Here is a 57,671-nt window from a genome sequence, read left to right on the forward strand (position 1 = left end):
ATAGATATCAGTGGAATTTAAAGAAGATGACTCCTGTCGAATACAGAAATCATCTTCTTGATGCCGCCTAACTTTTTTTAAAATGTCCTTTACAAAGGGTACAGATTATTTCTCTACCTTCCTTTTCTTATATCTATTGGAGATTTAATTATATTTCAACACTTTCTTTCCCTTTTGCAACATAACTCATATCTCCAACAGACTCGACTGTGTATGTTCCATCTTGATATACAATTTTCGTCACACTAGCATTTTCCACTCCAAGTTTTGTTTTGCTACTGTCTAACATTTCTATTAAGGTAGTAATCAAAAGCCCATGAACGACAACTAAAACGTTACCGCCACCATTTCCAGCAGCTTCTTCACTAATTTTATCTATCTCTGTTTTTATACGAGTAGAAAATAAGTCCCAATCTTCCGCCTGTTTTGTAGGATCTGCTACTCTAATAAGATTAATCACTTCTTGAATAGAAAACTTCATAAGTTCTTCTGGTGATGCAACGCCTGCAGCTTTTCCAACCACATCCCACATATTCTCAAGTTTTTCACCTTCAAAAATACCGAAATTTAATTCTCGCAAATCTTTTCTTTGCTCAAGTTTTAATTTTGATTGCTCACTATATTTTAATACTAAATTAGCAGTTTCAATTGCGCGGCCGCTATCACTACTATATGCATTCATAAAATGAATATCTTTTAATCCTGTTCCTAAATTTGTGGCAACTTCAACACCTTTTTCTACTAAAGGAGAATCTGCCCAACCTTGCGCGCGATGATTCGTATTTAATATTGTTTTACCGTGTCTTGTAACATATAACGTCACTACATTCTCATTGCTATCTGTTTCTCGCTTATTCATTTCATTCTCTCCCTTTACGTTTCTATATCAATTTTACCACCTCAATTATTCATTGAGCAAAATATACGTCAGTAGATCCGCTTAATAAAAAAAGCTATCTTTCTGTATATCCATACAAAAAGATAGCACCTTTTATGATTACATTTCTTAACCGGTACTCCTACTCAGCAAAAGCACTCGAATATTGTACAATTCCTTCTACACCTCGAAGAGCATTTTCTGTTAATTCCATTATCATAAATACCTCTTCAGGCACTTCAAACGGTGCTTTTACATTCCACTCACTTGCTTTCTTAAAACCAAATTTCGGGTAGTACTCTGGATGTCCTAATACTACAACTGATCCGTATCCAAGTTCTTTCGCTTTTTCTAAAGCAGCCGTGATCAGTTTTCCGCCAATGCCTTTCTTCTGATGGCCCCTAGCAACTGAAACTGGTGCAAGCGCTAACGATTCTACAGAAGTTCCATCTTGTTCTATTGTAATTTTCGATAACATAATGTGACCAACTATATCTTCATCTACCGCAACAATTGATAACTCCGGAACAAACGCGTCACATTCTCTAATACGTTTTACAAGTTCATGTTCTGTTTTATCACTAAATTCTTCCTTTAAAAATGCTTCTTTTACGACTTCTTCTGTTTTTCTATAATCATTTTTTTGTTCTTGTCTAATCGTTACCATTTTAACTTATCCTCTATTCTTTCTTATTTCTTTTTGAATTTTACGCAGTGCTTTTTTCGATCCGCGCTCAATATCGTGTTGCATTTTTCTTTCTTTATAATCAACAAATAGTGTATTTAAATCGTATCCTTCTGGATATAACTCCTTCGCTGCTACTTCTAAAGTAATACGTTTTACATTTACTTCAACGAATTCACCGTTATAATATACAACAACGTTATAAAAATTATCTTTTTCCTTATAGATGATACCAAAATCATCATGATCCAATAAATTAACACGATCGCCGATTTTGTACTCATAATGAGATTCTCTTTTTTCTTGTACGAATTTCGGTTTTCTAATTTTACTTTCATTCACTTTTTCTAAAGCGTACTCTTTATTTCCCATGTACTCTTTCGCCCTTTTGAGTACATGTTCTTTTACGTTCATTTTATTCGCAATCCAAAGTGCATTACTTTCTCCTGATTTTCCGATAACTAATTTATAAAGCGGCTCTAACGTTTCACTATTAAACTGCATCGCTGCATTCATAAAGTCATCATGCATTTCTGAGAATCGTTTAATTTCTCCGTAATGCGTACTCGCAACGGTAATACATCCCGCAAAGTACAACTCTTCTAAAATAGAAATTGCAAGTGCTGCACCTTCATTTGGTTCTGTACCGCTCCCTATTTCATCAAATAAAAGTAACGTATTATTATTTGACATCCTCATAATCTCAGAAAGATTTTTCATATGAGATGAAAATGTACTTAGTGCGTTTTCGATACTTTGATTATCACCAATATCTACAAATACATTTTCAAAAATAGCGATTTCTGTCCCTTTATCTCCTGCAATATGAAGACCTGACATTGTAGCTAATGTTAACAATCCAATTGTTTTTAACACAATTGTCTTTCCGCCCGCATTCGGCCCTGTAATAATTAAACTACGATACTCTTGACCAATTTTAAAATTTAAGGGTACAACTTGCCCTGTTAAAAGCGGATGCTTACAATTCACTAAATGAATGTAGCCATGATCATTTAACTTCGGTTCTATTCCATCAATCGATTTACTAAACTTCGCTTTCGCAAATACCATATCATACTGACTAATTAGCTCCATGTTAATCTTTATACTATAAATATTTTCTAATACCATCCCTGATAAAGTCGCTAAAATTTGATATTCTTCAACCGCTTCTTCTGCTTTCAAACCTGCTAGTTCTGCATTCAATTTCGTAACCGTATGCGGTTCTATAAATACAGTAGAACCTTTTGCCGAGGCTTCAATAATACTTCCGGCAACTTGGTTTTTATAGGAAGATTTAATTGGAATCGTATAACGGTCATCCTTTTTACTAATAAAGAATTCCTGAATGAATTTCTTATTTGCACTACTATTTAAAAACTTCGTTAAACGTTCTTTTATTTTCCCATCTACAGAATCGATATTATTTCGAATTCGTTTTAACTCTTTACTTGCAGCTGCATCAATACTATTTCCTTTAATTGAAAAGTTAATTTCCTCTTCAATACTTTTATATTCAGTCATTGAATTTGCATAAGAAGCTAATACTGGTGCAAAAAATTCTTTATCTAACATAAACTTTTTAATCTTTCTACATCCACGTAAAAAGTCTGAAACACTCACTAATTCTTCTGGATCTAAAATCATACCTTTTTCTAATTTTTGAATTGTACTAGCAATATTAGAAATGCCGAAGAAAGGAACATGCCCTTCTGCATCTAATATAGCTCGTGCTTCTGTCGTTTCATTCAACCGATTTCTCACTACTTTTATACTCGTACTCGGCTCTAATTTGTTTAATAATTCCTTACCTAATCCACTTACACAATAAGATTTCACTATATCCTTTAATTCGTTATATTGTAACTTTTCAAAAGTCATCGTATTCATTTTGTTTCTCCTCACTATGATTGATTTTTATCATAAATGAAGATACCTACTCATTAGATTCCAATGAGTCATATATAAAATTCCATAATTATACAATAAAAACATATACAAAAAAGCTGCGGGGATACCGCAGCTTTTACATTTACAAGGCATGTGTAATAACGTATGAGGAAATAAGCCATAAAAAATAGATGGCAGTCCCTTATTACACGCTTTATAAAGTATTGTAGGTATCTTCATAGGTTTTGAAATAAATGCATGACAAAATTAGGGGTATGATGTACATAAAAATCCCCTGGTCTTATCCGATTTATTTCATTAAATTTTTCCTATTTAATACCTACCGCACTCACAAAAAGCACCTCTCATTAATTTATATTATAGTCATTGAAATCTAATTTATTGAAATCATCATACTATATGTTACGTGAGAAGTAAAGGTGTCATACTTTAGTAGTACGTAACTATAAATTTCAATATTGCTTAAATTAGGTCTATATTCGCTGAAGAGAAATTATAAGAAGCGCCTCCGCTATTGCGAATGTCATTTACTTCCCCAAATACATTTAATAATTATGACAAGCAATGATAGGAGGTTTACTATATGAATGAAGAGTATAGTATTTTACACGGACCTGCTCTGGAACCAAATTTAATCGGTCCCACACTACCATCAATTCCACCATTTACATTCCCCACCGGACCTACTGGAATCACAGGACCTACCGGCGCGACAGGTTTTACCGGAATCGGAATAACTGGTCCTACTGGGGTTACAGGTCCTACCGGAATCGGAATAACTGGTCCTACTGGGGTTACAGGTCCTACCGGAATCGGAATAACTGGTCCTACTGGGGTTACAGGTCCTACCGGAATCGGAATAACTGGTCCTACTGGCGCAACCGGTTTAGGGATTCTTCCCATATTTGGAACAATAACTTCTGAAGTAGGAATCGGTTTTTCAGCAGTAGTTAATACAAATATTAATTTTACCATTCCAGGACCTGCTAGTGGAACTACCCTAAATCCATTAAATAATTCTATTACAATTGATACCACTGGCGTGTACTCTGTATCCTTTTCAATTGTATTTGTAATACAAGCTATACCGTCTAGTATATTAAATCTTATAATAAACGATTCCATTCAATTCGCAATTGAAACGCGAGTTGGTGGTGCTTCTGGGGTGAGAGCTACATCCGCCAGAACTGATTTACTACCTTTAAATCAAGGGGATGTTCTTCGAGTACGAATAAGAGAAGCCACGGGTGACATTATATATTCCAATGCCTCTCTTGTTGTTATAAAGGTCGACTAGCTCTTTTATTACAATAAAGATTTATGAAAAATAAAGTGAAACTTTAATAAGCCCTCACCAATCGGGCTTCCCACAAATAGCGGGATAAATATGCACAATATAAAAAGAAGAGGAAAACTTATATTTCAGTCTACCTCTTCTTTTTCATCACCAAATTACTGCTGAACATATATGGAAACTGATCCTCCACTTACTTGGAATTGCCCCCACCCGTCCTTATTAATTGTTACAGTATTTGTTTGATTACCCGTAATATCGTACCATACTTCCCCTGCGTTATTCTTTCCAACATCCATCCACTTCGCCCCTCCTGGTCCATCAGAGATTAATGTTGCTAAACCAGAATTAGCATGTACACTATCACCTTCTCTTGTCCAGCCAATCACATCTGGATGATCAAAATAATCCCGCTGCGTACCATATGCAAAGTTTTTTCGTGCCGTCAAAATCGGATCAATTTTGTCCTTTAACGCTGGAATTTCATAGTTACTATTTCCTTTTGTACCATAGTAATCACCATAGAAAACAGAAGGATACCCCTCTGCACGCGTTAAAATAAATGCATATGCCAACGGTTTGAACCAAGGGCTCACTACAGATTCCAATGACTGACCAGGCTGTGAATCATGATTTTCAACTAGAGTAACCGCAAGTGTAGGATGATTCGCAACTACCGTTCCTTTTAAAATATTTCTCATATCATAATTTCCATTTCCTGTTGAAGCATAATGAAAATTATAATGAAGTGGTGCATCGAACACAGATTGATTATAATTAACCTTCGCTAAATAATTATTTAAAGTCTGGATATCATTTTGCCAATATTCAGCTACTGTAAACATTTCTTTCCCTGTTTGCTGTCTAACATGATTTACCCAATCGCGTAAATATTCATGATCAATATGTTTAACAGCATCTAAACGAAAACCATCTAAATTTAATTCATTCGCATACCACGTTCCCCATTTTTTCATTTCATTCGCAACATCTGGATGATCAAAATCAAGATCCGCATACATCAAATAATCATAATTCCCATTCTCGCTAGACACTTCCCAGTCCCATGCTTTACCTATGCCCCTAAATTTATAAATTCGGTTTAATTTCCTTCCTTCATCCCAATCCGTTCCGTCAAAATGATACCATTTCCATTTGAAATTAGAATAAGAATCTCCACGCCCTGGAAAGTTAAATCCCGTCCACGCACTAATTTCATAATCACCTGATACTTCATTATTTCGATTGCTCGGGTCTACCTCAACTGCTGTGACAGTTTCTGTATAATCAGCCCCACCTTTATGATTCATAACTACATCACCGTATACATCGATGTTTTTCTTATGTAAAGCGTCAATTGCAGATTTCAATTGTGCTTTCGTCCCATATTTCGTCCGCACTGTGCCCTTTTGATTGAATTCCCCCAGATCATATAAATCATATGCTCCATATCCTACGTCATTTTGCATAGTTCCTTTATATGCAGGTGGTATCCAAACAGATGTAATTCCTTTTTCCGCTAAATTTTCAGCATCAGTACGCAAACGATTCCAATGATTCCCATCATTCGGAGAATACCACTCAAAATACTGCATTAACGTTCCATTGTTAACTGTGTCTGCATATGCCTTACTCCCCTCATATATACTAGGTAAAAACATAACAACTGACAATCCGACTATTGTTATTCTTTTAAACATCTGTACACCATCCCCTTCCAAGAAAGCGTTTGCATAGTTTATCAGAATTATTATAATATTCGTCCCACCGTTAGTAAAGTAGCAATCTCTCACTCTCCCATATTATTTTTAATCTAATTTCAAATATTCAACGTAGTTTTCATTTCACATCCTATTCAAGATTGTTTACAATTTACCTATAAAAGCATAACGGAGGGATTTCGATGACAGACTTTCAAAAACAATTTTTCGCACGATTACATATAGAAGAAAAAGACACAGTTTCATTTGAAGATTTATCTAACATTATGTACGCAATGGCACAAACTGTTCCTTTTGAAAACTTAAATATTCTCGAAAAGAATTTTAAAGAAATATCAAAAGAAAATTTGAAAGAGAAAATTTTAGTAAATAACCGTGGCGGTCTTTGTTATGAACTCAATCCTACTATGTATTACTTCCTGAAAGATTCTGGATTCGATGTTCATCTCGTTTCAGGAACAGTTTATAACGCTGCAAACTCTATATGGGCTGTTGATTCTGGCCATATCGCAACCGTTTTAACACATCATAATGAACTTTATTTAATTGAAGTAGGATTCGGATCATACTTACCTCTTGCCCCTGTCCCTTTCTCAGGTGAAGTCATTCACTCTGCTACAGGAGATTATCGTATTCGTAAAGAAATGACCGAAAAGTGAAACTACATTTTAGAGATGCGGAAAAACAATGAGTTCTTGGATCAATCTTCTGCTGATGATTGGACGTTAGGCTATGCATTTTATATAGAAGAAGTGGATGAAGAAAAAGCAAATACAGCACAAAAAATTATCGTTGAACATGAAGGATCACCCTTTAATAAAGTACCTCTTATTGTAAAACTAACTGAAGATGGGCATGCCTCTTTAACGAAAGATAGCCTTACAGTAGCGAAAAATGGTAAAAAAACGAAAGAAACCGTTACAGACATGCAATATACAAACCTTTTACATTCAAAATTCGGAATTACACTATAAGTAAGCCTTGTTATTTTAGCAAGGCTTTTCAATTTTCAGCAGGGATTTTTTGCAATTTGTTGTATTTCATAGTTATATAGAAATATAACTACATGTTTAGAAAGGAAATGATTATGACAGAACTTAAAGATCGATTACAAGTAGCTGATATAGAAAAATGGGATTTAACAGACATTTACCATACAATTGAAGATTGGGAAAGTGATTTTCATAAAATTGAAGTATTAACGAAGGAATTACAAGAATTTAATGGCAATATTCACGATGGCAATAGTTTATTAGCTTATTTAACGAAGAGTGAAGAAATTTCTAGCATAATATCTTTAATGTTCGCTTATGCACGATTACAATCTGACCTTGATACACGCGATACTGACGCGCAATCTCTTGTCGATAAAGTATCACAATTACACGTGAAAGTAAGTGCAGCGAAATCTTTCTTTTCCCCCTTCTTACTTAGCATAGACGAAAACACATTACATTCTTACATAGAAGATACAGAAGGCTTACAATATTATAAAGAAGACTTATTTGAATTATATCGTTATAAAAAACACGTATTGAATAAGGACCAAGAAGCAATTTTATCACAAATGGGTGAAGCTCTTTCTTCTCCACAGCACACATTTGGTATGTTAAATAATGCAGATATATTATTTGGTGAAGTGACGACTGACGATGGAGAAAAAGTGAACTTAACACGCGGAATGTATGCAAAGTTAATAGAAGATACGAATCGTGAAAAGCGTAAAGAAGCTTATAAAGCATATTACAAACCATATGTTCAGTTAAAGAATTCCATCGCATCTACTTTATCCGCTGCTATTAAAAATAATGTTACTGTTTCGAAATTAAGAAACTATCCATCAGCGCTAGAGAAATCATTATTTGGCGATATGGTTCCGAAAGAAGTATACGAAAACCTAATTGATACAACGAAAAAAAACATTCAAACATTACATACATACAATGAAATTCGAAAAGAAAAATTAAACGTAGATGAACTAAGACAATACGACTTAGGCGTCGATTTAGTAGAAGGTGCAAAACAAGACATCCCATATAGTGAAGCATTTGACATTATGATTGCATCACTAGCTCCTTTAGGAGAAGAATATATTGAGACATTAAAAAGTTTTAAAGATAAAAGATATATAGACGTAAGAGAAACACCAGGAAAACGTTCTGGTGCTTATAACTTTGGTGTATACGGCGTTCATCCTTTCATTCTTTTAAATCATCACGATGATTTAAACAGCCTGTTCACTCTTACTCATGAATGCGGTCACGGTATGCATACGCACTATTCACATGGATACCAACCAAGAATTTCTGCACATTATTCTATCTTTGTCGCAGAAGTCGCTTCTACAGTAAATGAAGTGTTATTAATTCACTATTTATTAAAAGAAGCAAAAGAAACGAACGTGCGTAACCATTTAATTAACCATTTTATTGAGAAATTTAAAGGTACTTTCTTTACACAAATTATGTTTGCAGAATTTGAAAAAATCACACATGAAATGGCTGAACAAGGTAAACCATTAAATGCACAAGTCTTCAGTGAAATTTATGAAAAGCTATTTAAAGAATATAACGGTGATTCACTTGTATTTGATGAAGAAGTAAAATACGGATGGGCTAGAATCCCTCATTTCTATCGCCCGTTTTACGTATACAAATATGCAACTGGATTCGCATCTGCCATTCAAATCGCTGATAAACTATTAAGTGGTGATCCGAATGCTCAGAAAAATTATATTGAATTCCTGAAAGGTGGAAGTTCTGACTATCCACTAAACTTATTGAAAAAAGCTGGTGTTGATTTAACTACGCCAGAACCGATTGAAAGTGCATTGAAACAATTCACTCAACTTGTTGAGGAGTTTTCAACATTATAAAAAGCATGCAGAGTATATGCTCTGCATGCTTTTTATTTGAATTACTCTATTCTATATGCTGCTGCGTCACACAATGAATCATACCACCGTATGCATACAATTCGTTAACATATATACCGACAATTCTTCTCCCTGGAAATTGACCTTCAATGATTTGAAGCCCTAATTTATCATGTTCATCACCGTATATAGGTACCAATACAACTTCATTACCAATGTAAAAATTTAAGTACGATCCTTTACAATCTGCTTCTTTTACCAATTTTCTTGTTACTGGTACTGGAATGAGCTGAAATGGCTTGCCATCTATATTTCTTGCTTGTCGCAATTCTTGATAATGCTTTTCGTACGCCTCCAAAAGATATGACTCTCCTTCACCGAAAGGATCATATTCATACAATATCGTATTTTCATTTACAAACCGTGCTGCGCCATCAATATGATAATCCGTATCTTCATCATAATTATCTTCTCCACGTATACCAGTTATCCATATAAAATTTGTTACTCCTAAATATTTCGTTAACTCCATTTCAATTTCTTTCTGACTTAGTGTAGGATTTCGATTTTCATTTATAATAGACGTTTCCGCCGCCATTAAGGTCCCGTTTCCGTTTGTCTCAATTCCCCCGCCCTCTAGACAGACACTAGATTCAACTTTTGGAATGCGATACATTTCACTTATTTTATTCGGAATATTAGCGTCGTTTTCGTACGGATATTTATTTCCCCAACCATTAAATATCCAGTGCGTTAGATAGCGGTTCCCTTCTTTATCTTTTACAAAGATTGGTCCGTTATCTCTTATCCAAATATCATCAGTTTCTTGAATTAAGAAATCAATTTTATTCATATTCACGTTAGCTTCCATTAACTTCGATTGGACATGTATTTTTTCTTCTTCATCACATACAACAATATGGACATTTTCTCCATAGTGAAGCTCCTTTGCCATCGATATCCAAATATCATCTAACTTAGCTCTGTAACCTTCACCCCTATGTGTTTTATCATGTGGCCATTGGAGCCATGTACCTTCATGTTTCTCCCATTCCGCAGGCATATAATACAAACTATTTTCTATATTTCTCATACGTGTTCACCCCTTATATGAATGTACGTACAGTCTATACTTTGACATCGTGTTAAGGTCAACAGGAATATCTTCATTTACTTGTAGCAACTTTATAAGGTGACTCTTTATTTCGCCTTTTTATTATGATAAATTGCTTTCGTACGTAGAATAAGGATTGACATAATGTTAATGTCAATCCTTATTCTCATTCTATTTTCGTAACTAAAAAACAAATTTGTGTCACATACTCTTCTGCTAAACAATCACATTCAGGTCCCTTTATATAAACCTCATATGGCGAATTAACTATTACATACCCATTTTTTTCAACCCATTCTTCTAACGCTATATAAGCGTAACCTATATAGTCGTAACTTCCATAATGCATAGTAGTAACGATTTGATGTGGACTTAGTTTTTTCATTTCATATTCTTGTACTACATCTTCATCATTCCCCTGCATAACCGGGATTCTTAATTCAATATCACTGTTACTTGGAATATATTCTTCATCATAAAAGACTGCAGATGGCGAACCGACTATTTGAAAGTTATTTTTTTGTACCTCTTCATATAAGTCATAAAAATAATCATCTATATCATCTATATCTATTTTTACTCTTTGAGTAATTATCGTTACTTCGTTCCTCATTCCCATTAATATATCGTAACTTCTATGGCGAGCAATATTTAGACTACTATTCACCATTACCATTTCATTCATTTCTGAAATAACCTGTAAATTTTGCTTCACTTCATGAGACAACTCGATAATTTGTGATTGTATATGTTGAACAAACGAATCTTGATCCGATGACTGCAAAACAATTTTAATTTTTGGAAGAGGAAATTTATACTCCCTTAACTTTTTTATTTTCAATGCTACTTCCAGCTGCTCTTGTTCATAATACCTATACCCATTAACCGGATTCACATATGCCGGTTTTAATATCTCCTCTTTGTCATAATGTCTTAACATCCGCGTACTCATTTTACAAATCCGAGAAAACTCAGCGATGGTATACATATCAATACTCCTTGAATATATTTTCTTTTCATTACTTATTTATTAAAACCAATCAAAAATCTTCTTCATTGAAAAATCTTCATTCTGATTTTTCAATCTTCTCATTTTCGAAGGTAACAAATGGCTTGGACAATACCACGTTAAACAATTCATTGCACCTCCCATTGTTGATATTTCTCCTACATGAATTTGAATAACTTGCTTCTCCGTATACTGTTGAATATATCGTAAAACTTCCTCATCTTTGGCTAGTCCAAACTTAGGAACATAAAGAGCATCACATGATTCTAACATATTTATATACAACCCTTTTGCTGATGCTATCTCTTGATCATATTGTCCTTTCTCTGTATATGATGAAGGAACAACTATAAATTCAGCTTCTGGCATTTGTTCTTGAATAATCTCTTGAACACTATATCTAAATTCATGATCTCCTAAAAAATCACTAATAAACATTGTATGTTCATCAATAAATTTAACCATTCCGTCTGCGTGTGCTAGTACATCCCCTTCTTCAGCAGGAATAATAATAACTCGACTCACATCTAAATCCCATTCTAACTGCTCAATAATTTCCTCTTCTGTCCAATCATCGTTATCATCAAATATACGTTCTGTTAATATTACGGTATCTTTTTTATTCCAAATAAGATTACCACCATCTAATATTAATGGGGATTTCACATATTCAAAGTCATTCTTTTTCAACCATGTATTAAACTGTTGATCTAAATATCGCCCTTGATCATCTGGCAAATAATTTGGTCGATATTTAAATTTAACTAGATGATTTGTGACAACCGGTGCAACATCTCTTAGCCAAATATCATCATACTCAAAACAGCTCGTATGAAAGTCTTGTTCTTCAACAGATAAAGATATAAGTTGATCCGCAATTGATTTCTTTTCATTTAAACATTCATTAAAGTAAATCAAGTCTTCATAAAATGGTTGATAATATTCATTCGATTCGTCTGGTATTGCAGTAAAAATAATTCCATTATGTTTTTGTTCCATATTATTTACCTCGCTTTTTAATAGTAGTTACATAATTGATTTCACAAAGCCAACTAATCCTTAATTCATGTCTTTTTTATTCCAACTCATGCAACATGTACATTTCATGAATGGATTATAGCATGGAGAAATATTATATATTTATATAAAAAATATAAAGCTGACGTTAAGCCTTAAATTGACTCTTGACAAGTTTTTTAAATAACCTATTTTAAAACAACAATAAATGATTAAATGATTTTTGTATCAAGATTCAAACCCATTACTTCTAATAGATCGTTTTGATTATATAAATTCACTAAATGCGCTTCTACTCCTATACAAATTCCTTCTAGCGGAAGATCATTTGGATCCTGACCAAAGGGATCTTCAATTTCAACCCCTATTGCTTCAATACCTATGAATGCAAAACTTATAAACGTAGTCGCAAGTACTGTAAACCATCCAAGACTATCAACAAGACCAATCGGTAAAGTCGCACAAAATATAATCAATAAAATTTTTATATGAGCAAAATATGCAAAAGGAATAGGTGTTGTTTTGATACGATCACATCCACCCACAGATGTAAGTAACGTATTCAAATCCATTTCCATACTAATTATCGCATTTGGATGAATTTGCCCCGTTTTCAAACCTTTTGATAGTATAGTTTTCAACATAAAAACTATACTAATCGGTAAATGATTGGACTCAACCAAAAGTGCTTTTTCCTTCTCAGAACAGACAGCGAGCAATGATTTCACTTCAGATAAATCTTTTTCCTCTCTCAAGTGTCCTTTCGCTAACTTTGGAAATGCAATTAATAGATGTAAAAATTTTATTTTTTCCTGCTCCATACTCTTCCCTTTAGAATCCCAATGACACAAAAAACTAATTGCTAAATTTCTAGTACAAGCACCAATCGCGCCAAACAGCTTTCTACCTTCCCAGTACCGATCATAGGCAGTATTCGTACGAAACACTAATAGTAATCCTAAAGCTCCTCCGACGATTACCCAAGGAGTCTGATTTATATTTATTTCTGTATAGTAATAATTAATCACAGCTACTATCGTTGAAATACACGTATATAATACGATTTGTGGGAAAATATCTCTTATAATTGTCCCTTTTAATGTAAATATTTGATGTAAACTATTTTGATTATTGTAATGAACCATATTTACAAAAACCTCTTTCTCTATTAACCTTTTATTCTTTTAAATCATGAAAGTATACAATTAAATAATAGAATCATAAACCCTATCATTATGAGGCTGGTTAAGATTATTTCTTTCAATACCGTTACTCCTTTTTTGCAAAAAGATAAAATATCTTATTTAATTCAACAACAAATGCCACTATTCTAAATCCCGACGCATCATTTTAGAATTCGCAATGAACAATGCACTAATTAATACAAAGATTGCACAGGCATATAACAATAAATCTAACGGACTATCGTGATCTATAATGATGAGACGCACAATAGCTGTTATACCTATATATATAAAATATCGTAATGGAAAATGAAAATTCATTTGAAAATACTTTATAATCATTACGATGAATTCAAAGTACAAAAAGAATACAACGATACTATCAATTAAATGATAACTAGATTCATTACTATCCAATTTCATTTCTTGTATAAACTGAATGACTTCTTTCATAAGAAACACACTTAGAACAACCCCTAAGCAAATTAAAGCTACATTTAAAATGTACTGCAAAACGATAGGGAAATACGAAAACACTATTTTAAAATTCTTTAACACAAACATTTTTCTCCTTTACCATATAAAACGAAAAGCGAACATACACTACAATTCATTTATCATTATATTGAAATTTTATTATTACAAATAATAAGGAACGACAAAATAGGTAATAAGATTCCACCTATTTTGTCTATATAGCAGCACAACGAAATTAAAATTAATTACTTCAATGCAATTGGTTGTTGTTGTGTCACACAATGAATCATACCGCCGTTTTTATACAACTCTCTCACATCAATACCGACTACTTTACGATCTGGGTATAACTTCTGAATCGTATCGTTTGCAATTTTATCATTCGGATCATTATAATTAGGCACTAATACAACTGTATTTCCGATATAATAATTGATATACGATCCCTTATAATCGAGAGTTTTTCCATTTTCTAAAGCAACCTTTTCTTTACTAAGCGGCAAGTATTCATACTTATATTTCTGTCCTGAAGCATTTTTGGCATCTAACAATGTATCCATATCTTTATTAGATAAACCCCATTCAGCTAGGTCATCTTCTTTCATCGTTACAATGGTAGATTTATTATGGAATTTAGCAAATCCATCAATATGAAAGTCCGTAATATCTAAATTAGGTACTCCGTCTAACCAAATAAAGTTTGATACCCCAAGGTCACTTATATATTTTTCAATTTCCTTTTCTGATAAATCAGGATTTCTATTTTTATTCGTTACCGCACTTCGAGTTAATAAAGCAGTCCCATTGCTGTCTAATTCAATTGCGCCGCCTTCAAGGACAAATTTCCCCCAATCAATTCTTTCAATTCCTGATTGTTTACTAACATTCTTACGTATTTGAGCATCATTTTTATAAGGTGTCTTCTTCCCCCAACCATTAAATGCTGGATCTAATATTTTGAGATTTTTGTTGCTGTCATAAACAAAAATTGGTCCACTATCCCTTGCCCATACATCATCAGTAGGCGCGATAAAGAAATCAATCTTCTCCATATTTAACCCTTCATCTGTTAAAAGCTTATTGATTCTCTCCTTTTCTTCCTGGTCATATGCAACAATGTGAACTTTCTCACCCTCAGTTAAAGCACTTGCCATCTTAACCCAAATAGGTTCAACTTCCTGCTTATACTCTTCACCATATGTGTATTCATGTGGCCATTGCAGCCATGTACCTTCATGTTTATCTTTTTCATCTGGCATCGTATATTTCCCAGCATTTTTCTGTACCTCTACTTTTTCTCCTTCTTTCCCTTTAACATTTTCATTGTTACCCTCAAAAGAGCATCCACTAATAATCGTTGTAGATAATGTAGCTATTAAACAAAACTTTATTGCTTTTTTCATTTTTCCAACCTCCTGTTCTTGTCTCCAATACTGTAAAGCTTCACATAGTGTGAAGCTCAAGCTTTTTTATCAATGTAAAAATTACCAATTGTTCTTTGCATTACTTATCATTTAACTACCTATTTAGATTTATTCAAATGCCAATCACCTTTTTTACCTATTTATCCCGCCATTTGTGGGCAGTAAGACCCCCACCTCAAAATTCAGCGAAAGCAAAGAAGTTAGGTGGGGCCCTGCTGATTAAAGTTTCACTTTATTCAGTAAGTAAAACTTTACAAAATAAAAAAATCGGTATTGATAATTACATATCAATACCGATTTTTTTATAATTACTTTCCTTCTATTAAATCATTCGCCATTTTCCTAAATTCTTGATTAAATGCGTCATTCATACCATTTTGGACGTTAGAAAATAATATGACAAACGTTCGTTTATCCCAGTTAAAATTATTAAAAGTGTTCCAGCCAGCTAATACACCGTGGTTATGATAATAATCTGGGTAAATATAGAAACTAAATCCATATTTTCTTGCAGGTGATGCAGAAAACATATCTGATACACTTTGTTTAGAAAGTAGTTTACCATCCATAATAGCTTCATCTAATTTTTTCATATCTTCAACAGTCGTATACATTTCACCACAACCATACAGCCAGTTCATTTTTAAGCGCGGCGTGGCTATTAACTTATTATCTTTTTTCGTATACCCTTCTGCTAAGAAAATATCTTCTGGAAGTGTTGCGCCCATTCCAGATTCATTCATTTCAACGGGAGTCAAAATATTTTCTTTCACATATTCAGCAAGTGGTTTATTCGATATTTTTTCTACAATATATGCAAGCACCATATAATTATAATCTGTATATTTCCATCCTGTCCCTGCTGGAAATTGTAACGTTTGTGCCCCAATCCACGTTACTAATTTTAACCGTGATGCTGCGTCAACACTACCTTGTCCCTGTTCTGGTAATCCAGACGTATGTGTTAACAAGTTTCGTAACGTAATATTTTTATCTGCTGGAAACGATGGGATATATTTATTTACATTGTCTTCAATGTTCAACTTCCCTTTTTCTTTTAGTTGCATAATAGATATTGCAACAACTGTTTTCGTAATAGACCCAATGCGATATTTCGTTCTTGGCGTTGTTAATACTTGATCTTTCACATTCGCATAACCGTAGCCTTTTCGTAAAATCACATGACCTTTACTTGCTACAAGAACACTTCCATTAAATCCTTTATCTTTTAAGTACTGATCTAGTTTTCCAGCTGCAATTTCATAACGCTTTTTCTCATTCGCATCAATTTCCTGCTTAACATCTTTTTGCTTACTATTTACATTAGAAAATGCCTTTGCATCATATTTTTTTCCTTTATTTGCATGTATTAGTGTAACAATACTTCCACAAAAAACTGCAAAAATAAAGAAAACGATTAACCATTTCTTTAACATACTAGGAACCCTCTTTTATCTAGTTTCACTTAACGTACATCCATTCTATTTTATATCTTTTAATTATCAAGTATATTATAATATTATTTAATATTCACTCTGTTAAAACTAGATTCCTTTTTCTCATTTTCAATTTTGACTACTCTCTATTGTATTTCTTTCTTGCAAAATTTCCAACATACAATCGGATGCATTACACTATAATTTCAAATTCTTTTGTAACATTTGTTACATACTAAAAAGAATGGAGATGTAATATGAAAAACACCGATAAACGCAATCGTTTAGATGATAAGATGTTTCATTATCGGATAACAAAAAATAACATGGTATTAATTGAATATTACGGAAAACAGATTATGGTATTAAAAGGAAATGATGCTGAAAAATTTTTAAATAAAATAAATCATGCAAATAACGATAAAGAAAAACAGCTAATTATGGCTAAAATTACAGGTAATTTCAAAAGAGGTAATGAACGAAATTGAAAACGAATCTCATTTACATTTTGATTATACAACAAATAAAAAAAGAAATGTCGCTCATTCAACATTTCTTTAGACTTTCTTCATAAAAAATTTACATTGCTAACATTCCTTCATTTTCTATACTCCCTATATAAGCTAACCGCTGAAATAGTTAGTAATACAACTATGCATAACCACGCATACGTATATCCCTTCTTATCTACAATATAACCAAATAAAGCAGGCGCAGCAATAATGGCAATTTGATTTAATGTAAGTGCAAAACTCACTGTCATCCCTACCGATTCTTCACTTGCTGATTCCGCAACTTCAGTTATGAAAAGGCTAAACCATCCAATTGCAAAGAACCCTAACAATGCACTTACACCATACAATACATTCGTTATTGTATGTATGCTCATTACTAATATTAGAATGAAGAAAATAGAAATACAAACAGTTATAAATAAGAGGGTACGCCTATTCTCCTTATAAAATAAATCACTAGTAGCTGCTAATATAACCCTACCAACCATTCCAGAAAAGAACATAACGGAAAATACTTTTCCAGCTAAAATTGGCGTGATTGATTGTTCCAATACTAAAAATTTTATAAAGTGCGCAACTAACACCATTTGCAATGAAATCATACAAATGCCAGTTATATAAATTGCATATAACTCTTTTTTACACATCACTTCTTTTAACTGCATCCAAAAAGAAAGTTTACTACGTTCTTGTTTAACTTTCTCTTGAATATATGGTTCCTTATAAAATATAAAAAATAAAAACCCTCCAATTATACAAATACATGCAATACTATTTACCGCATAGGCCATATTATATTTTATTGTAAGAAACGGGATCAATACTCCCGCTAATGTACCACCAATCGGTATACCGGCTTGTCTAACCCCCATCGCTAACCCGCGATTTTCTTTTGAGAACCACTTCATTATCACCTTACTTCCTCCTGGCTGCGAAACACTATAAAACGTTCCTACTAATAAAAGTACAAAGAGTAACCCATTAAATCCATTGACCATATTAGTCAGTAAAAACGAACCTCCTAGTAAAAATGAACTTATCGAAATTAACAACTTTTCATTGTATTGATCAAGTAGCCGCCCGACAAAAAGCATACAAAATAGCGGTCCTATATTTACAACACTTACTAACAATCCAATCTCCGTATTCGTAAGTGCATATTCTTCTTTCCAAAATAAAGCAAACGCTCCAACACCATACGTTATAAGTGTCGCTGTTGTTTGAGCAACCGTCGCAAAAATTAACATAACCCACTTATAAGTACTATTTACCCTTTCTTCCATTAACACAATAATCCCTCCATCCCCTTCCATTGTATGAAAGTTCTGATATCATATAAAATAAAGATTTATCATGTAATTCATCAAAAAAAATGATACCTTTTCTGGAGGGATGATACTTGGATATAAAAGATTTAACTGTATTTTACGAAGTTGCGAAAGAAAAAAACATATCTCACGCAGCTAAAAATTTAAACTATGTACAGTCTGGCGTAACAATGCGTATGAAGCAACTAGAAAACGAATTAGGTGTGCCTTTATTTTACCGAAACGGAAAAGGTGTAACTTTAACTTCTAATGGTGAGATTTTATTAACATACGCCAAACAAATTATCTACTTAATGGATCAATCTGTTAAAGCAGTTCAAAGTAATGGGATCGAACCAAGAGGCACTTTAAAAATTGGATGTACAGAATCTACAACCGCTGTAAGACTTCCATCTATATTAACGGCCTATTATGAGAAATACTCAAAAGTCGAATTGATTTTAGAATCAAATACGACGGAACAATTGATTAGGCTTGTACTAGAACGAAAACTGGACGGAGCGTTTATAGCTGGCTCTACTCAGCATGCTGAACTTCATACAAATATATTTCGTGAAGAAGAATTAGTTCTCATTAGCAAAAAGCCTTTATCTTCCTTTAAAGACATAGGAGACATGAATTTACTTGCATTTAGTCATGGGTGCTATTATAGAAATTTATTAGAAGATTGGCTTCAAGAAGAAGGAATTTCACCTAAGCGAGTATTAGAGTTTGGAACAATTGAAGCGATTCTCGCATGTGTAAAATCAGGTATGGGCATAGCAATTATGATGAAGTCTATTTTAAATGGTCATCAACATGACGTATCATTCAACCCTTTACCAAATAGCTTCAAAAAAGTTCCTACTACTTTTATTACTAGAAAAGATATATATCACTCTGCTGCATTACAAAAATTTATGGAGATGACTCGCAATGCGTGAAAAGAAAATACGTGGTATGAAACGAAAAACAAACACTATGATAAAGCGAATTGAGGAACATACAAAAACATTCCCTTCTACTTTCTATAACGATGAATATTGGAATATGCTATTGCCAGTTTCGCAAGCTTTTATTGCCTCTCGTAAAACACCTAGAAAAGTAAAACGATTATGTATTCAAACCTTATTAAATCAAGCAAATCATTTAATAAATATGAAACCGAGCGATACACATACATATCGAGTTGTTGTTTTGATTCCTATAAATAATTTGTGGGATTCGCAAATCATTACATTTAAAAATGAGGACTACTTTCATAATTTCTTTAATAGAAATAGTGAATTTCAAAAATGGATTCTTCTTTCAAATGAAATTGATTTTTGGGAGACATGGGAAATTTCAGTTTGTCATACCTTCAAAACGCTTCACTTTCAAGAAATTATTTATGATGTAGATGAATGCTATGAAAAAGAGATTCTGTTTATCGGAGAGTTAAATTAAAAAGGGTATACCTAAAACACTGGTATACCCTTTTCCACTTATTTTTCCTTCAATACACTATGTAATCGATCCGGATAATTTGTAAACATTCCTGTAGCACCCCATTTGATTAACAGTCTCATATCTGGTTTCTCATTAATTGTATAAGGGTGAATTAACAGTCCATTTTTCCTAGCCATTTTCATATATGACTCATCAATAATTAGTTCCCCGTTATCATTACGTAAGTTTGGTCCAATACCAGCTGCATACTTTTTAATTTCTTGAAAATCATCATTTGTTACACTTTTCGGTTCATGTGTAATGCCAGACCATTCAACAATTTCATTGTTTTCATTTGGATAATACCAAAGCAATTGAACTAACGGAATATTTTCATTCATACTATGAATCTTTTTCAAACTATCTTTACTAAATGATTGAATCATAACACGGCTAGAAGACATGTTTTGGCCTACTAAATTATATTTTTGTAACAACGCCAACAATTTCTCTTCCATTCCTGGATACACATCTGGTGATTTTGTTTCAATATAATACTTCATACTTCTTCCATACTTTTGGAAGATTTCTTCAAGAGTTGGAACCTTTTGCCCAACATACTCTTGCTTAGCCTTTTCTGGATACGCTTTATTAAACCATGATCCAGCATCTAAACTCTTTATTTCACTTAACGTTTTATCGCGTACTTCGCCTGTTCCATTTGTAGTGCGATCAACTGCTGTATCATGCATTGCAATTAATTGGCCATCCTTTGTTAATTGAATGTCTAACTCTAAATAATCCGCTTTCATTTTTTTCACTAAATCATAAGAAGCAAAAGTATGCTCAGGTGCATGTCCACTTGCTCCGCGATGTGCAATATTTAAAAACTTATTCGTATTCCATTCATGCTTTCCTTCTGCTTTCGCATGAACAGCTCCCCCAGCAAAGATGCTCCCCGTCATAAAGAAAATAACTAAAACGCTAATAATCTTTCTCATCCTTCTAACCCTTCCTACGTTGCAAATTTCAACAAGCTAATGAGATTTACACGAAATAGAAGACACACTTTCAATATTTTTATAAACCTATATTAAAATTCCAATCTTACAAATATACTTTCTCTATATTATTAATATAGAAAACTAGTATTATCCTATTTAATTCCTATAGCCCTCCTTTTCACATGTAACTCCCTATTTTGTACGGTTCATTCAATAAAAAAAGCCATAAATTATTTAGGCTACACTCCTGTGTCCCTAAATAAATTTATGGCTTTTCTCAAATATCTCCGGCCTCTATTAACTTGTCGAATTTAATCATATCAAACCTATTGAAATTTGTGAATATTTTTTTCAGTAGAGTGAAGCACATAAAACAATATTTCTGTAGTTACTTAAAAATCACATAATAAATTTCTCATTACCTCTTCCAATACTATATCTGGATTTACTACCGTTTTTTCCGAACGCCATCCGATAAAGCCATCTGGTCTAATTAATACAGCACCTCCATTCTCTATACCATATAATTTGCTAAAAATATCTTCTGGAACAACAAAGTCTCCACTTAAGCCAACACGATACCCTTTTATATTTATTCCTAATTTAGCTGAAACAGCATGTGCTGCCTCAGCCCAAGAACTATTTTCTACTCCTGTAAGTAATACAAAACTGTTACCGAATAAGTCTAATGTAGAAACTTTCTTCCCTTCATACGTTCCCCATAAATGTGGCGCGCGCGTTCCAGGTCTTCCGTTCAACTCTATGCTATCCATTCTATGCGGAGTGACTGAATCATCTATAATTGCCTCTGAACAATACTGATATCCAACTGTAACAGCTAAACCATCCATATTATTCAAACTGCCTTCCTCTCTATTCGCAGCACGAAACAGTAAACTACTTGCATAAGCTGTCGTTAATTTTGCAACAGAGTGTCTCTCTTCATGATATGTTTCTAACAATTTTGGTTTTGCCTTCCCTTTTATAACAGCCGCTAATTTCCAAGCTAAGTTATGCGCATCTTGTATTCCTGTATTTGAACCAAATCCGCCTGTTGGCGGCATAATATGTGCTGAATCTCCAACTAGAAAGACTCGATTTCCTTGAAATTTCATTGCTGTACTTTCGGCCGCTTCCCACGGTAAAACACTTAATATTTCTGACTCAACATTTGTACTTCCAATTGCTATTTCAATAATTTGTTTACAACGTTCCATCGTGAAATCCTCTGGTCCCTCTCCTTTTAATGGATCGTAGGCTACATGGTAAATCCATTTTTTTACGTTATCTACTGGGATCAGTGCACCAAGAACCTCTGGATGAAGTACCATAGAAAAACCGAATGCGTCTCCTTGTATAAACTCACTTAAGTCTGCTTCAAAATAAATATTCATATAATAGCCACCAATGGTTCCACGCCCCTCAGTTTTAATCCCTAACTGCTCACGTATTTTACTTTTCGCTCCATCTGCTGCAATTACATAGTCACAATGTATGACACTTTCTTTTTCTGTTTCACGATTTCGAATCTTTGCTTTTACCCCGTTTTCATTTTGTTCAAATGAAACTAATTCATGATAAAAAGATAGTTGCCCGCCTAATGTTTTCGCTTCTTGTAACATCATCTCTTCTAAAATAATTTGATAACATGCAGTTTGTTTTGATGGACTAATCTTTTCTATTTTTTGAAGTAACTCTTCATCGTTTCTGTATTGCGTCGCTCTCATTTGTTCCAATTCTTCTTTATTCGCCTCAGCTATTGTATGAACCGCTATTCTTCCTCGGCAGTTCTCTAATGCTTTACCTGCCAATTTAATTCTTTTTTCCAAGCCTAATTCTCGAAATAACTCCATTGTACGTAAAGTAAGACCGCCTGCTTTCGGATGAATGGCAGTAGACGGATGCCTTTCAATAAGTAAGTACTCAATGTTATGTTTTGCAAGAAATAACGCAGACGCTAACCCAGATAATCCCCCTCCAACAATTAAAACTGGTACATAATTCGATTTCATATATTTCCCCTCCAAATCATTGTTCTGAGCTCAGTGACATAAATATAATCAAAAAAAACATTAAAATATAGACTTATATTTCATTTTGAATTATCATGTAGATAGATTACGCCCCAAAATTCCTTTTACCTTTTCATACATCTATAATCCACCTGAATTGTGTCTGTATGAAAGTGTAAAACAAAAGAACGTACTTTACGTTGAACCATGTTCTATCGTAAAATTCAAAAATAATACAAACATTATAAGCGGTCGTAACCTTATGGATTATACAAGGTTACGACCGCTTATTTTATTGTTACATCATTTTTTGTTTTTAAAACCTCATCTATTGTGTTATGTAGTCCTTCCAATCCCTTTTCTATCTCCCTATAATTTTCAACAATAAAAAATTCATTCGTCTCGATTTTCTTTCTCAATATTGCACCTCATACAACAATCATGTAGCATTACCGTATCGAAGTAATGGTTCATCATCTTAAACCTTTCGACTAATTACCTGGAGGCAAAGTGATTGAAATGAATAAACAAGAACAATTAAATATTATAAAGAAAGATTTTATTGATTCTCAAAAAGTATTATTGGCAATTGGTGATGAAACGCGTCAAGCTATTTTATTAGTGCTAATGGAAACGGAATGTCAAACAGGATTACGTGTAGGAGAAATCACGAAGCAAACACACCTTTCCCGTCCAGCAGTATCACATCACCTTAAGATTTTACGAGAAGCTGGCATTATTTTAATGAGAAAAGAAGGTACAAAGAATTTTTATTATATTGATATACGTACAAAATTAGGTTTATTAAAAAATCTTGTATTAGATATTGAGAAGCTATTGCAAAACTTTTATTAAAACTTGGAGGTATAAGAAATGAAAGCAATGATAATTGATAGATATGGAAAAGTCCCAATGCGTATGGCAGAGGTACCTACTCCTGAAATTAATGAGTATGAAGTGCTCGCAGAAATTCATGCAGCTAGTATTAACCCAATTGATTTTAAAATACGCGACGGAAAAGTAAAAATGTTACTGAAATATGAAATGCCTCTAATCCTTGGGAATGACTTTTCCGGTGTCATCACGAAGGTTGGATCAAAAGTGACTCGTTTTAAAGTCGGTGATGAAATATATGCTCGTCCAAGAAAAAATAAGATTGGTACTTTCGCGGAGTATATAGCCATTCATGAAGATGATATTGCTTTAAAACCAAAAAATCTAAGTTTTGAGGAAGCGGCTTCGATTCCACTCGTTGGCTTAACTTCCTATCAAGCTTTACATGACATCATGCAATTACAAAAAGGACAAAAGATTTTAATTCACGCTGGATCCGGTGGTGTTGGTACTTTCGCTATTCAGCTAGCAAAAATAATGGGTGCTACTGTTACAACGACTGCTAGTGAAGCTGGTGCAAATTTAGTAACGTCTCTTGGCGCAGATGAAATTATTAATTACAAAACAGAAAAATTTGAAGATATACTAAAAAATTATGATGCGGTATTTGATACAATCGGCGGTGCAACACTTGAAAAATCATTCAATATTATAAAAAGCGGAGGAAACATTGTTTCCGTTTCAGGTATGCCGAATGCTCGCTTCGGTAAAGAATTTGGTTCAGGATTCTTTAAAACTCTCTTATTTTCATTAGCCAGTAAAAAACTTACTGCACTTGAAAAAAAGCATAATGCTCAATATTCATTTTTATTTATGAAGCCAAGCGGGGATCAATTACGTACTATTGCAAACTATATTGAAGCCGGAAAAATTAAACCGGTAATCGATCGAGTTTTCCCTTTTGAAGATGCGCAAAAAGCAATGGAATATTCAGAGTCTGGAAGAGCAAAAGGAAAAATAATTGTAAAAATTAAATAATAATAAAACCTCCATTTTCTTAAAATGGAGGTTTTAAATTTGCTGTTAAATAGACATAGTGCAATGAAGTCCTTACAATAGATTGCAAGGGGAAATATTATATTATACTTTTAGTTAACTTTACAAAGAATACATACGTACAAATACATAACTTAAAATACAAAAAGGAGGAGATACAATGACTAAAAATAATGAAACAGGTTGGAATTTAGATAATAGTTATACGACTTTACCACAATCATTTTATACAGAAATCCCCCCTACTCCCGTAAGCTCACCGGAGTTAGTTAAACTAAACCATTCATTAGCGATATCTCTTGGCTTGACCCCTGAAGAACTGAAAAAGGAAGCTGAAATTGCTATTTTCGCTGGTAATGCACTCCCAGAAGGAGCTCATCCATTAGCTCAAGCATATGCTGGCCATCAATTCGGACATTTTAATATGTTAGGCGACGGTCGTGCTCTTTTAATTGGCGAACAAATTACTCCTTCAGGTGAGCGTTTCGATATTCAACTGAAAGGTTCTGGCCCTACTCCCTATTCACGCCGAGGAGATGGCCGTGCTGCACTCGGTCCGATGCTACGTGAATATATTATTAGCGAAGCAATGTATGCACTCGATATTCCAACTACCCGCAGTTTAGCAGTTGTCACAACCGGTGAACCAACCTATCGTGAAACAAAGTTACCTGGAGCAATTTTAACTAGAGTAGCTAGTAGCCATATTCGCGTCGGTACATTTCAATATGCTGCAGCTCGTGGTTCAATAGAGGACCTGAAATCACTAGCTGACTATACGATAAAAAGGCATTACCCAGAAATTGAATCTCATGAAAACCAATATACTGCATTACTACAAGAAGTCATTAAAAGACAAGCCAGTCTTATCGCAAAATGGCAACTTGTTGGATTTATTCACGGCGTAATGAACACTGACAATATAACGATCAGTGGCGAAACAATTGATTACGGTCCTTGTGCATTTATGGACAATTACGACCAAGGAACTGTATTTAGCTCTATTGACACACAAGGTCGTTATGCATATGGAAATCAACCATATATGGCCGCATGGGATCTCGCACGACTAGCTGAATCTTTAATACCAATTCTGCACGAAGATGAAGAAGAAGCATTAAAAATCGCTCAAGACGAAATTTCGAAATTTAGCGTACAGTATGAAAAACAGTGGTTCCTTGGAATGAAAAAGAAATTAGGACTATTTAGCAACGAAGAACAAGATCACTCACTTATTGAGCAACTTTTAAAAATGATGGAGAAATATAAAGCGGATTACACAAATACATTCCGTTCATTAACTCTTGATGCTATCGAAAATACAGCTCTATTTGAAAGTCCTGAATTTAAAGAATGGTACAAACTGTGGCAATCTCGATTAGACAGACAAGAACAATCGAAAGAAAACGCCTACGAGATGATGAAAAATAATAACCCATCAATCATCCCGAGGAACCACCGTGTAGAAGAAGCATTAGAAGCAGCTGTTACAAATGACGACTATAGCGTAATGGAGAAACTTCTTGAAGCTTTATCAAACCCTTATGCGTATTCTACAGATCAAGAAGAATACTGCATTCCACCTGCACCGACGAATCGCCCTTATCGTACTTTTTGTGGCACTTGATTGTTTAATATGTAAAAAGATGCGTTCATATAAATTGTGTGAACGCACCTTTTTTATATCCCCCCACTCAACTAAAACTTTAAAATGCACATCCCCCGATGCCATTTCTTTAGTTCAAAACAAATTCTACACTATTCCAATAGACTTACTCGTAAGCTTGTTAAACAAATATTGAGAAATATAAAACATCATTTCTAAATATTTTTATTTTTGATACTATATTTTATAAGAATATTCAAAAAGTGAGGGGATTTCATGAACGTTCAACTACAAGGTAATGAACAAATTACAAAATTATTTAATGACTGGTATTTAGCTATGTTAAAACAAGATGTGTCCCAAGCGGCAAACTTAAAGCATGAAATTGAGGAAAAGGAACTAAACTTTGAAGAAGATGAAAACTTAGCATTATACTATTCTCTACTAAATTTTCGTTTCAAAGTTTTAACTGATGGTTTAAGTATCACAAAAGACAGTTTTAATAAGATAGATTCTTACGCGATTTCACCTAATCACCAACTTTCTTACTACTATCATTTATTTAAAGCAATTCATGCTACTTTAACAACAAATTATAATTTAGCAAGTGAACATTATGAAAAAGCTGCGAGACTACTGGTAAATGCCATTGATGATCTAGAAAAAGGGGAATTTAATTATCGAATGGCTATTTTCTATTATCATTTTTACCAGCCAATTGAGGCTATTGAATATGCAACCAAAGCGAAAGAATTCTTCATAAAAGCTGTAGGGTATGAAAAGAATGTCGCCTCTTGTGAAAGCGTATTAGGCGCAGCATTTGTATATTTAAAACAATACGAGCAAGCAGAGGAAAAATATAATTCGGCAATCAACATTTTACAGAAACAGGATGAAGAATCATTACTGTTAAGAGTACGTAATAACTTAGGGTGGCTATATGCTAATCAAAACTTATCAACATTAGCTATTCGTCATTTATCTGAAGTGACAACAAAAATGCCTACACATTTTAAAGCAATTTTCTTACAAGCAAGAGAACATTCTAAACTCGGTGAAATAAATATCGCTTCAGAATTTATTAAAAAAGGATTAAAAATTTGTACAGAACTTAACAATGAAGAATATATGCTTCACTTTAAAATTTTAGAGTCCCTTAACAATAACGAGTCAACTGAAGACTTAGAAAAAATTATTCTTGAAGGAATTACGTATTTCGACAAAGAATCTTTATATAACTATACTCAAGAATATTCAGAAAAGTTAGCCATTAAACTTTACGATGAAAATAACCATATAAAAGCAAGTGAGTATTTTCATAAAGCGTTACAAGCAAAAGAAAAAACGTTTGAGAAAGGGGCATTAAAATGATAAAAAAAATTAGTTCTATCGTTTTAGGATTATCTGTACTAAGTATTGTATCTATTGGTCTAAATAGTTCATTTACATATCAAGCAGGTCATGCGGATTTCCCGGCACCCCAAAGACCTGACCTTGTTCAATCTATTGACGTAAGTAAAGACTACAACTCAACAACAACTGAAAAAGCACTTTAAAAAATGAAAGACCTTCAATTAAGAAGGTCTTTTTAAATACGCTTATTTAGAATATTTCCCTTTCATGTAGGCTTTATTTTCTCATCAACTCCGCAATCCTCTTACTCTCCTCACTACCAACTTTCTCAAGTTTCTCCACAACTAAATTCCGTCTCTCTACAGAATGATTTTGACTTAACTTCGCTTTTCCTTCTATTTTATTTATCTTTATTTTGAATCCAACTATTCCCTTACTTAATCCTCCCATATAATTTGGATCTACATCATTAAGTGAGTAGGTGCTCTCTGGATCTTCATATTTATTTACTAAATCTTGAAGAGAATCTACTAATGTCTTCTCATCTTCAACAATTTCTAATTCACCATATACATGCACTGCAACGTAATTCCATGTTGGTACTGCATTGTTTGTTTCATACCATGACGGAGAGATGTAACTATGTGGTCCTTGAAATATAGCTAGTACTTGCTGAGTCCCAATATCTTTCCACTGTTCATTCGGTCGTGCGAAGTGACCATGTAAAGTAAGGGTCTCCCTATTTAGCAACAACGGCAAGTGCGTTGCATATGGTTCTCCGTTATGTTGAGAAAATAATGTCGCAAAGCTATTTTGTTCCATTATTTCGTACTTCATCTCTTCATCTTGTATTGCGAAATATTTTGGTATGTACATAAGCTCCCTCTTTTCCGCTCTTTTCTATTTTATTTCCTATTATATTTAGTAACCGCATCAATCAACAGGGCCAGTTTGTATTTGTTTTATAATGGCAGCTTTCTATTTCAAAACAATAGGCAGCATGTATTCCATGCTGCCTTAGTTTATTTTTTCTAATATATTTGTAATAAATACGGTCTTACCTTCAATATAACTAGATCGATTTTTCGACTCTCTTGCTAACTCTTCCTTCAAGTTTCCATACTTATTAGCTACTTCAGTATGTTCACGAAGGTAATCTCGAAACGCTATATGCCTTCTCAACTCTTCACTATTTTTATCACACACATATAAATGATGTTCCATCCAAACTGTATTTCCCTCGTTCCATGGAACGAACATATCCTTTCTTCCAAATGCCTCTCTTCCTTTAAAGCTCCATTCTAACTGATGATAGTACCCTATCTTCTCAAGTTTTTTTACTACCTCATGAAAAATTTCGTACTCTTCTATTACAACATCAATATCTAGTATTGGTTTTGATGCAAGCCCTTTAACAGATGTACTCCCAACATGTTCAATGGATAAAATGCTGTCTTCCATCACATCGTTAATGAGAGTTTGTAGCTTATTAAATTCACTTTCCCATTTGATGTTATATTCTTCGATAGTAATTCTCTGTTTCAACGTATCCCTCTCCTCAAAAGCAATTATAATCTTTGAATATGAGTATCCTTAAAATCCGTCTCATATTTCAATCCATATCCAAACATTCGATCCATTCCAATATGTGCTGTCCATATTAAGCCAATCATTATAACGGTATCTATCTTAAAATAGACACCTATTAGAACAATTAATATGGATATGATATATGTATGACATACGTTATATATTTTCGCACCAACGTGATTATTGATCCCATACGCTAACATGGATAAATCCGGCGCAAAAAGGAATACAAAAAATATAATCCAACTAAACTCATATATTGAATACATATAAATCGTGGCTAAAAATACAACCATTCCTTCAAAATGTACAATACGTTTTTGCATTATTTATCATTCCTATTTTTCTATATTTATTGATACATTTTCATCGCTGAAAGTGTTCTTTGCATTTTTTGACCAGATGGTTGCTAATATTGGCCCTGCAATGTTATGCCATACTGCCGCTAATACACTTGGGAGTGCAGCAGCCGGTCCAAAATGCAAAATACTTTCCAGCTATATTACTTATCGCTTCTAGTACTTTCATCCACTCAGCCCCTATCTTTTAATTGAAACACCTTATTCGGATTCAAAATATTTTGCGGATCAAGAGCTTTCTTTATTTTCTCCATTACAAATAATGCCGCCCCATGTTCTTCTTCTTGATACTTTCGTTTTCCGATTCCAACGCCATGTTCTCCTGTACACGTTCCTCCTCGTTTAAGAGCATACAAAACGATACTTTCGTTTATTTCGTCTGCCTTCTTTACTTCCTCTTTATCATTTGCGTCAATCATTAAGAGTACATGGAAATTCCCATCCCCAACATGACCGAGAATACCGCCAATAAGCCCTACTTTATCTAATACCTCTTTCGCATGTTGAATCGCTCCAGCTAATTCCGAAATTGGCACACATACGTCTGTACTCATTAGCTTTTTACCAGGATAACTATGCACGTAAGAGTACGCTAAGTTATGTCTTGCATCCCACAGTTTATTTCTCGCTGCTGTTTCCATCTCAAACGCAATTTCTATACATTTATGATCAAGAACGATTTCTTTCGTAAATTCAATATCTTGCTTTAACCCTGCTTCATTGCCGTGAAACTCTAAAAACAGTGTCGGTTCTTCTCTGTAACTTGTTTCATTGTAATGATTTACTTGTTTCATAGATAATTCATCAACGAGTTCAATTCTCGCGATTGGAATACCTGCTTGTAATATGTTAATTACAGCTTCTACTGCATCATTTATAGTTGGAAACGATGCCCTCGCAGCCATAACATGTTCTGGTATACCGTATACTTTTAAAGTTAACTCCGTGAAACATCCAAGTGTTCCTTCTGAGCCTACGAAAATACCATTTAAATGATAACCTGATGATGACTTCGCCGCTAAATTCCCGGTATGTATTACTCCTCCATCAGCAAGAACAACTTCTAAATCTCGAACTTGATCACGCATTACCCCATACTTTACCGCTGTCGTTCCGCTCGCATTTGTAGCTGCCATTCCTCCTAACGTTGCATCAGCTCCTGGGTCTACACTAAAAAATAATCCATACTTTTTCAATTCTTTATTAAGCTGAGAGCGCGTCACCCCTGGCTGTACTCTCACAAGAAAATCCTTTTCTCTTATTTCAAGTATTTTATTCATAAGAGAAAAGTCCATTGTAATTCCTTTTTCGTAAGGAATTACATGTCCCTCTAAACTGGACCCTACTCCAAATGGAACGACAGCTGTCCCATACTGACTCGCTATTTTCATTATCGCGCTAACTTCTTCGGTCGTTTTTGGAAAAACAACTACATCAGGTAAACTACTACTATGGTAAGATTCATCTTTACTATGTAACTCTCTTACTGTCATATTTATTACTACTCGATCTTCAGGAAGTATGCCTTTTAATTCATTTACTACATGTTCAATTGTTATTTCCATAATCAACTCTCCTTTTTAAGTTTAAAATTAGTATACCATTTTTATACAAAATAATTAGAAAAATAAGATTATTTGACGTGAACATAAAAAAAAGAACCTGCAGCACACGCTACAAGTTCTTTTTCACTACATTTTAAACGATTTCTTTATTAACAACATAAACCAAATTAAAGTAACTGCCATCAACGAATGAGAAAACCCTACAATATAAGTTAACCCTTTAAAGTCAGCTCCATTTAACTGAAGAAGCCCTCTCGCTGCTAGCGAACCTAACATTAAAGTTAATGCAATGTTATGTAAAACAAACCACTTATTAAACCCTTTCACTTCATGAAACGCGAATACTTTTGCTAATCCTAAAGCAATTAAAAAGAAGAAAAAGCCAAGTACAAGTGTATGCGTATGCAAAAGATTTAACAAAGTAGATCCTAAAATCCCTTTATACTTACCATACTCCCTAGCAAAAATCCCTGATAATAAACCGATAATCAAATACGTAAACGATGCATTATATAATTTCTTCATTATGTACCTCCTTGAGTAGAATGTGTAGTGTGTCATATTTAGTAATAATGATAGTTATATAGTAAAAACTCCTAGTCACCTAGGAGTCATTGTATAAGCATCTCACTCTTTACAATCAATCCTAATTATAAAATATCTCTCTATACAAAACAAACGAACTTTATGTGAACAAACAAAGCCCCACTAAAATATGTTGCACTTTTGTTTTACACAATCCATACTAATTGTTATAACTTTTTAAAGGTGGTGTAATAATTGATAGTTCTTAAAACTGAACGTCTTAATCTTCGTTGGTTTGATATAAAAGACGCTCCTTTTATTCTTGATTTAGTAAACGATCCTGCATGGATTCAGTTTATCGGTGACAAAGGAGTTAGAAACTTAGAAGATGCAAAAAATTATATTGTAAACGGTCCTATCGATATGTATAACAAACTCGGATTTGGCCTTTACTTAGTAGAACGCAAAGAAGATCTCACTCCACTTGGTATGTGTGGCCTTATTAAAAGAGATTCATTAGAAGACGTTGATATCGGATTTGCCTTTTTAGAAACATTCCGTTCAAAAGGATATGGCTACGAGTCAGCTTCTGCGATAATCGAATACGGTGTACAAAAGCTCGGCATGAAACGAATTGTAGCAATTACTTCTATAGATAACATCGCCTCAGGAAAGCTTTTAGAAAAAGTAGGATTACGATTTGAGAAAATCATTTCAGATTCAGGAGAAGATTTAAAATTATTTGGATATAACGCATAGTAAAGAAGGTCGCCGTGAATGGTGACCTTCTTTACTATTTTACTGATCTCGTAATAATACTTTTAGTTCCATTATAGTTTTGCAGTAATTCTTGTGATTACTACTATGCCTTTCATATCACATTTTTTGGAAATTCATAGAAATAAAACTTTCACATTTAAATAAATTATATTAATATATCAAATAAAGGAAGTGAGAATAAATGGAACAACCTCTATTTTTATTAGTTCTTCAATTCATTGCATTCATATTAATCATTTGTATCGTATATGGAATGTTGTACAATACCGTATTAAATTTAAATATGCCTAAATGGACTGCACATATAGTAGCTACGGTCTTTTCCCTTGGTATTACCTATCAAGCTTTTATAAATTTTATTTAAAAAACTTTTGTAGCAATTACTTCTATTGTTGATGCAGTAAAGCTTTTAGAAAAAGCAGGATTGCAATTTGAGAGGGTTATTTCAAGATCAGAAAACGTAACCATTTTTTATAAAGTCTTTCCAGCGCAAAATAGTGAAGAAGTTAGTTCCGCTGAAAGTGTGTTTGCATAAAAAGAAATGAATTTAATTGATGCTACAAAAATTTTATTTTAATTCTGGTTCTATTGTTTGGAATCGTTCTAGGGTACCATTTGTGTGGACTTTAAAAATTTTCATTTGCGCACCAAAATGTTGCGTTAAGTAACATGTATCACCAGTTATTAAATTTCCAATCTTCCAATCAGGTTGATATGTACTTTCCATGGAACTTTCTAAATCCCCAATCATTATTAAATTGATATATAATGAAGATGAACTACTCAACATTTTCGTTAAAGATAGTCTATCAACCTCTAACTACCTAATGAACTCAAGTAAACACATCTTCAGTCATTTTAAGAGGTACAAAAGGCACCCTTTCGGGTGATTTTTGTATAAAAATTCTATTTTTTTATATTCGATACCAACCACGAACCTTTTTAAAATAATAATATCATTATGTCTCCTTTTTAGAGATTATTTTTAATTACCTTGAATTTTTTGCACCAGAACCGGAAAATCCCTGACTACTCGAAATATCAACTATCAGGTGCTAATATTCAATAACGCGTACTGAAAATGATTAAACATTTTTATAAACCAGTGGAACATTTAAGAAATCAATTTTTCTCTTATCGAAATTTAATTAGCTTACAGTAATACAGTGGTCATATATTTTTAAGAATAACGGAAGAATATATAGAAATTGCTACAGAAATGTGAAGTTTAATTAATTTAGGAGGAACAAACTTGTTTAATCAGCTTGTAAAAGTTATACCGAATTTATTTACGATTGGAAATTTATTGTGCGGTGTTTTCTCAATCACCTTGAATATGAGTGAATATTTAGGAGCAGCCTCCATTCTCATTTTCTTTTCAGCTGTTTTAGATTTTCTTGATGGAAGAATTGCAAGAAAATTAAAAGTGAACAGTGAGTTTGGCATAGAATTGGATTCCTTAGCTGATATTGTTAGTTTCGGCGTCGCTCCTGCGCTTTTATTTCATACGATAGCAACACCTTCTATTTTAACTTCTTTGGCATTTATCCTATTCCCAACAATGGGTGCTTTAAGATTAGCTAAATTTAGTATTAAACCAACTATTGGATATTTTAAGGGATTACCTATTCCAGCTGCAGGATTATCATTGGCTGGTATGGCATTGTTTTCATATAGTAATGCATGGATTACTTTAATCCTCGCCCTCTTAATGGTAAGTCCCATTAGGTTTAAAAAATTTTAATGAAGATCACGCCCAACGCCATTAAGGAGCATTTTAAATAGATTTAACGCGTCAATAAGTATAAAAAAGCGGGACAATAATATTAAATTAGATGCCCTTCGAAAAATTAAAACCTTGTATTTATGGCTATTGGGTTAATCCATCGATATGTTATTCTGAAACGTCAGTCCACTTTTAACAGGAGCTCCCTTTATCAAGAGAGCTCTTGTTCTTATTTCTTCTTCTTTTCTGTCGGCTGGCTTTGTTTAGCAAAATTAGATGAATCATCAAAATTCGGTTGCTTTTTACCAGCATTATTACTTCTACCTTTTCCCATATGTAATGCACCTCCCCTCCCCCTTACTATTCCCAATAAAAAAATTCTCTTGCATCCAAGAGAATTTTAAATTGGGTTCTTATTGATAATACCTAAGTACTTCCAACACTGCCATTCCATAAAAGATGGATCCAATGTTAAATTATTTAATGCTAAAACAAATATTACATTTTCATATTTAACTGGATAATCAATTAATAATCCTAATGTATTTCCTGAATCTGCGACAATTATGATTCCCTTTTCTAACACGTCATCTATAACTTCTTTTAATTATTCTTACCTAGCATATAATATTTTCCTACACATTGAGATTGCATGTTGTATAAGGAAGCCCTTCTTCTTTCCATGCAAGAAATCCTCCCTTTAAATTCACTACTTCCTTTATACCAGCTCTTTGTAAAATACTAGCTGCTATAGCGGAACGTAATCCGGTTCGACATTGCAAAACTATTGGAAAATTTTTCGGTATATAATCTAGTTGTTCAAATAGATTACCTAAAGTGATATGTATTGCATCATGAAGGTGTCCTTCCTCCCACTCTTTTTTACTACGCACATCGATAACCTTAACGCTTCCACCTTTTATATGCGGATATAATTCAATCGATGTTTTTTCTTTGTAACTTTCAAATCTATCAAGTCTTTGTATTACTTTTAAGGGTGCAAAAGCAATAATATTATCTAACCCAATAGATTCAAATTCTCTAATAACTGCCTCTACTTTAACCTTTTCCTCATCTAGAATTATTAAAGTTTCTTTTTTATAATCTAATAACCATCCACACCAAGTTGTGAAAGAATTGTTATAAGGTATGTTAATTGACTTCTCGATATGACCTGCAGCAAAACTCTCTACATCCCTTATATCAACTATTTGATAAACGCTCTTCAAAACTTCTTGAAGTTCTTCTACTGTATTAATAGCAGTACTTTTTCTCTTCTTACGAATTGGCGGACCATACTTATTTAAATTCTTCATTAATGAAAAATACTTTGGAGGCTCTGGCTGTGCCGTCAATAAAGTCGATATAAAATCACTTTCTTCATTACACCGAAATGCCCAATTGAACATCTTTTCATAACCTAATGTAGAAGTTGGAATTGCTCCTAATGCTTTTCCACATGCGCTTCCCGCACCATGTGATGGCCATATTTGCAAATAATCAGGAAGTATTTTTATTTTTTGTATAGAATCAAATAATTGTTTCGCTCCTATTTTTGCAGTATCTTTAATACCGACTGCAGTTTCTAATAAATCCGGCCTTCCTATATCTCCTACAAATATAAAATCACCTGTGAATATTCCTATCGGTTTATCATTCGTATAATTATTTTGACTTGTATCAGTTACTAAAAAAGAAATACTTTCAGGCGTATGCCCTGGGGTGTGAATTACATTAAATTTTATATGACCTACTTTAAACTCTGTGCCTTCTCTAACCAATTTGTATCGACCTTCGTTAAGATATTGATATTTCCAATCACAATCTCCTTCATCAGATACATATAAATTTGCAGGGTAAAGATTAGAAAGTTCTCTAGACCCAGAAAGAAAATCAGCATGAATATGAGTCTCAGCCGCAGCAATTACTTCCATCCCCTCTTTCTTAGCAAATTCTATATATTGTTCTATATAGCGACTAGGATCAATAACGATTGCTACGCCTTCTTTCTGACAACCGACTAAATAGGAAGCATGTGCTAATTTTTCATCATAAAAATATTTTAAAAGCATAGCTATTCCCTCCAATTAGTTATTTCAAATTAATTTTCAATTTTTGTAACCACTTTTTATCTTCTCCTATAGAATCCCTTTCAACATTAAATTCCAATACATATATGGCAACATATATCTTTTAAGTAAAAACATACTATACCGTTCTTTCGCTTGATTAAATGGAAACGTTTCTTGAGGCTCATGTTCATAGTTAAATTCAGCAAGTATAAGACTTTTATATCCTGTAACAATCGGACATGATGTATATCCATCATATTTAGCCTGTAAATCTCTTCCGCTAAGTACGTCCATAATATTTTGTTTTAAGACGGGTATTTGTTTTCGAATTGCTGCTCCAGTTTTAGAGGTAGGTAAATTGGTACAATCTCCAAGTCCAAAAATATTTTTATATTGCACATGCTGCAAAGTATAAGGGCTTATATCTACCCACCCCTGATGATCACTTATCTCACTCTCTTTAATAAAATTAGGTGGCCCCATTGGCGGAACAACATGTATCATACTATATGGTACGGTTTCTCTTTTTAGTGTTTGCGTATCTTCAAAAATTGCCTCTCTCTTTTCGGCGATAATTTCCACTAGATTTTTATTATAATTCGTTATAATTTGCTTTCTTTCTAGTACTTGTTCTAAAGTATTTGCATATCGTGGAACCTGAAATATGTTATTGTTTGCAGAATAAAATATTACTTTACTTCTGTTTCTTACACCACTATTACAAAAATACTCCTCTGCTAAGTACATAATTTTTTGTGGAGCACCACCGCATTTAATAGGAGTATTAGGGTGGGTAAAAAGCGCATTTCCTCCTTTAAATTTTTCAATTTCTCTCCAAGTAGAATCAACATATGTATAAGAATAATTGCTACATACCCCATTAGTGCCAATAGACTCTTTTAAGCCTTTAATACTGTCCCAATTTATTTGGATACCAGCTGCTACAATAAGAATTTCATACTCAAGTAGCAGTCCGTCATCTAAAAGTATCTTATTTTCAGATGGAAATAACTCAACAACACTTTTAGGGATCCACGTTGCCCCTTTTGGAATAAGCGATTCCTGATTACGCATCGTACTTTCCTTTGAAACAATTCCTCCCCCCACTAAACTCCATAGTGGCTGAAAGTAATGTTTTTTTGATGGATCAATAATTGCTATACTTTCTTTCAATAGGGGTACATTTCGTAATAAATGTGCAGTAGAAGATAGTCCTGCTGTCCCAGCACCAATTACAATAATTTTATAACTATCTCTGGTCTTCATTATCCTCTTCCTATCTAAAATTGATTTTTAAATTAACTAATTAGTAGCCATTTTTTCATCGTAGTAACATGATTATAAGTTAAAAACATCATAGTTTTATCTGATTTAAATGAAAATTTTGTTAATTTTACCATCAACATTACTATATGCGTAAATCCCCTATGTTACTTCCATATTTTAGTTTTAATATTAAAACTAAATATTATTATATAAAATAAAAATAATGCATTAAAATACTTTTCATGAATCCGGATAAGTAATGTTTAAAAAACAACATCTAACATCTTAGATGTTAAAATAAACAAATTCACATACTTCACAAATATGAAAAGTATTAAATATCGCTTAAGTTTCGTTACCTTTTTCTGTATATATTGATAAAAAATTGTGAAATTTTATCGCATTATGCAAGACATTTAATATTAAATATATTACTTTTACTATGAACTAAATGGTTTATAGGGCTTTTCTAAATAAACAAGGTGCTAAATTAATTCTTAAGAAGCCATTATCATTGCATTTATCTAAAAATTTCAAAAAATACACGCAGATGGATATCATCTTAAATACATATATAATTACCTTTAATTTTTTGACACGATTTCACATAATTCTTAAACTGATTTTTTTGCGTGCATTATGAAAAAAATGCACCGTGTCAGTCTTTAAAAGATTATATATCATAACTTTAAGAGAGGCAGGAAAACTATGAAGATGAAAAGAAAAATCTACTGGTTAAATGCTAGCCAATAGATTTTTCTTTTTTATCTAAGGATTCTTTTAAAAGAACAACAATTTTACTACAGTAATCAAGAACAGGTTTCTAAATTAAGTTACTGGAGAATATATAACTCTGGCGCAATATCCCTACCAGCTTTCATTCCAATAATAACTCCATGATATAACGTCAAAGATAAAATCCCTCAACTTAGGTATTTGACTTTTTAAATTTATACAAATGTCTTAGCTCTATGTACTGTGATATATAGGTCCACATCAATATGTTATTGCATCATATACTGAACAGATAATTTAAATTACTTTTATAAAGGATGATGAGGATGAACCTAGAAGATATACAAAAATCCTATGGCGTAATTGTAAGTTTAGGAGGATTGTGTCAAGTCACCAACCAAATCAAAAGACACAATTTAAGAACATTTTCTGGACCTTTAGATTGGTTTTATTATCCATCACTTTCAGATGTAAACAGATTACTTCAAAATCGATTTAAAAAATTCATGAAGTTGGAAAATATGGTTATAGAAGGTTCAGAAAGTTACGGTCTTATTGAATCAGAATTTGATAATCAAATTAAATGGGCAGAACGAATTACCTACTGTATAAAGGACACTTATTATAATTGTTTTTCAATGCATGATTTTCCTATTAATTCCGAAAAGGATTTGAAATCAACCTATCCTTCTTTTAAAGCTAAATTAGACACTAGAATTAATCGATTCCTTGAAAAAATAAATAGTAGTGAATCCATTTTATTCATTAGAATTTGGGGAAATCGAGATGAAGCGGTTGAATTACAAAACGTATTATCTAAAATTACAAATAAGGATTTTAATATTCTTATTGTTAATTTCAAGGAGGGTATATCTAATATTGTTGAACAAAATTGGGGAATATCGAGGGTTTGTTCAATTGAACTCCCACGTTATCAGGATAGATGGGAAGGTGATGATTCCGATTGGGATGTTATTTTAAACAAAATAACATTAACTTAATAATTTTCTTCTTACTTTTAACATGATTTGGCCCGTAAAATCAAATAGGTGTAGAAAAATAAAATTCCTGTCTAATTGATACACACTTAATTAACAAAACGTTCATATAATAATTCGTAAGTCCTTCTTTATTGAATAAATAGTTCTTTACAAAATTAGTTCCATCACTAGAGCACCTTTATGCGGTGCTCTTTTTTGAATTTATAAAATGTAAAAATAGTTGTTCCATTTTCCTTTAAATGGCTAATTCCCTTTGTTATTCTTCTATTGATTTCTGTATAATCATTTATGCGATCAGCATATTCTGCTTATGTAGTGCATTCACGACTACTTACTTCCATACTTTATCTTATATTTTGTCTTCTTGGATATTTCATTATAAGCTTCTTCAATTCCCTTGATTTCCTTCCCCTTCTTTTATCTTAAGAACAAGCAATTTCTTTCATTAATATTAAATAAACTAAAGCATAGATTTTAAAAGAACCTAATTTACATATAATTAATGATAAACTACAGTGTGTATTCTCCACGTTTAATCAGCATCTGAATTATAAATCTAACATATTTTTTTTAGTTGATTGTCATTATGGTACAACCGTGTATACATTTACCAAACAAACTACATAGTTTAAATTAGTAAAATATATAGAGAGGAAGGAAATAAATCTATGAAAGTCATAATTTTGTGTGGCGGAAAAGGGCTTCGGATGCAAGGAATTTTAGAGGACATTCCCAAACCATTAGTTCGAGTTCAAGGAAAGCCTCTCCTCTTGCATATAATGAATTGGTATAGAAAATATGGACATTCTGATTTCATTTTACCCTTAGGATATAAAGGTGAGAAAATTAAGGAATATTTTATGGACTTTAGCTGGAAAGAGAATGACTTTAGTTTGAATTTTAAAACCAGTCAATATACGCTACTTCAGAAATTAGAAAATTGGAATATACACTTTATAGATACAGGAATTGATACAATGACCGGGGCAAGACTAAAAAAACTTGAATCCTTTGTACAGGGTGAAACCTTTTTATTAACTTATGGTGACGGATTAGCCAATATAGATATTGATCAACTAATAGCATTCCATAAAGAAAAAGGAAAAATTGCTACATTAACTGGAATTAAAAAAAATAGTCAATACGGCCTATTGGCGGTCGAAGATGGAATTGCTATTGATTTTAAAGAAAAACCATTACTTGATGAAGTAATTAATGGCGGTTTTTTTGTATTTAACAAAGAAATATTCAATTATTTAAGTAATAATGATGATTGTGTTCTAGAAGAAGATCCTCTTCGAAATTTAATAAAAGACAATGAGCTCGCCGTCTATGAACACAATGACTTTTGGGCTAGTGTCGATACACCTAAAGATTTAAAAACTGTAAATGAAAGTTGGAATCCAAATAAATTTTAGTGGAGAGGACTGAATAAGCATTGAACTCTAATGATAAAAAAATAAGTTTACCTCGATTGTACATCCCCTCTAATGAGAAAATAGTTAACCCACTTTCAACAGGAATTAAAGCTTCAAATCTCTCCAAAAAAAATACTCAAAAAAGAATTAATCCCCAATTCTATAATCAACAACATGATCTAAATAATCATTTCTGCGTCATTGTAGGTAGTGAGTATGTCTTGAAAATTATTGCTTTACAGCAATCATTAATGCAGTACTCAGAAAAATTCACATTGTGGATTTGTTGTATAGATCCTTTTGCATATTCACTATTAAAAGAAATGAATTTAATTAATGTAAACCTTTTACAAGTTGAAGAATTAGAAGATCGTGAACTAAAAGCAATTAAGAGAAAAAGAAAAGTAAATGAATATTGTTGGACTTTAAAATCTGTCTTGATAGAATATTTATTGGTCAATTATGATTTACCATCTATTCTATATTGTGATGGTGATTTATGCTTTTTCTCTGACCCTAATATTATTTTTGAGGAATGGGGTGACCATTCTATTTTCCTAACCCCCCAAAGAGATCGTGATTGGGTAGAAAAAATGTATGGAAAATATCAGGCTGGTCTAATTGGATTTAAGAATGATCTCTATGGACTAAAAAGTGTAAGATGGTGGAAAAATAAATGTATAGATTGGTGCAGTGCCGAGGCTGAAGAGGGGAAATTTGGAGACCAAAAGTATTTAGATTATATCCCTATATATTTTCCAAAAGTAAAAATTTCAAATAACTTAGGTATAAATGCTGCGCCTTGGAACTGTATATATAATAACGATTATAAAATTGACAAGACTAAAAACGATATATTTATTGAAAACGACAAACTAGTTGTTTACCATTTTGCATGTATTACTATCTTTACTGAAAATGATTTTGATCTTTGGTCTTTGGGAGAAATTTCAATACCCAATAATATATTAAACCATATTTACACTCCATATTTAGAGAGAATTCAATTTGTTTTAAAGCAATTAAAGGATAAATTCAATAAAGATACTAAACAATTTTCAAGTAAAAAAGATATAAATAAAGCTCAAACTTTATATAAAGATTCACAATTAAGAAGAAAAATGAATCAATCCAATCATTTTATGAACTTTTCCATGATTATAAGTAAAGAACGATTAATCCAAGGATTGACTTCTTATTATTCCTTAGAAAATTTCAACGCTAAATTTACTGTATGGATTTGTTGTATGGATGATCTAACGTATCAAATATTAGAGAAATTAAAATTAAAGCACGCCATACTAATTCCGGTAAAGGATATTGAAAATCATGAAATCCTCAGTATAAAAAATGATAGAAGTTTACAAGAATATTGTTGGACATTAAAAGCGCCCCTATGTCTACATGTCCTTAGTCTTTATCCGGAAGTTGATCACATTATATATTGTGATGCTGATATGTATTTCTTTACAGCACCTAATATCATTCTTGATGAATGGTGGAAGTACTCTGTATTCCTTTGCCCTCAAAGAAGCTCTACTGAAATTGAAAGCATACACGGTATATACCAAGCTGGTTTAGTAGGCTTCAAAAACGATCAAAATAGTAAAGAAATTTTAACATGGTGGAAAGATAAATGCCTAGAATATTGCAATAATCAATATGATGTTGAAATGAATAGATGGGGTGACCAAAAATATTTAAATCACATTCCTAACATCTTTTCTAATATAAAAATCATGACTCATAAAGGTATTGATGCAGCACCTTGGAATGTCATTTTAAATAGCAGTTCTATATCCAAAACAGATAATAAAGTTTTTATTGATCAAGATGAATTAATAGCTTTTCATTTTGGAAGTATGCAAATTATTAATCCAAATGAGTTCGATTTATGGAAACAAGAAACTTTAGAATTACCTCCAGCAGTTTTAGATTATATATACATTCCTTATATTGAACAATTGAACAAGACATGTCATACCCTTCATAATACTTTTCAAAAATCTCCCTCCTCTTTATTTGCTGACCAAATTGATACAACAACAATAAAAAATTATTTTAAATACCCCTCCCCTCATCACAATTAAGACTGATACTTTCCTTATTTAAAAATAAATCTATTTATTTCAGCAACTAAAAATACATCTTAATAAAGGATAGATTATCACTATGATTGCTTCATTTAAAAATAAAACTTTCCTTATTACTGGTGGATACGGTTTTATTGGTTCTCACTTGGCACGAAGACTTTTAAATTTACAAGCAAAAATTGTTCTTTTCATAAGAACACCATCAAACTCTTGGAGACTAAAGGATATTCTAAAATATATTGAAACCTATGAAATAGATATACGAGATAAAAAACAAGTACAAGATGCAATAAAGAAAATTAATCCCGATTATATCTTTCACCTGGCAGCCTATGGTGTAAATTCTGCCCATACAGATTACATCCATGCTATAGAAACAAATGTTATAGGGACTTGTAACATTATTCAAGCAGCAAAATTGGTGAATTGTAAAAAAATCATCAATTTTGGGAGTAGTTCTGAATACGGTAACAAGATGGAACCTATTCATGAAAATATGTTACTAACTCCTGTGGACATCTATGGAAGTACCAAAGCTGCTGCTACTATACTCGCCCATCAAATTGCTAGCGAAAACAATATTAATCTTATAACATTAAGACCTTTTGGCATATTCGGAGAAGGCGAAGAGCCGCATAAAATTTTTAGCTATATAATCTTGCGAGTATTACAAAACAAAGATGTAAATTTAACTTTATGTAATCAATTAAGAGATTATTGTTATATAGAAAATGTAATAGATGCCTGTATCCTAGCAGTAGAAAATACTACTGTACAAAATGAAATCTTTAATATTGGGAGCGGCACTATTCACCCCTTGAAACATTATGTAGAATTATTATTCAAACATTTGAAAACCAATTCCAGACCAAATTACGGTGCAATTTCCTCTAGAACAAATGAAAGATGGGTTCCTGAAGCGGATGTGCAAAAAATAAAAAACTCTCTTTCCTGGGAACCTAGAATTAATATTGAAGAAGGAATTATAAAAACTGTTAATTGGTATAAAAATAATAAACATTTATACCTAACTCCCTAAAAATAGGGTACTAAAGGAGGTGGACTAATTGTTAAACCAAAACTTTAATAATGCTTTTTACGGAAAAAGAATTTTAATTACTGGACATACTGGTTTTAAAGGTTCTTGGTTATCCCTATGGTTGAATGAATTAGGTGCTGCTGTAATCGGATATTCATTAGATCCTAAAAATAAAAATGATAACTTTAACATTACTAACCTTCAAAATAATATAATTGATATTCGTGGAGACATTAGAGATTTTAATAAATTAAATAAGGTTTTTACAGATTATAAACCTGAAATTGTATTCCATTTAGCTGCCCAACCTCTAGTTAAGTATTCATATGAATATCCTAGAGAAACATACGAGGTAAACGTTGTAGGAACTATGAATGTACTAGAGGCAATTCGATTACATGAATCAGCTAAAATAGGAATTATGGTGACAAGTGACAAGTGCTATGAAAATAAAGAATGGCCTTGGGGTTATCGTGAAATTGACCCTATGGGCGGCCATGACATATATAGCTCAAGCAAAGGATGCTGCGAACTTTTAATTTCTTCCTATCGTAATTCTTACTTTTCAGAAGAAAAATTTTCTCAACACAAGAAAATAATTGCAAGTGTTCGAGCTGGTAATGTAATTGGTGGTGGTGATTGGTCAATAGATAGAATTATTCCCGATTGTATACGAGCATTAGAATCAAACAAAAAGATTATTATTAGAAATCCTACTGCTATTAGACCCTGGCAACATGTACTAGAACCTTTAAGCGGGTATTTACTCCTTACAGAAAAAATTATAAATAATGGTATCCTTTTTTCAGGAGCATGGAACTTCGGGCCATCCCTAAGCAATATTGTTTCAGTAGAAAAATTAGTGACCAGTTTACTAGATATTTGGGGCTGCGGGGATTGGACAGCAGAAAATATAGGTCCAATAAATTTTCATGAAGCAAATTTACTAAACCTTGACATTAGCAAAGCAAAATTCAATCTTAATTGGCAGCCAAAATGGTCCCTACAACAGACTTTAGAAAATACAATAGAATGGTATAAATATTATAATTCTTACACCAGTTCTGAGATGAGAAATCTATGTATTAGCCAAATCAAACAATATTGCATGCTTTGAACTACTCCCACTTACCCATACTTGCTGTGAGTTCCTTATGGAGGGAGTCTTCTTGGTTAAAATAATAAAAGATACATTAATTTTTATAGTCTAAATTATAAACCTACTATACCTAAAATTATGTGATTGTCCATTAACAAAAATTTTATTTCTTCGGTTATTTCAAATCAACTATTGACATTATATTGAAGAATAAAGGAATCACGTATTTTTCTAGTGATTCCCTTGTTCTGAGAAAATAATGTCTTGCTTTAACGACAATACAGTATATGTGATTATTAATTTATTTGTTCTAGTTATGAAAAAATCTATTCCTGTCAAAAGAGCTTTCTTCAAAGAAAAACTTCCTTTTTTTTCTACTTATCCTACTCGAAAAGTAAATAATGTTATTTTTCAGATAATCATATCTACTATTTATAGAATTACACTGAGCTTTAACAAGTTTATGCTTATATATTGATTCTCTTATTTATTATCACCAATGTTGATGAATTTATGCATAGCTTATTCTATACACAAATAGCTTTTTGAATTATCTTTTCAGAATAAATAAAGGAGACTTTCTCTTTTATGCACTTTCCCCTTACCAGTCTTAAATTTCCCTTTAATCAACAATAAGAACAAATCTTCAATATAGTACATCTTCTATAAAATAAAACCATACGTAAGATAATTTTACTATTACAAATAATGACATAGTCTGTTTCACCTTTTACATTATCTAAAAAAGAACTTGTAGGAATTCTTACAAGTTCTTTTTTATTTCCTTTATTCTCTTCTTATTTACATACGCAAGATTTATACATTTGGTGGTTATACATACTATATTTATCCGATAAAATAATCTAAAAATTAACACATAATTGATCGTTTTAAGAAAAAGAAATTTCATAAATCTTCAATCACAGTTTCTTAGTTCATCTAATAGAACGTATAAAGACTCATATCATCTTTTGATTATTTTTGGATGTTTTATTCTACGTATATTCGACACAAATTGATTGTTTTTTATGAATTTTCTTGAAAAATATTGTAATATCACTCCATTTTTTCTTCTATTTTGTTATGATGTTTATAATTAAATTGGATTAGGATTTTTTTAGAAAATGGGGGCGTATATTATGAGTGTCTCAGTAAAAGGAAATGAGCAATTAACCTCTCTATTGAACGACTGGTATCGATCTATGCTATCTCAGCAAGTTATAAAAGCTACTAATCTAAAAAAGAAAATTGATGAAAAAATTAATAAGTTAAGCATTGAACCGAATCAAGAGCATCAGGATCAAAATTTGTTACTATACTATTCACTACTCGAATTTCGTTACAAGGTCTTAACAGATAGCCTTGGTATTCAACAAAATAGTTTTGATACTATTAGCGATTATGATATGCCTACAGATCAATTTCTACAATTCTATTATCATTTTTTCAAATCCATTCATTCCACTTTTATATCAAATTATACTGAGGCAGAGGAACATTATAAACTAGCAGAAAAAATATTGGTAGCTATACCAGATGAAATTGAACACGCCGAATTTTACTATAGAATTGCTACTTTCTATCACCATACCTATAACAATCTCGCTTCTATCGAATACGCAAATAAATCGAGAGCAATCTTTTCAAAGTACGAAGGTTATGAAGTAAAAACAGCCTTTTGTAATAGTTTGCTAGGTGGTTGCTGCATCTATTTAAAACAGTACGAACAAGCAGAAGAATATCTACATTGTGCAATTGATTTACTACAAAAAAATAGGGAAGAAGATTCCTTGTTATACGTAAAAAATACTATGGGGTGGCTGTATTCTGATCAAAGTATGTCTACTTTAGCTATTCGTCACCTTTCAGAAGTAACAGAGAAAATCCCTACACACTTCAAGGCCATCTTCCTACAAGCTAAGGAACATTATAAGTTAGGAGAACAATCAACGGCCAGCCAACTCATTGATAAGGGACTACAGATTTGCAGAGAGATTCATAACGAAGAATATACACACCACTTCTCTATTTTAAAAAAATTAAACGAAAATATTCCATTGGAAGAATTAGAAAAAATCATTCAAGAAGGAATCTTATACTTTGAGGAAGAAGAATTATGGGAATATGTTGTCGAATACGCCGAATTATTTGCCACAAAATGTAGACAATTAGAGAACCACCAAAAAGTAAGTGACTATTTCCATATTTGTTATCAAGCAAGACAAAAATCAATCGCAAAAGGAGTGTTAAAATAATGAAAAAAATTAGCTTATTATTATCAAGCATTGCTTTTATTGGGGTATTAACGGTGGGAATTTTTCAGTTTTCTAAAACAGATCAGCTTGCTACTCATGGGCATTATCCTGCTCCTTCATATAGTGTTGGCGATTATGGTGGTGCACCACCACAAATTTAATGTACATGTATTTAAAAACCCTCCAAATGGAGGGTTTTTAAATGGCTTATCTGCTTGTTCAATACGCATAGAGAGTACAATACTTATTTACTATGTTATAAGATTTTTCATTTCCACTCTGTAACAAGATTCTAGCATTCTCTCCTAGAATCTCAACTTAAATCTTAAATCCACCAATTAACTCTTGAAGTTCTTCCGCCATCTGTGCTAATTGTATTGCTGAAGAATTTATCTCTTCCATAGAAGCATGTTGTTCCTCAGATGAACCAGCTATCGTTTGCATACTTGAAGAATTTTCTTTTACAGCCATAGCTATTTGATCAATCGATGTATCAACTTTCATTGCATCAGTTGTCATTTTATTTGATAGTTCTACCATACCATGCACTTTTGATACAATATCATTTGCAGATTTTGAAATCTCATAAAAACTTTGTTTTGTATCGTTCGCAACTTTAATTCCCGACTGTACTTCTACTCCCACTTCATTCATAGCTTTTACAGTCTCATGTACGTCTGCTTGTATTTCCTTAATTAAGCTTCCAATTTCCATCGAAGATTCGGATGATTGCTCTGCTAGCTTCCTAACTTCATCGGCAACAATTGCAAACCCTCTCCCCTGTTCCCCAGCTCTAGCTGCTTCAATCGCTGCATTTAATGCTAATAAATTTGTTTGCTCCGCAATATTTTGAATTGCTTCTAATATACTGCCAATTTGCTGTGATTTCTTATCTAATAATTTTATGACATTATCTGATTGAGAAACAGAGTGATGGATAGACTGCATTTGTGTTACAGTTTGTTCTACTAATTGTTCACCTTCATTTGCTTTTTGTTTAGTGTATATGGAGGAAGTCGATACTTCAGAAGCATTCTCAGCTACGTATTGAATATTTCGTGTTACCTCACCAATTAATTCAGCTCCAGACTCAACTTCATTATTTTGAACCTCTGCACTGTTCGAGATTTCTTCCATCTCTTTTGTAATTTGTTCTGTCGCAACACTTGCTTGCTCTACACTAGCAGTTAGTTCCTCAGAAGACGCAGCTACATGTCCTGCAGATGTGTTAATTTGAGAAATAATATTACGTAACGACTCTGCCATTGTATTGAAACTACCACCTAATTGACCAAGTTCATCCTTTGAACGAATATCTATTTTCTCGGTTAAATCTCCTTGACTAATTCTTTGAGCTGACATGACTAATTGTCTTAGTGGAGTAATTATAGATTTGAGTATGAATAGAATTACAATTCCACCTAACAATAATGAAGCACCTATTATAGTGAGTGTTTTATAAAAAATAGGATTGGTAGCTTCTTCAATTTCTTTCGTAGGCATTACGCCAGCTATTTTCCAACCTGTTTTTTTATTTGTCTTAAAGCTTATGTTTCGATCTTCGCCATTGAGGCTATAAGTAATTACTCCATCTTCTGTCTTGTACAATTCATCCACTAAAGTTTTCTCTAATTTCTCTCCAGGCTTTAGTGATGGATGAACAACTATAGTTTTATCTTGACTAACTATAGATACAAATCCTTGCTTCCCAATTTTTATCATTTTGGATGTTTTTACGATATCTTTAATATTCAAATCTACGCCAATGACACCACTTTTATCTGCATTCTGCTTTGCAATTGCAATTACCATATTTCCTGTAGACTTTGATTTATATGGAGATGAAACAATAATCTCTCCATCTGCTTTTACTGCATCCTTATACCAACTACTTTCTAGCGGATTAAACCCTTCTGGTATTTTTCCAACAGGTGCATGAATAAATTGATTGTTACTGGATGCCGTATAAATCGTTTCTATCTCTGGATGTAACTGTATATATTGATCAAATTTATTCTGTACATTTTGCGATTGTTCAGGATTATAATCCCCTTGTGTGAGTACCTTTGCAAAATGAGTGATATCTGTATGCTTATTTTCTAATTCATCATCAACAATCTTATCTAAAATACTTATATTATCTTTTGCTGATTGTAGAATTGTTTCATTAAGATCTGTTTTTGCTTTATTATAAGATGATACTCCTACGATAAGGCTTGGTATAATTAATATTGCTATAAATGCCATAGACAACTTCGTTTTAAGCTTTATTTGTCCCAATCTTTCTTTTATATTAAACACTAGATACTTCTCCTTTTCATTTTTACTACTTATATAGTTTATTTAAATTTTTCTCCTTTACTTTTCCACATTCATTTATTGTACCATTCGAAATGAAACCACAATTAAATCCTGTTATCCGTACTTTATAATTTATAGATTTACTTTTCACAGACAGAGTTTTATCTGTCCTCCTTTCAAATATGTTATTTTTCTAGATTCAGCAATTATTAGACTACGAATTATTCCAAATAAACTTGATGCAACATATACTTCATTTAAAAAATAATTATTGGATTCGTTTGGATAAAAATTTGATTTAGCGCTATTCCAATCAGATGAAATCCTTACCATAATAAATTCACAAAACATAACTAAGTAAATTTATTCCTTTAATAATTATATTTAACTGCCTTTTAACCATTCTAACTGTATTACTTCATCGTTTTATCTGTTTATTACAATCACTTTTGTTTTATTGAATCACTAAACTATAAATTCTAGATAGGAGAATAAAATAAATTAGAGAATTACATTGTAACATATATATATAAGTTGTTGATATTAAAATTTAAAACTTTACTATTTTTCATATGCAATATTACATGCGAAAAGCCATAATTTTTTTGTTATACTATGCATGTGGATTTTTCATCCAAAAATCCACCCAAACGCATATTTATGTATATGCCACCCTAATTGATGAAAGTGAGAAGAATGTTTATCATTTTTCTCACTTTTTTATTTAGGCTCTGTTAATATTGATTATTGATAAAAAGTATTAAATAAGGGAAGACACCTTAGAATTGGTGCTTCCCTTATTTGTTGATTATTCAAATCTAAAATAGGTATTTTCTAAACCTATTCTTTGCTTTAATGTTCTGCCCAAAGCATAATTATTTGGTAATTCTTTTTCAACGACACAAATAATATAACCTGCTTTTCCTGTTGTTAAATTAGTTAGTTGTAAGTAGTTAGTGTTGTCGTAGATATAAGAAATAATATATTCATAGAAATTATTTTCTTTATCTTCTCTATTCATATCAACATTGTACAACCTAACTCTTGCTCCTGCCCAAATTTCCTCATCATCATCAACATTACTTAAAGGCATCCATTTCGAGTTATCCAATATTTCACCCTTTTCTTAATTCATTCGTTTATACACAAATGTTGCTAGACACAAACTATCATAAGCATCCGTCATTTCATTGATTAGACGACCACCGACAGAGAAAAAAGACTCAACATAGCTTTTTCCCCATTGAAACACTTGCTCTCTCTGTATGAGACAAATCACGAATATGTTTCAATAGATTACTGAACGCTTTGCTCAACCTCAATACATATCGAACGTTAGTTTTTATGAAATTATATTAAGATTTCGAATTGGTTTCAAATATCAACATTTACTTTTAACAGAGCTTTTATTTAAAATGTGTGCTTTTACTTAATTCTTTAGTTATTTTTACATTTTGAATCTACGAAAATGAATTCCCTTATAAAAACTCTAACAGAGAATCTTTCTTTCAAATTCCACCTAGGGAATCATTTGTTTTCCCAAAAACCTACCAACATCTTTATCAACTCATTTTAGAATATTTAAACAATAATTTCATATACAAACTCTGCATAAATTATTCATTTTCTTTTATATAATGCCTACCTTTTTACTTTTGATAGATTATTATACATTGGATTATTATACATAAACGCCAAAACATGAGGTATTTTGTAGAATTTTGTCTATCAATATGTATGTACACCCTTTTGTAGTGGATATAGACTGTGAGGTGTAAGGAGATACCTTACAAAATAATAAAAAGGAGATTATAGAATGAGTAGATTAACAAAATTCTCAAAGTTAGTATTTGCAACTTTAGTCGTGGGAAGTAGTTTAAGCACCTTTGTTTCGTCACACAGTGTACAAGCTGACACCTTAGATACTAATTACCAAGATTCTGTAAAATTCATACCACCTTCTAGTGCTAGGCCAAAATTGGAACAAAAAAACACTATTGTTCCAGAAGCAAAAGTTGTTAAAAACCATTATGTAAAGTACTCTAAAGCACATTTCCAAACTAAAGAAAGTATACCAAAAGAGATTTATTATTCTTCAGAAGGCTTTAAAGGCTATATACAGGCAAGTACCGTTTGGGATATGGGAGATCATTTCGCAACACTATATTCCGGAACCGTTATTCGATGTTAGACTTTTAATCCATTCTTTCCTAATGCTTAAAATGATCAATAGTTCACTGCCAATACTGTAATATCTATTGTTCATAAAATAAACCACAAAATCTTTCGATTTCATGGTTTATCAAATATAAAGATAATGCTAAACGAATACTCTAACATTACCTTCCCCAAAGTTAATTATAGAGTATTTTCAAAAAAAAGACACTCTTGTAGTGTCTTTTTTATAGTATTTTAAAAAGAATTCCACCTACTAACACCTTTTTGTTGCGCCTATTCGTTTATTTCAATATGATACTTTTCCATCTCGTATATGCAATAGACAATAATAGCTAAACTCCAACTGACACTATAATAATTATGTGTGTAGAAGTCATAGCCCGCTTTAATACCTTTTTCTATTACAACTAATGTAAATCCTAAAGCCACCCATCTGTTAATTTTCATCTTTATAAACGTTAAAGAGATAATTATTAAAAATAAAATATTTGTAAGATGATTTATCATTAGCTCATATTTTTGAATGTATACTGCCATTATACAAGCAACGATATTAGTCGCAATGCCAAAGGCAATCACCGCTCCCCAAACCCTGTCCGAAAGTCCCACTCCTGAGTCAGTCCCTTCCTAAACAAATATCCCTTTCTTTAATTCGTTCCTACACCCTATTCAAGATATGCTAAATTATCCTTGTCTGATGAATATCTATTTATCTTTTCATATAGAGCAAACAAAATTTCTACTCATAATTTTTTCTTTATTAGACAAACTATGTCTAAGCCGTTTGAACTAGCGGCTTCACTCTTCTGGTAATGGGATAGCACAATTTATTGAATTGACTAACTCATTCAACCCACTGGCACCGGCAGGCAACAAAATAGTTGTCTGCCATTTTCATGTATACTTTTTCTAATTTCATTTCAAACCAAGTGTGTGCTGTACTGATTTCAAAAGGACAGAATTTCATTTTTTAAAATTTAAAAAAGATAAGGTCCTGTCTACTTTTGGTATAGGACTTTTTCTTTTCACACATACTATTTTTGAACCTGTTTACCAATACGTGTCCTAATGGTGTCTTGAATTCCTCCTAAAAAGGGCTGCAGATACGACTGCATGCCCTTTTATTTACGTTGCTTCTCTATATTGAATAAAATAATTAAAAACTAAAAATGTAATATTACATATTTTTTCTGTTCAGATTATGTTAGGATTTACTTCGTAGTCGAATTATAGTTTCGTATCTAATTCAGCAATATGTGAACTGTTTACCTAAAGAAAAGACACCCAAAAGGTGTCTTTTCTTCTTTTAATCTAAAAAACATTTTTTCTTTTCAGTAAGATCCAATTATCCCTCTAACCTAAACCTCATAATTAAAGGCAATTTAATCATGGTACTCAAGAGTTTTCATCCATTTCAATATACCTATAGCTTAATTTAAAATCACATTTCCAGCACTATATTTGCTTTCCTACAGATTTTCTGTCTTGTTCTTAATTCTGTCAAAATCCTCATGTAGCTATACAAAGAATATATGCTACTATGATATTAAGAAACTATGCGTTCCCTTAACCCTGTATCCGGCCCTGTATTTATTACAGGGTCTTTGTTTATTTCATTTACTTTTATTGGCTTATAAGGGTTAATACACAACCAATTTCAATTAAAATCGTTTAAATGTTAGTTAGAATTTGAAATAATATATCTATTAACTTTTTTAACAAATGAAATCTAATATTAAATCTCTAAATGTATACTGTACTATACACCAGTTAACACTATATAAATAGTATTAACCATCTTAATTGAATATTAGTAATAGTAAGTATAAACATTATCAATTTACTACATCTTACATTTATGTAAAAATAAATACATGTTAAGCTTTTTCAAAATCTTTCCCCTAATAAAGATTTGAAGTAGCATTTCATGATTCTCCTTACTGTTAATATGCCTTGAAAAAGAACCCTATAGGGTTCTTTTTCTTCTCATTATAACCTCAGTAAGTCCATACAAAAAGGACTGCTAGTTATTAGAACATTGCTTCATTTTCAAAGAAACAAAAAAGGAATCCTTTACGGATTCCTTTTTGCAATGCACTCTTTTTCAAATGGTACATTTTGTACCTACTTTTAGTATAACTTATAATCCCTATAAGATAAATAAGATTAAATTGAATTTACTTCATTTATTTTCATAAAAGTATATAAATCTATAAATTAATACTACTAGGTTCACTTCCAAAAGGTTTGTATTTTTTCAATAAAAAGAATACATTATACTTCTTTATAATTTTACACTTTAGGTTTATCTGTTAATGCAGTAACAATCCTGTCCACTAAGTCTTCTGGCATCCATTCATGATTTGTATCATTCGTTTCATTTGGCCCTAAAGAATCAATAAACTTTTTAAACTTTGGAAATAAAACAATAGAAGTGATCCAATGTATCGTATGATTTATGGAGAAGAAATGAAAAACTCCTTGCTTTTCACCCTCCTGTAATATTTCTTTTAACTGTTCAAAATTACCTATGAAATACGGTTTAATCTTTTCTAATCGTGCACTTTCCTTAATAATCTCCTCATATGCCAATGATCCAATTTCAGGGTTCTCTTTTATATGTGTAGTAAAAACCGTTAAATAGTCTCTAAGGGCATTGATAGGATCAAATTGATTCTTCTCAAGAAAATTGGGTAGCTCATTAGCAAGACCATATTTCTTAAATACCTCATAATATAGGTTTTCTTTCCCGTTAAAATAGTACGAGGCCATAGCAACATTCACTTTCGCTTCTTTTGCAATTTCTTGTATGCTCGTACCTTCGTAGCCACGCTCTCCAAATTTTTTCTTAGCAGCCTTTAAAATATTTTCCATTGTCTGCTCTCGAGATTTCCCCATTTCACACACCTCAAATAGTATATATTTCACTTCAAAAACCCAATAAGGAATTTGAATAGAGTATCTTTTTAATGAAATTTAATTATATATTTAAAGTGGTAACTTAACAACCGATGAAGTTCTGATTACTTTAAACAATATCCCCTTGCGTAATATCAATAGCTTTCAAATACTTTACGCTCTTTTCTAATCGAGTGAAAGTCTGGACAAAAAACATCTAATATTATCTTAACTTCGTGTGCAAACAAAAAAATAATAAGGACCAAAGTTTATCTATTTTATAGATAAACTTTGGTCCTTTCATTACATTATACAGATTTAAAATAAACTCGTATATTGATGAGATAATTATCCATCAATCGGCCATCATTTACTGACTAGATCTGTTTAATCTCGATATAAGGTCCTTTAATGTTTAATTTGTTAATATCATTAGAGATATTGCCTACAGTTGATTTTTCATTAAAAGTATAGACCTTTTCACCATTTACAAAGATACCCCAATTTTTATCTTCGTAACTGATACCATAACCAGCATTGCTAGATGTAGCTTTAAGTTGATTTCCATTCATTGAAAGAGATAATTTCCCTTTTCCTTTGTTAAGTTTATCATTCACGCTGTTGATACTATTCATTTGTTCTTCAAGGGCTTTTTGGTTATCAAGAGTAACTTGATGGTTTTTCCAGTCTAATTTATAGTGGTTCGTAAAGAATTCATTATATGTATCTTTATTATTTGTTCCCCACCATTTTGAACTTACCCATTCGATATTGTACTGATCTGAAATTCTACGATTTGTTATTTTTAAATCTGATGTAGTTTCTGTTTTATCAGCAGTAATAACCGCTACTACGTTTGGAGAAAAACCATATCCTGTTAAAGCTGGTACTGTATCTTTTGAAACAAAATTATTCGTTCCTTCATTATAACTACGTGATTTCATAAATAGTTGATTACCATAGAAAGTATTGAATGAATCACGATTATAAATTCCCCACTCTGGGAAGTTAAATGATTGGAATCCTACTTTCCAATTTAATTTTTTATCTGTGTGGGTCTCTAATACCGTTTTATAATCTACTTGATCATAAGATACACTTTCTTTCCAAGCAAAGCTACCTGTGATACTTGCATCGGCATTTGGCCCTTTATCATTTACTCCTACTTTAACACTTCCACCAAGTGTATACCCTACCTCCGAAGTGACCTTTGCTGAAGTCATTGTATTAACTGGGGCAGCTTTATGGAATTGAGCACTATCACCACTTGTTATTTCTGCTTCAGTATGATAGGCTGATGGCCATTTTAAACCTGCGTTATAGTATCCGCTATTAATTGTATATTTAGCATCTATATTACTACCATCAGTGGTAACAATTGCAATCTTTTTATCTGCGTAAGGATCCTCAATAAAAGAAACCTTTATTGAATTTTTGATATTTTGCTTCATGTCATAAGTAGTTTTAAAACTATTATAGACCTTCCCACCATTTTGAAGATTTTCTACAGTTCCTTTAGAATCTGCAAATGCAGATGTTGCTTGTAAACCAAATGATCCAGACATAATAACGGACGCTACCGCAACGCATTTAGCTATTTCTTTTGCTTTTTTCATACAGACAGCCACTCCTTCTTAAACATTTAAAAGATATAAATATATTATTTCTAGTTCACAAAAATAGAGATAGATTTATAGCCATACAATATAGAAATTCATTAACTTTTATGACACTAACTAAAAACACATATTTCACTAATCTTCCTCTCACTATTATTGATAACTATTATCAACATTATTAAAACATAAAATAACGATTTAAACAACAATTTTAAATACAAATTTAAAATTGTTGTTTAAAAAAATTAAAAAATTATAGAATTCTTCATTTCGAGAATTACTATATTTTCAATTACTTATTACAGCCTATATTCAGATACATTATTTCCTTTCCATTCATAATAATCTAAAATTCCTTCATAAATGGCTTCTGCTGCAATTTGTCTGCCATTTTCCGTAGATAATTTACTGTAATCAATACCATTATCTATAAATGCCAGTTCCGTCAACACAGCTGGCATGTCATTTTCCCTTATAACATGAAGGTCTCCATGTTTAACTCCTCTGTCTCGTGTTTGAAGTGCCTCTACTAAACGTGTTTGAATTTTTTCCGCTAAAACACGACTTTCTTCCACATGAGGATTTGTTTTTTCAGATTTAGAAGATTTATAGTAATATGTTTCTGTCCCTTTTGCATTACCATTAAAAGCATTTGCATGTACGCTTATAAAGATATCACCCCGATTTTTTTTAGCAAATTTAACACGTTCCTGTAAAGAACTTTTTTGATCATGTCCTGGTCTATTATCAGATTGACGAGTTAATAAAACTGTAAATGGTGTATGCTTTTCAAGTAATTGTTGTAGACGTAAAGAAGTGTCTAGTACAATCTTACTTTCAGGTAATCCCTTTGTGGATTTCCCAGGATCTTCGCCACCATGTCCAGGATCAATAATAATTGTTTTGCTTTCTAATGGGTTTTTTTGACGATGTTGCATCATATCTGTTTTTGCAGTAAGTTGAGCAGCTTCAGCACGTGTTATAAATCTATTTGGTTGCCAACCGTTCTCAGT

The 57,671-nt window shown here is 32.3% G+C and carries 51 protein-coding genes and 3 pseudogenes (1 of these 54 running past the window's edge); 23 read left to right on the forward strand and 31 right to left on the reverse strand.

Translation table 11 applies throughout. The annotated features are described in order from the left end of the window. Positions 1-71, forward strand: a 71-nt coding sequence (locus MR112_RS28995) for an IS3 family transposase (RefSeq protein ID WP_370658500.1), incomplete at its 5' end; no start/stop codon positions are given. Between the two features lie 77 nt (positions 72-148). On the opposite strand, the gene MR112_RS23465 is transcribed toward MR112_RS28995, so the two are convergent. The 3 genes from MR112_RS23465 to MR112_RS23475 all read right to left on the reverse strand — a co-directional run bounded on the left by MR112_RS23465 (position 149) and on the right by MR112_RS23475 (position 3,452). Continuing rightward, positions 149-859, reverse strand: a complete 711-nt coding sequence (locus MR112_RS23465; protein WP_016123107.1) for a histidine phosphatase family protein — start codon at positions 857-859, stop codon at positions 149-151. 160 nt (positions 860-1,019) lie between these two features. Next, positions 1,020-1,544 carry a GNAT family N-acetyltransferase gene (locus MR112_RS23470; protein ID WP_086404007.1) on the reverse strand — a complete coding sequence of 175 codons (525 nt, stop codon included), beginning with the start codon at positions 1,542-1,544 and terminating at the stop codon, positions 1,020-1,022. 6 nt (positions 1,545-1,550) lie between these two features. Continuing rightward, positions 1,551-3,452 (reverse strand): endonuclease MutS2, encoded by a 1,902-nt coding sequence (locus MR112_RS23475; protein ID WP_001095187.1) that lies wholly within the window; start codon positions 3,450-3,452, stop codon positions 1,551-1,553. A gap of 604 nt (positions 3,453-4,056) precedes the next feature. Between MR112_RS23475 and MR112_RS23480 the strand changes: the two genes are divergently transcribed. Further along, positions 4,057-4,770, forward strand: coding sequence for an exosporium leader peptide-containing protein (locus MR112_RS23480; protein WP_242245504.1), 714 nt, complete (start codon positions 4,057-4,059; stop codon positions 4,768-4,770). Between the two features lie 155 nt (positions 4,771-4,925). Here MR112_RS23480 and amyS read toward each other — a convergent pair whose 3' ends face one another. Further along, entirely contained in the window at positions 4,926-6,467 is a 1,542-nt protein-coding gene (gene amyS / locus MR112_RS23485; protein WP_000476409.1) for an alpha-amylase, read from the reverse strand. 203 nt (positions 6,468-6,670) lie between these two features. On the opposite strand from amyS, the pseudogene MR112_RS23490 reads away from it, so the two are divergent. Beyond that, positions 6,671-7,462 (forward strand): annotated as a pseudogene (locus MR112_RS23490) (arylamine N-acetyltransferase family protein). 113 nt (positions 7,463-7,575) lie between these two features. Next, on the forward strand, positions 7,576-9,363 hold the full coding sequence (gene pepF / locus MR112_RS23495; protein WP_136363556.1) for an oligoendopeptidase F: 1,788 nt from the start codon (positions 7,576-7,578) through the stop codon (positions 9,361-9,363). A gap of 46 nt (positions 9,364-9,409) precedes the next feature. On the opposite strand, the gene MR112_RS23500 is transcribed toward pepF, so the two are convergent. The 7 genes from MR112_RS23500 to MR112_RS23530 all read right to left on the reverse strand — a co-directional run bounded on the left by MR112_RS23500 (position 9,410) and on the right by MR112_RS23530 (position 17,024). Next, a complete protein-coding gene (locus tag MR112_RS23500) occupies positions 9,410-10,456 on the reverse strand; it encodes an agmatine deiminase family protein (RefSeq protein ID WP_065382386.1) in 1,047 nt (348 codons plus the stop codon). Positions 10,457-10,643: 187 nt separating this feature from the next. Then, entirely contained in the window at positions 10,644-11,465 is an 822-nt protein-coding gene (locus MR112_RS23505) for a MerR family transcriptional regulator (RefSeq protein ID WP_000287980.1), read from the reverse strand. A gap of 42 nt (positions 11,466-11,507) precedes the next feature. Next, positions 11,508-12,485 (reverse strand): agmatine deiminase family protein, encoded by a 978-nt coding sequence (locus tag MR112_RS23510; protein WP_242245505.1) that lies wholly within the window; start codon positions 12,483-12,485, stop codon positions 11,508-11,510. A 230-nt stretch (positions 12,486-12,715) separates the two neighbouring features. Continuing rightward, positions 12,716-13,648, reverse strand: a complete 933-nt coding sequence (locus tag MR112_RS23515) for a bestrophin family protein (RefSeq protein ID WP_065382387.1) — start codon at positions 13,646-13,648, stop codon at positions 12,716-12,718. A 180-nt stretch (positions 13,649-13,828) separates the two neighbouring features. Further along, positions 13,829-14,245, reverse strand: coding sequence for a phosphate-starvation-inducible protein PsiE (gene psiE, locus MR112_RS23520; protein ID WP_006923430.1), 417 nt, complete (start codon positions 14,243-14,245; stop codon positions 13,829-13,831). Positions 14,246-14,409: 164 nt separating this feature from the next. Then, positions 14,410-15,567, reverse strand: coding sequence for an agmatine deiminase family protein (locus MR112_RS23525; RefSeq protein WP_016080772.1), 1,158 nt, complete (start codon positions 15,565-15,567; stop codon positions 14,410-14,412). A gap of 329 nt (positions 15,568-15,896) precedes the next feature. After that, positions 15,897-17,024 carry a serine hydrolase domain-containing protein gene (locus tag MR112_RS23530; RefSeq protein WP_000915192.1) on the reverse strand — a complete coding sequence of 376 codons (1,128 nt, stop codon included), beginning with the start codon at positions 17,022-17,024 and terminating at the stop codon, positions 15,897-15,899. A gap of 257 nt (positions 17,025-17,281) precedes the next feature. Between MR112_RS23530 and MR112_RS23535 the strand changes: the two genes are divergently transcribed. Continuing rightward, the gene (locus MR112_RS23535) at positions 17,282-17,512 is read left to right on the forward strand and encodes a hypothetical protein (protein WP_000798794.1); all 231 of its coding nucleotides are present in this window, start codon (positions 17,282-17,284) and stop codon (positions 17,510-17,512) included. Between the two features lie 110 nt (positions 17,513-17,622). Here MR112_RS23535 and MR112_RS23540 read toward each other — a convergent pair whose 3' ends face one another. After that, positions 17,623-18,852: an MFS transporter gene (locus tag MR112_RS23540; RefSeq protein ID WP_130055599.1), complete on the reverse strand. Its 1,230-nt coding sequence runs from the start codon at positions 18,850-18,852 to the stop codon at positions 17,623-17,625. 86 nt (positions 18,853-18,938) lie between these two features. Between MR112_RS23540 and MR112_RS23545 the strand changes: the two genes are divergently transcribed. Then, positions 18,939-19,790 (forward strand): LysR family transcriptional regulator, encoded by an 852-nt coding sequence (locus MR112_RS23545; RefSeq protein WP_071741082.1) that lies wholly within the window; start codon positions 18,939-18,941, stop codon positions 19,788-19,790. Then, complete coding sequence (locus MR112_RS23550) at positions 19,783-20,292, forward strand: DUF3916 domain-containing protein (protein ID WP_074554901.1); 510 nt, start codon at positions 19,783-19,785, stop codon at positions 20,290-20,292. Before MR112_RS23545 ends, MR112_RS23550 begins: the two co-directional genes overlap by 8 nt. A 38-nt stretch (positions 20,293-20,330) precedes the next feature. Here MR112_RS23550 and MR112_RS23555 read toward each other — a convergent pair whose 3' ends face one another. From MR112_RS23555 to MR112_RS28830, 3 genes are all read right to left on the reverse strand, one after another. Then, positions 20,331-21,275, reverse strand: a complete 945-nt coding sequence (locus MR112_RS23555) for a glycerophosphodiester phosphodiesterase (RefSeq protein WP_001226340.1) — start codon at positions 21,273-21,275, stop codon at positions 20,331-20,333. A 395-nt stretch (positions 21,276-21,670) separates the two neighbouring features. After that, the gene (locus tag MR112_RS23560) at positions 21,671-23,290 is read right to left on the reverse strand and encodes an FAD-dependent oxidoreductase (RefSeq protein WP_098214410.1); all 1,620 of its coding nucleotides are present in this window, start codon (positions 23,288-23,290) and stop codon (positions 21,671-21,673) included. A gap of 287 nt (positions 23,291-23,577) precedes the next feature. Then, on the reverse strand, positions 23,578-23,709 hold the full coding sequence (locus tag MR112_RS28830) for a hypothetical protein (protein WP_001227549.1): 132 nt from the start codon (positions 23,707-23,709) through the stop codon (positions 23,578-23,580). A 91-nt stretch (positions 23,710-23,800) separates the two neighbouring features. On the opposite strand from MR112_RS28830, the gene MR112_RS23565 reads away from it, so the two are divergent. The 5 genes from MR112_RS23565 to MR112_RS23585 all read left to right on the forward strand — a co-directional run bounded on the left by MR112_RS23565 (position 23,801) and on the right by MR112_RS23585 (position 28,342). Continuing rightward, positions 23,801-24,145 (forward strand): ArsR/SmtB family transcription factor, encoded by a 345-nt coding sequence (locus MR112_RS23565; protein ID WP_000571870.1) that lies wholly within the window; start codon positions 23,801-23,803, stop codon positions 24,143-24,145. An 18-nt stretch (positions 24,146-24,163) separates the two neighbouring features. Then, positions 24,164-25,162 (forward strand): NADP-dependent oxidoreductase, encoded by a 999-nt coding sequence (locus tag MR112_RS23570; protein ID WP_000646442.1) that lies wholly within the window; start codon positions 24,164-24,166, stop codon positions 25,160-25,162. A 178-nt stretch (positions 25,163-25,340) separates the two neighbouring features. Further along, positions 25,341-26,807, forward strand: a complete 1,467-nt coding sequence (locus MR112_RS23575; protein ID WP_000164915.1) for a protein adenylyltransferase SelO — start codon at positions 25,341-25,343, stop codon at positions 26,805-26,807. Positions 26,808-27,062: 255 nt separating this feature from the next. Then, positions 27,063-28,157, forward strand: coding sequence for a Rap family tetratricopeptide repeat protein (locus tag MR112_RS23580; RefSeq protein ID WP_001102704.1), 1,095 nt, complete (start codon positions 27,063-27,065; stop codon positions 28,155-28,157). Beyond that, a complete protein-coding gene (locus MR112_RS23585) occupies positions 28,154-28,342 on the forward strand; it encodes a Phr family secreted Rap phosphatase inhibitor (protein ID WP_000592010.1) in 189 nt (62 codons plus the stop codon). Before MR112_RS23580 ends, MR112_RS23585 begins: the two co-directional genes overlap by 4 nt. Positions 28,343-28,415: 73 nt before the next feature. On the opposite strand, the gene MR112_RS23590 is transcribed toward MR112_RS23585, so the two are convergent. The 6 genes and pseudogenes from MR112_RS23590 to MR112_RS23615 all read right to left on the reverse strand — a co-directional run bounded on the left by MR112_RS23590 (position 28,416) and on the right by MR112_RS23615 (position 32,178). Continuing rightward, on the reverse strand, positions 28,416-29,015 hold the full coding sequence (locus MR112_RS23590) for an FMN-binding negative transcriptional regulator (RefSeq protein WP_000275796.1): 600 nt from the start codon (positions 29,013-29,015) through the stop codon (positions 28,416-28,418). 141 nt (positions 29,016-29,156) lie between these two features. After that, entirely contained in the window at positions 29,157-29,684 is a 528-nt protein-coding gene (locus MR112_RS23595) for a GrpB family protein (protein WP_059303544.1), read from the reverse strand. A gap of 23 nt (positions 29,685-29,707) precedes the next feature. Next, complete coding sequence (locus MR112_RS23600; RefSeq protein WP_001172060.1) at positions 29,708-30,055, reverse strand: DUF4260 domain-containing protein; 348 nt, start codon at positions 30,053-30,055, stop codon at positions 29,708-29,710. 12 nt (positions 30,056-30,067) lie between these two features. Next, positions 30,068-30,211: pseudogene (locus MR112_RS23605) on the reverse strand (bile acid:sodium symporter family protein); the annotation flags it as partial. Positions 30,212-30,261: 50 nt separating this feature from the next. Continuing rightward, complete coding sequence (locus tag MR112_RS23610) at positions 30,262-31,653, reverse strand: FAD-binding oxidoreductase (protein ID WP_098214412.1); 1,392 nt, start codon at positions 31,651-31,653, stop codon at positions 30,262-30,264. A gap of 126 nt (positions 31,654-31,779) precedes the next feature. Continuing rightward, positions 31,780-32,178 (reverse strand): DUF2871 family protein, encoded by a 399-nt coding sequence (locus MR112_RS23615; RefSeq protein WP_000737891.1) that lies wholly within the window; start codon positions 32,176-32,178, stop codon positions 31,780-31,782. A 255-nt stretch (positions 32,179-32,433) separates the two neighbouring features. On the opposite strand from MR112_RS23615, the gene MR112_RS23620 reads away from it, so the two are divergent. After that, positions 32,434-32,937 carry a GNAT family N-acetyltransferase gene (locus MR112_RS23620; RefSeq protein WP_029442937.1) on the forward strand — a complete coding sequence of 168 codons (504 nt, stop codon included), beginning with the start codon at positions 32,434-32,436 and terminating at the stop codon, positions 32,935-32,937. A 202-nt stretch (positions 32,938-33,139) separates the two neighbouring features. Next, positions 33,140-33,322 (forward strand): hypothetical protein, encoded by a 183-nt coding sequence (locus tag MR112_RS23625; RefSeq protein ID WP_000437513.1) that lies wholly within the window; start codon positions 33,140-33,142, stop codon positions 33,320-33,322. 204 nt (positions 33,323-33,526) lie between these two features. Here MR112_RS23625 and MR112_RS23630 read toward each other — a convergent pair whose 3' ends face one another. Continuing rightward, on the reverse strand, positions 33,527-33,709 hold the full coding sequence (locus tag MR112_RS23630; protein ID WP_002041581.1) for a DUF5065 family protein: 183 nt from the start codon (positions 33,707-33,709) through the stop codon (positions 33,527-33,529). A gap of 501 nt (positions 33,710-34,210) precedes the next feature. On the opposite strand from MR112_RS23630, the gene pssA reads away from it, so the two are divergent. Beyond that, complete coding sequence (gene pssA, locus MR112_RS23635) at positions 34,211-34,702, forward strand: CDP-diacylglycerol--serine O-phosphatidyltransferase (RefSeq protein ID WP_061655026.1); 492 nt, start codon at positions 34,211-34,213, stop codon at positions 34,700-34,702. Between the two features lie 617 nt (positions 34,703-35,319). Here pssA and MR112_RS23640 read toward each other — a convergent pair. Continuing rightward, positions 35,320-36,756 (reverse strand): MBL fold metallo-hydrolase, encoded by a 1,437-nt coding sequence (locus MR112_RS23640; protein ID WP_242245506.1) that lies wholly within the window; start codon positions 36,754-36,756, stop codon positions 35,320-35,322. 66 nt (positions 36,757-36,822) lie between these two features. After that, complete coding sequence (locus tag MR112_RS23645) at positions 36,823-38,022, reverse strand: FAD/NAD(P)-binding oxidoreductase (protein WP_000857313.1); 1,200 nt, start codon at positions 38,020-38,022, stop codon at positions 36,823-36,825. Between the two features lie 1,061 nt (positions 38,023-39,083). Here MR112_RS23645 and MR112_RS23650 point away from each other — a divergent pair. From MR112_RS23650 to MR112_RS23680, 7 genes are all read left to right on the forward strand, one after another. Then, complete coding sequence (locus MR112_RS23650; protein WP_001047153.1) at positions 39,084-39,758, forward strand: papain-like cysteine peptidase; 675 nt, start codon at positions 39,084-39,086, stop codon at positions 39,756-39,758. Positions 39,759-40,426: 668 nt separating this feature from the next. After that, complete coding sequence (locus tag MR112_RS23655) at positions 40,427-41,176, forward strand: sugar phosphate nucleotidyltransferase (RefSeq protein ID WP_000864434.1); 750 nt, start codon at positions 40,427-40,429, stop codon at positions 41,174-41,176. 20 nt (positions 41,177-41,196) lie between these two features. Then, positions 41,197-43,266: a glycosyl transferase gene (locus MR112_RS23660; RefSeq protein ID WP_226368977.1), complete on the forward strand. Its 2,070-nt coding sequence runs from the start codon at positions 41,197-41,199 to the stop codon at positions 43,264-43,266. A gap of 82 nt (positions 43,267-43,348) precedes the next feature. Next, on the forward strand, positions 43,349-44,308 hold the full coding sequence (locus MR112_RS23665; RefSeq protein WP_000561952.1) for an NAD-dependent epimerase/dehydratase family protein: 960 nt from the start codon (positions 43,349-43,351) through the stop codon (positions 44,306-44,308). Positions 44,309-44,336: 28 nt separating this feature from the next. Further along, a complete protein-coding gene (gene rfbG / locus MR112_RS23670) occupies positions 44,337-45,425 on the forward strand; it encodes a CDP-glucose 4,6-dehydratase (RefSeq protein ID WP_098762680.1) in 1,089 nt (362 codons plus the stop codon). Between the two features lie 1,121 nt (positions 45,426-46,546). Further along, positions 46,547-47,662, forward strand: a complete 1,116-nt coding sequence (locus MR112_RS23675; protein ID WP_000116962.1) for a Rap family tetratricopeptide repeat protein — start codon at positions 46,547-46,549, stop codon at positions 47,660-47,662. After that, a complete protein-coding gene (locus tag MR112_RS23680; RefSeq protein ID WP_000724116.1) occupies positions 47,662-47,823 on the forward strand; it encodes a hypothetical protein in 162 nt (53 codons plus the stop codon). The genes MR112_RS23675 and MR112_RS23680 overlap by 1 nt, the downstream gene beginning before the upstream one ends. Before the next feature lie 157 nt (positions 47,824-47,980). On the opposite strand, the gene MR112_RS23685 is transcribed toward MR112_RS23680, so the two are convergent. The 3 genes and pseudogenes from MR112_RS23685 to MR112_RS23695 form a co-directional block, all read right to left on the reverse strand. Beyond that, entirely contained in the window at positions 47,981-49,963 is a 1,983-nt protein-coding gene (locus MR112_RS23685; RefSeq protein WP_025687841.1) for a methyl-accepting chemotaxis protein, read from the reverse strand. A gap of 808 nt (positions 49,964-50,771) precedes the next feature. Continuing rightward, on the reverse strand, positions 50,772-51,056 hold the full coding sequence (locus MR112_RS23690; protein ID WP_002041583.1) for a hypothetical protein: 285 nt from the start codon (positions 51,054-51,056) through the stop codon (positions 50,772-50,774). Positions 51,057-51,140: 84 nt separating this feature from the next. Beyond that, a pseudogene (locus tag MR112_RS23695) lies at positions 51,141-51,279 on the reverse strand (IS1595 family transposase); the annotation flags it as partial. A gap of 500 nt (positions 51,280-51,779) precedes the next feature. Here MR112_RS23695 and MR112_RS23700 point away from each other — a divergent pair. Further along, positions 51,780-52,154: a hypothetical protein gene (locus MR112_RS23700; RefSeq protein WP_000088971.1), complete on the forward strand. Its 375-nt coding sequence runs from the start codon at positions 51,780-51,782 to the stop codon at positions 52,152-52,154. Between the two features lie 260 nt (positions 52,155-52,414). Here MR112_RS23700 and MR112_RS23705 read toward each other — a convergent pair whose 3' ends face one another. From MR112_RS23705 to MR112_RS23720, 4 genes are all read right to left on the reverse strand, one after another. Next, positions 52,415-52,750 carry a hypothetical protein gene (locus MR112_RS23705; protein WP_000524431.1) on the reverse strand — a complete coding sequence of 112 codons (336 nt, stop codon included), beginning with the start codon at positions 52,748-52,750 and terminating at the stop codon, positions 52,415-52,417. 1,683 nt (positions 52,751-54,433) lie between these two features. After that, positions 54,434-55,039: a hemolysin II regulator HlyIIR gene (hlyIIR, locus tag MR112_RS23710; protein ID WP_000520484.1), complete on the reverse strand. Its 606-nt coding sequence runs from the start codon at positions 55,037-55,039 to the stop codon at positions 54,434-54,436. A 377-nt stretch (positions 55,040-55,416) separates the two neighbouring features. Beyond that, positions 55,417-56,655: a hemolysin II HlyII gene (hlyII, locus tag MR112_RS23715; RefSeq protein WP_000709367.1), complete on the reverse strand. Its 1,239-nt coding sequence runs from the start codon at positions 56,653-56,655 to the stop codon at positions 55,417-55,419. Positions 56,656-56,957: 302 nt separating this feature from the next. Next, on the reverse strand, positions 56,958-57,671 hold the 3' portion of the coding sequence (locus MR112_RS23720) for an N-acetylmuramoyl-L-alanine amidase (RefSeq protein ID WP_000875660.1). The gene runs 519 nt beyond the window's last position; only the last 714 of its 1,233 coding nucleotides appear in the window; the start codon falls outside the window, past its right edge; the stop codon is at positions 56,958-56,960.

This window comes from Bacillus cereus group sp. BfR-BA-01330, from assembly GCF_022663885.1.
Taxonomy (GTDB): domain Bacteria; phylum Bacillota; class Bacilli; order Bacillales; family Bacillaceae_G; genus Bacillus_A; species Bacillus_A cereus.

Bases quoted from the DNA above. Each gene is read 5' to 3' on its own strand.
- MR112_RS23465 (WP_016123107.1), bottom strand. From the start codon at position 859: ATGAATAAGCGAGAAACAGATAGCAATGAGAATGTAGTGACGTTATAT.
- MR112_RS23470 (WP_086404007.1), bottom strand. From the start codon at position 1,544: ATGGTAACGATTAGACAAGAACAAAAAAATGATTATAGAAAAACAGAA.
- MR112_RS23475 (WP_001095187.1), bottom strand. From the start codon at position 3,452: ATGAATACGATGACTTTTGAAAAGTTACAATATAACGAATTAAAGGAT.
- MR112_RS23480 (WP_242245504.1), top strand. From the start codon at position 4,057: ATGAATGAAGAGTATAGTATTTTACACGGACCTGCTCTGGAACCAAAT.
- amyS (WP_000476409.1), bottom strand. From the start codon at position 6,467: ATGTTTAAAAGAATAACAATAGTCGGATTGTCAGTTGTTATGTTTTTA.
- pepF (WP_136363556.1), top strand. From the start codon at position 7,576: ATGACAGAACTTAAAGATCGATTACAAGTAGCTGATATAGAAAAATGG.
- MR112_RS23500 (WP_065382386.1), bottom strand. From the start codon at position 10,456: ATGAGAAATATAGAAAATAGTTTGTATTATATGCCTGCGGAATGGGAG.
- MR112_RS23505 (WP_000287980.1), bottom strand. From the start codon at position 11,465: ATGTATACCATCGCTGAGTTTTCTCGGATTTGTAAAATGAGTACGCGG.
- MR112_RS23510 (WP_242245505.1), bottom strand. From the start codon at position 12,485: ATGGAACAAAAACATAATGGAATTATTTTTACTGCAATACCAGACGAA.
- MR112_RS23515 (WP_065382387.1), bottom strand. From the start codon at position 13,648: ATGGTTCATTACAATAATCAAAATAGTTTACATCAAATATTTACATTA.
- MR112_RS23525 (WP_016080772.1), bottom strand. From the start codon at position 15,567: ATGAAAAAAGCAATAAAGTTTTGTTTAATAGCTACATTATCTACAACG.
- MR112_RS23530 (WP_000915192.1), bottom strand. From the start codon at position 17,024: ATGTTAAAGAAATGGTTAATCGTTTTCTTTATTTTTGCAGTTTTTTGT.
- MR112_RS23535 (WP_000798794.1), top strand. From the start codon at position 17,282: ATGAAAAACACCGATAAACGCAATCGTTTAGATGATAAGATGTTTCAT.
- MR112_RS23540 (WP_130055599.1), bottom strand. From the start codon at position 18,852: ATGGAAGGGGATGGAGGGATTATTGTGTTAATGGAAGAAAGGGTAAAT.
- MR112_RS23550 (WP_074554901.1), top strand. From the start codon at position 19,783: ATGCGTGAAAAGAAAATACGTGGTATGAAACGAAAAACAAACACTATG.
- MR112_RS23555 (WP_001226340.1), bottom strand. From the start codon at position 21,275: ATGAGAAAGATTATTAGCGTTTTAGTTATTTTCTTTATGACGGGGAGC.
- MR112_RS23560 (WP_098214410.1), bottom strand. From the start codon at position 23,290: ATGAAATCGAATTATGTACCAGTTTTAATTGTTGGAGGGGGATTATCT.
- MR112_RS23570 (WP_000646442.1), top strand. From the start codon at position 24,164: ATGAAAGCAATGATAATTGATAGATATGGAAAAGTCCCAATGCGTATG.
- MR112_RS23575 (WP_000164915.1), top strand. From the start codon at position 25,341: ATGACTAAAAATAATGAAACAGGTTGGAATTTAGATAATAGTTATACG.
- MR112_RS23580 (WP_001102704.1), top strand. From the start codon at position 27,063: ATGAACGTTCAACTACAAGGTAATGAACAAATTACAAAATTATTTAAT.
- MR112_RS23585 (WP_000592010.1), top strand. From the start codon at position 28,154: ATGATAAAAAAAATTAGTTCTATCGTTTTAGGATTATCTGTACTAAGT.
- MR112_RS23590 (WP_000275796.1), bottom strand. From the start codon at position 29,015: ATGTACATACCAAAATATTTCGCAATACAAGATGAAGAGATGAAGTAC.
- MR112_RS23600 (WP_001172060.1), bottom strand. From the start codon at position 30,055: ATGCAAAAACGTATTGTACATTTTGAAGGAATGGTTGTATTTTTAGCC.
- MR112_RS23610 (WP_098214412.1), bottom strand. From the start codon at position 31,653: ATGGAAATAACAATTGAACATGTAGTAAATGAATTAAAAGGCATACTT.
- MR112_RS23615 (WP_000737891.1), bottom strand. From the start codon at position 32,178: ATGAAGAAATTATATAATGCATCGTTTACGTATTTGATTATCGGTTTA.
- MR112_RS23625 (WP_000437513.1), top strand. From the start codon at position 33,140: ATGGAACAACCTCTATTTTTATTAGTTCTTCAATTCATTGCATTCATA.
- MR112_RS23630 (WP_002041581.1), bottom strand. From the start codon at position 33,709: ATGATTGGGGATTTAGAAAGTTCCATGGAAAGTACATATCAACCTGAT.
- MR112_RS23640 (WP_242245506.1), bottom strand. From the start codon at position 36,756: ATGCTTTTAAAATATTTTTATGATGAAAAATTAGCACATGCTTCCTAT.
- MR112_RS23645 (WP_000857313.1), bottom strand. From the start codon at position 38,022: ATGAAGACCAGAGATAGTTATAAAATTATTGTAATTGGTGCTGGGACA.
- MR112_RS23650 (WP_001047153.1), top strand. From the start codon at position 39,084: ATGAACCTAGAAGATATACAAAAATCCTATGGCGTAATTGTAAGTTTA.
- MR112_RS23655 (WP_000864434.1), top strand. From the start codon at position 40,427: ATGAAAGTCATAATTTTGTGTGGCGGAAAAGGGCTTCGGATGCAAGGA.
- MR112_RS23665 (WP_000561952.1), top strand. From the start codon at position 43,349: ATGATTGCTTCATTTAAAAATAAAACTTTCCTTATTACTGGTGGATAC.
- MR112_RS23675 (WP_000116962.1), top strand. From the start codon at position 46,547: ATGAGTGTCTCAGTAAAAGGAAATGAGCAATTAACCTCTCTATTGAAC.
- MR112_RS23680 (WP_000724116.1), top strand. From the start codon at position 47,662: ATGAAAAAAATTAGCTTATTATTATCAAGCATTGCTTTTATTGGGGTA.
- MR112_RS23690 (WP_002041583.1), bottom strand. From the start codon at position 51,056: ATGCCTTTAAGTAATGTTGATGATGATGAGGAAATTTGGGCAGGAGCA.
- MR112_RS23700 (WP_000088971.1), top strand. From the start codon at position 51,780: ATGAGTAGATTAACAAAATTCTCAAAGTTAGTATTTGCAACTTTAGTC.
- hlyIIR (WP_000520484.1), bottom strand. From the start codon at position 55,039: ATGGGGAAATCTCGAGAGCAGACAATGGAAAATATTTTAAAGGCTGCT.
- hlyII (WP_000709367.1), bottom strand. From the start codon at position 56,655: ATGAAAAAAGCAAAAGAAATAGCTAAATGCGTTGCGGTAGCGTCCGTT.